General features: G+C 72.2%; 35 protein-coding genes and 2 pseudogenes (1 of these 37 only partly in view). 9 read left to right on the top strand and 28 right to left on the bottom strand.

Going from position 1 to position 43,975, the window contains the following annotated elements; all coding sequences use genetic code 11:
• Nucleotides 1-367: 367 nt before the first annotated feature.
• Together JHAT_RS16970 and JHAT_RS16965 are read right to left on the bottom strand one after the other, a co-directional pair.
• Nucleotides 368-2,845: a lipopolysaccharide biosynthesis protein gene (locus JHAT_RS16970; protein ID WP_107481945.1), complete on the bottom strand. Its 2,478-nt coding sequence runs from the start codon at nucleotides 2,843-2,845 to the stop codon at nucleotides 368-370.
• On the bottom strand, nucleotides 2,838-4,079 hold the full coding sequence (locus tag JHAT_RS16965) for a DegT/DnrJ/EryC1/StrS family aminotransferase (protein ID WP_077799016.1): 1,242 nt from the start codon (nucleotides 4,077-4,079) through the stop codon (nucleotides 2,838-2,840). Before JHAT_RS16965 ends, JHAT_RS16970 begins: the two co-directional genes overlap by 8 nt.
• Nucleotides 4,080-4,414: 335 nt before the next feature.
• On the opposite strand from JHAT_RS16965, the gene fahA reads away from it, so the two are divergent.
• Both fahA and JHAT_RS16955 read left to right on the top strand, forming a co-directional pair.
• On the top strand, nucleotides 4,415-5,626 hold the full coding sequence (fahA, locus tag JHAT_RS16960) for a fumarylacetoacetase (protein ID WP_077799015.1): 1,212 nt from the start codon (nucleotides 4,415-4,417) through the stop codon (nucleotides 5,624-5,626).
• A 342-nt stretch (nucleotides 5,627-5,968) separates the two neighbouring features.
• A complete protein-coding gene (locus tag JHAT_RS16955) occupies nucleotides 5,969-6,907 on the top strand; it encodes a M56 family metallopeptidase (RefSeq protein ID WP_077799014.1) in 939 nt (312 codons plus the stop codon).
• Nucleotides 6,908-6,984: 77 nt separating this feature from the next.
• Here the strand turns inward: JHAT_RS16955 and recQ are convergent, their stop codons facing one another.
• On the bottom strand, nucleotides 6,985-8,961 hold the full coding sequence (gene recQ / locus JHAT_RS16950; RefSeq protein WP_171990932.1) for a DNA helicase RecQ: 1,977 nt from the start codon (nucleotides 8,959-8,961) through the stop codon (nucleotides 6,985-6,987).
• A 200-nt stretch (nucleotides 8,962-9,161) separates the two neighbouring features.
• Here recQ and JHAT_RS34660 point away from each other — a divergent pair.
• Nucleotides 9,162-9,760: pseudogene (locus JHAT_RS34660) on the top strand (Uma2 family endonuclease).
• Between the two features lie 80 nt (nucleotides 9,761-9,840).
• On the opposite strand, the gene nuoN reads toward JHAT_RS34660, so the two are convergent.
• Genes nuoN through JHAT_RS16875 form a run of 14 tightly spaced genes read right to left on the bottom strand, consistent with a single transcriptional unit; the run spans nucleotide 9,841 to nucleotide 25,958 of the window.
• On the bottom strand, nucleotides 9,841-11,499 hold the full coding sequence (gene nuoN / locus JHAT_RS16940) for an NADH-quinone oxidoreductase subunit NuoN (RefSeq protein ID WP_077799011.1): 1,659 nt from the start codon (nucleotides 11,497-11,499) through the stop codon (nucleotides 9,841-9,843).
• Nucleotides 11,496-13,067 (bottom strand): NADH-quinone oxidoreductase subunit M, encoded by a 1,572-nt coding sequence (locus tag JHAT_RS16935; RefSeq protein ID WP_077799010.1) that lies wholly within the window; start codon nucleotides 13,065-13,067, stop codon nucleotides 11,496-11,498. Before JHAT_RS16935 ends, nuoN begins: the two co-directional genes overlap by 4 nt.
• Nucleotides 13,068-13,072: 5 nt before the next feature.
• Nucleotides 13,073-15,046 (bottom strand): NADH-quinone oxidoreductase subunit L, encoded by a 1,974-nt coding sequence (gene nuoL, locus JHAT_RS16930; RefSeq protein WP_077799009.1) that lies wholly within the window; start codon nucleotides 15,044-15,046, stop codon nucleotides 13,073-13,075.
• A gap of 10 nt (nucleotides 15,047-15,056) precedes the next feature.
• On the bottom strand, nucleotides 15,057-15,356 hold the full coding sequence (nuoK, locus tag JHAT_RS16925; RefSeq protein WP_004927567.1) for an NADH-quinone oxidoreductase subunit NuoK: 300 nt from the start codon (nucleotides 15,354-15,356) through the stop codon (nucleotides 15,057-15,059).
• Nucleotides 15,353-16,210, bottom strand: a complete 858-nt coding sequence (locus JHAT_RS16920) for an NADH-quinone oxidoreductase subunit J (RefSeq protein ID WP_077799008.1) — start codon at nucleotides 16,208-16,210, stop codon at nucleotides 15,353-15,355. The genes nuoK and JHAT_RS16920 overlap by 4 nt, the downstream gene beginning before the upstream one ends.
• The gene (gene nuoI / locus JHAT_RS16915; protein WP_077799007.1) at nucleotides 16,207-16,848 is read right to left on the bottom strand and encodes an NADH-quinone oxidoreductase subunit NuoI; all 642 of its coding nucleotides are present in this window, start codon (nucleotides 16,846-16,848) and stop codon (nucleotides 16,207-16,209) included. The genes JHAT_RS16920 and nuoI overlap by 4 nt, the downstream gene beginning before the upstream one ends.
• Nucleotides 16,841-18,217: an NADH-quinone oxidoreductase subunit NuoH gene (gene nuoH, locus JHAT_RS16910; protein WP_077799006.1), complete on the bottom strand. Its 1,377-nt coding sequence runs from the start codon at nucleotides 18,215-18,217 to the stop codon at nucleotides 16,841-16,843. Before nuoH ends, nuoI begins: the two co-directional genes overlap by 8 nt.
• Entirely contained in the window at nucleotides 18,214-20,745 is a 2,532-nt protein-coding gene (locus JHAT_RS16905) for an NADH-quinone oxidoreductase subunit G (RefSeq protein ID WP_077799005.1), read from the bottom strand. Before JHAT_RS16905 ends, nuoH begins: the two co-directional genes overlap by 4 nt.
• Complete coding sequence (gene nuoF / locus JHAT_RS16900) at nucleotides 20,742-22,094, bottom strand: NADH-quinone oxidoreductase subunit NuoF (protein WP_171990931.1); 1,353 nt, start codon at nucleotides 22,092-22,094, stop codon at nucleotides 20,742-20,744. Before nuoF ends, JHAT_RS16905 begins: the two co-directional genes overlap by 4 nt.
• Entirely contained in the window at nucleotides 22,091-22,963 is an 873-nt protein-coding gene (nuoE, locus tag JHAT_RS16895) for an NADH-quinone oxidoreductase subunit NuoE (RefSeq protein WP_077799003.1), read from the bottom strand. Before nuoE ends, nuoF begins: the two co-directional genes overlap by 4 nt.
• Entirely contained in the window at nucleotides 22,960-24,282 is a 1,323-nt protein-coding gene (locus tag JHAT_RS16890) for an NADH-quinone oxidoreductase subunit D (protein WP_077799002.1), read from the bottom strand. Before JHAT_RS16890 ends, nuoE begins: the two co-directional genes overlap by 4 nt.
• Complete coding sequence (locus JHAT_RS16885) at nucleotides 24,279-25,034, bottom strand: NADH-quinone oxidoreductase subunit C (RefSeq protein ID WP_077799001.1); 756 nt, start codon at nucleotides 25,032-25,034, stop codon at nucleotides 24,279-24,281. Before JHAT_RS16885 ends, JHAT_RS16890 begins: the two co-directional genes overlap by 4 nt.
• Nucleotides 25,031-25,585, bottom strand: coding sequence for an NADH-quinone oxidoreductase subunit B family protein (locus JHAT_RS16880; RefSeq protein WP_029381065.1), 555 nt, complete (start codon nucleotides 25,583-25,585; stop codon nucleotides 25,031-25,033). The genes JHAT_RS16885 and JHAT_RS16880 overlap by 4 nt, the downstream gene beginning before the upstream one ends.
• A gap of 13 nt (nucleotides 25,586-25,598) precedes the next feature.
• On the bottom strand, nucleotides 25,599-25,958 hold the full coding sequence (locus JHAT_RS16875) for an NADH-quinone oxidoreductase subunit A (protein ID WP_077799000.1): 360 nt from the start codon (nucleotides 25,956-25,958) through the stop codon (nucleotides 25,599-25,601).
• A 789-nt stretch (nucleotides 25,959-26,747) separates the two neighbouring features.
• On the opposite strand from JHAT_RS16875, the gene JHAT_RS16870 reads away from it, so the two are divergent.
• Together JHAT_RS16870 and JHAT_RS16865 are read left to right on the top strand one after the other, a co-directional pair.
• Nucleotides 26,748-27,596 carry a C40 family peptidase gene (locus JHAT_RS16870; protein ID WP_077798999.1) on the top strand — a complete coding sequence of 283 codons (849 nt, stop codon included), beginning with the start codon at nucleotides 26,748-26,750 and terminating at the stop codon, nucleotides 27,594-27,596.
• Between the two features lie 135 nt (nucleotides 27,597-27,731).
• A pseudogene (locus JHAT_RS16865) lies at nucleotides 27,732-27,878 on the top strand (peptide deformylase); the annotation flags it as partial.
• Here JHAT_RS16865 and JHAT_RS16860 read toward each other — a convergent pair.
• Nucleotides 27,879-29,162 carry a geranylgeranyl reductase family protein gene (locus tag JHAT_RS16860; RefSeq protein ID WP_077798998.1) on the bottom strand — a complete coding sequence of 428 codons (1,284 nt, stop codon included), beginning with the start codon at nucleotides 29,160-29,162 and terminating at the stop codon, nucleotides 27,879-27,881.
• 100 nt (nucleotides 29,163-29,262) lie between these two features.
• Between JHAT_RS16860 and JHAT_RS16855 the strand changes: the two genes are divergently transcribed.
• Entirely contained in the window at nucleotides 29,263-29,769 is a 507-nt protein-coding gene (locus tag JHAT_RS16855; protein ID WP_077798997.1) for a GNAT family N-acetyltransferase, read from the top strand.
• Between the two features lie 328 nt (nucleotides 29,770-30,097).
• Here the strand turns inward: JHAT_RS16855 and JHAT_RS16850 are convergent, their stop codons facing one another.
• The 4 genes from JHAT_RS16850 to JHAT_RS16835 are packed head-to-tail and all read right to left on the bottom strand — an operon-like array spanning nucleotide 30,098 to nucleotide 34,623.
• The gene (locus tag JHAT_RS16850) at nucleotides 30,098-30,793 is read right to left on the bottom strand and encodes a demethylmenaquinone methyltransferase (RefSeq protein WP_077798996.1); all 696 of its coding nucleotides are present in this window, start codon (nucleotides 30,791-30,793) and stop codon (nucleotides 30,098-30,100) included.
• 23 nt (nucleotides 30,794-30,816) lie between these two features.
• Nucleotides 30,817-31,965, bottom strand: a complete 1,149-nt coding sequence (locus JHAT_RS16845) for an acyltransferase (RefSeq protein WP_171990930.1) — start codon at nucleotides 31,963-31,965, stop codon at nucleotides 30,817-30,819.
• Nucleotides 31,965-34,208: a bifunctional polysaccharide deacetylase/glycosyltransferase family 2 protein gene (locus JHAT_RS16840; protein WP_077798995.1), complete on the bottom strand. Its 2,244-nt coding sequence runs from the start codon at nucleotides 34,206-34,208 to the stop codon at nucleotides 31,965-31,967. Before JHAT_RS16840 ends, JHAT_RS16845 begins: the two co-directional genes overlap by 1 nt.
• Before the next feature lie 19 nt (nucleotides 34,209-34,227).
• Nucleotides 34,228-34,623, bottom strand: a complete 396-nt coding sequence (locus tag JHAT_RS16835; RefSeq protein WP_077799026.1) for a hypothetical protein — start codon at nucleotides 34,621-34,623, stop codon at nucleotides 34,228-34,230.
• A 182-nt stretch (nucleotides 34,624-34,805) separates the two neighbouring features.
• Between JHAT_RS16835 and JHAT_RS16830 the strand changes: the two genes are divergently transcribed.
• The gene (locus JHAT_RS16830) at nucleotides 34,806-35,822 is read left to right on the top strand and encodes a chitinase (protein ID WP_077798994.1); all 1,017 of its coding nucleotides are present in this window, start codon (nucleotides 34,806-34,808) and stop codon (nucleotides 35,820-35,822) included.
• A gap of 7 nt (nucleotides 35,823-35,829) precedes the next feature.
• On the opposite strand, the gene JHAT_RS16825 is transcribed toward JHAT_RS16830, so the two are convergent.
• The 5 genes from JHAT_RS16825 to JHAT_RS16805 form a co-directional block, all read right to left on the bottom strand.
• Nucleotides 35,830-36,429, bottom strand: a complete 600-nt coding sequence (locus tag JHAT_RS16825) for a hypothetical protein (RefSeq protein ID WP_077798993.1) — start codon at nucleotides 36,427-36,429, stop codon at nucleotides 35,830-35,832.
• 7 nt (nucleotides 36,430-36,436) lie between these two features.
• Complete coding sequence (gene mqnC / locus JHAT_RS16820; protein ID WP_077798992.1) at nucleotides 36,437-37,636, bottom strand: cyclic dehypoxanthinyl futalosine synthase; 1,200 nt, start codon at nucleotides 37,634-37,636, stop codon at nucleotides 36,437-36,439.
• A gap of 69 nt (nucleotides 37,637-37,705) precedes the next feature.
• Complete coding sequence (locus JHAT_RS16815; RefSeq protein WP_077799025.1) at nucleotides 37,706-38,452, bottom strand: A24 family peptidase; 747 nt, start codon at nucleotides 38,450-38,452, stop codon at nucleotides 37,706-37,708.
• Between the two features lie 66 nt (nucleotides 38,453-38,518).
• Nucleotides 38,519-40,318: a serine/threonine-protein kinase gene (locus tag JHAT_RS16810; RefSeq protein ID WP_077798991.1), complete on the bottom strand. Its 1,800-nt coding sequence runs from the start codon at nucleotides 40,316-40,318 to the stop codon at nucleotides 38,519-38,521.
• Nucleotides 40,319-40,381: 63 nt separating this feature from the next.
• On the bottom strand, nucleotides 40,382-41,230 hold the full coding sequence (locus tag JHAT_RS16805; RefSeq protein ID WP_077798990.1) for a menaquinone biosynthetic enzyme MqnA/MqnD family protein: 849 nt from the start codon (nucleotides 41,228-41,230) through the stop codon (nucleotides 40,382-40,384).
• A gap of 288 nt (nucleotides 41,231-41,518) precedes the next feature.
• Here JHAT_RS16805 and JHAT_RS16800 point away from each other — a divergent pair, with 288 nt between their 5' ends.
• Together JHAT_RS16800 and JHAT_RS16795 are read left to right on the top strand one after the other, a co-directional pair.
• A complete protein-coding gene (locus JHAT_RS16800) occupies nucleotides 41,519-41,722 on the top strand; it encodes a cold-shock protein (RefSeq protein ID WP_003974443.1) in 204 nt (67 codons plus the stop codon).
• Nucleotides 41,723-41,855: 133 nt separating this feature from the next.
• Entirely contained in the window at nucleotides 41,856-42,500 is a 645-nt protein-coding gene (locus tag JHAT_RS16795) for a class I SAM-dependent methyltransferase (protein WP_077798989.1), read from the top strand.
• A gap of 14 nt (nucleotides 42,501-42,514) precedes the next feature.
• Here JHAT_RS16795 and JHAT_RS16790 read toward each other — a convergent pair whose 3' ends face one another.
• Nucleotides 42,515-43,975: the 3' portion of a long-chain fatty acid--CoA ligase gene (locus JHAT_RS16790; protein WP_077798988.1), read on the bottom strand. It continues 465 nt past the right edge of the window; only the last 1,461 of its 1,926 coding nucleotides appear in the window; its start codon lies off the right edge, out of view — the gene reads right to left on this strand; its stop codon occupies nucleotides 42,515-42,517.

The following is a 43,975-nucleotide window of genomic DNA, read 5'->3' as shown; positions in this document are numbered from 1 at the left end:
GCCGCATCGCGAAGGCCCACAGGGCGAGCGCGACGAGCGGAATGACGGCGGGCAGGGCGGCGGAGGCGGCGGCGCGCACCGGCCGGGCGGCGGGGGCCGGTGCGGCCGGGCCCGGGTCGGGCGGCCGGGGGGCGGTGCCGTGCTCCGGGCGCGCGGACACGTCGTCCGAGGACGTGCCGGCCGACTCCTGCGAGGCGCGGGAGTCGGTCCCGTACTCGGAGCCCGTCCCGGTCGTCGGCGTGTCCGTGTCCGGGTCCGGCCCGTCCGGGATCCCCTGCCCGGGTACAGGATCTGGTGCTGATCTCTCCCGTGGAGTTGCTGGCGGACGCACGACGGTTCCCCCCTGGCGGTTCGGCTCTGTGCTCGATCAGTCCCTGGACGTGTCGTTCGGTCTGCTGCGGTGTGCGTGTCCGGTCACGGCCGTCGGGCGGCGCGGTGGCAGGAGCAGGACGGCGAGGACGAGCAGCAGAAGCAGAGGCGGAGCGGCCGGCGCGAGCTCCTGCCGCCAGACCCAGCCCGCCACGGCGGCGAGATACAGCACCCCCCAGCGTCCCTGCCACGACAGCCGCCCGCCGGCCTTGGCGAGCAGCGGCCACAGTGCCACCGGACACAGCGACTGCAGGACGAGCGGTACCCAGCGCAGAAGGGGGGCAGGACCGTCCAATCCCACCGCATCCGCCAGAAAACCGGCCATCTTCTCGTACAACGCCCCGTCGACCGGCTGCGGTTCCCGGCCGAGGGCGACGGGTGCGGCGTACAGGGCGAGCACGGCGGAGCCCAGCGCGGCGCCGGGCAGCCGGGGGTCGGGGCGGGCGTACAGCGTCACGGACGCCGCGAACACCACGAGCAGGACCGCCCCCGCGACGAGCGCCGCCGACGGCAGCCCCCGCAGGAGTTCGCGCCCGGTGAGTCCGGCTGCCGCCTTCGACTCGTCGGTGAGCCAGGGGAGTTCGCGCAGGAAGGCCCAGAAGACCAGGGTGGCGGCGGCGAGCAGGGCCCACAGGCCGTTCGCCAGGTACCGCTGGGAGCGGGGGTCGTCGTGGCCTTCCCCGGGGACGCCGGACGCCGTCGCGGGGGCGGCCGCCCGGTCCGGGGCGGGGTCCGGGGCAGGTCTCGGCGCGGGGTCCGGGGCGGGGACGGATGCGGGGCCTCTTCCGGAAGCGGACGCGGGGGCCGCCGTGGCGTCCGGGCCGGAGGCGGAGGCGGAGACGGGTGCGGGTGCGGGTGCGGGACTCGGCGCCGCATCCGTGTCCGAGGCGGACGCGGAGGTCGCCGCCGGGTCCGGCTCCGAGGCACGCGGCGGCTCCGGCTGACGGGACGGGCGGACGACCAGGGCCAGGGTGTCCGCCTGCAGGGCCTCGCGTTCGTAGCCGGGGCGGCCGATGAACAGCGCGGCCGTGTCGTCGCCGGTGCCCTTGTCCCCGTACGCGGCCCGGCGCGCCCAGCTCGTGCCGTACCCGGCGGTGGCGTTCAGCCGCGCCCAGCTGGTGCCGTAGTCGGAATCCTCCGCGTTCCGGCCGCGGCCGCCCGTGCCGCCCCCGTCGCGCAGGACGGAGCGCAGGCCGGGCACGCAGCCCACGGCGACCAGCGTCATGCTCAGCAGCACCGCCCACCCGGCGCCCGAGATCCCGGCCGGGCCGAACAGCGCGGCCGCGCTGCCCAGGACGAGGGTGCACATGGCGCCCTGCACCGCGGCGAGCGCACCGGTGCGTCCCTGGACGCGCAGCACGCCGATGTACAGCTCGACGACGATCCTCGGCAGCGCCCCGACGGCGAGCAGCCGCAGCACCGTGGAGCCGTGCTCGGCGTAGTCCTCGTCGAAGGGGGCGAGGATCTGCGGGGCGAGGACGACCAGGACCAGCACCACCGGCACCAGCAGCAGCGTCATCCGGCGCAGCGCCCCGCGGACGCCGTCGGCGAGGTGGCGGGGATCGTGCGAGGCGTGGGCGGTGAGCGAGGAGGCCATGTTGATGGCCATGAACTCCATCGTGCCGCCGACGGTGTACGCCACGTAGAAGAAGCCGTTCTCCGCGGCGCTGAAGCGGACCGCGACCATCACCGGCAGCAGGTTGATCATCGCCAGGCTGAACAGCGCGCCCAGCGAGTCCCCGGCCAGGAAGCGGCCCATCTCCCGTGCTCCGGGCGGCTCCACGTCGCGGTCGGCGGCGGCCTGGCGCGGGATGAGCCTGCGGAAGATCAGCCAGCCGAGCGGCAGGGTGGAGAAGGCGATGGCCACGGCCCAGGACACGAAGATGCCGAGCACCGGCAGCGCGGAGGCGAAGACGGCCAGGAGGATCAGCTTCCCGACCGAGAACACCGCGTTCCCGGCCGGCACCCACTCGGCCTTGCGCAGCCCGGTCAGCACCCCGTCCTGGAGGGTGAGCAGCGCCCAGGCCACGCACGCGGCGACGAACAGGGCACCCGCCGCGGGGGTGCCGAGCGGCGCGTACGAGGCACCCCACAGGTCGAGGGTGAGCAGGAAGACCACGGCGGCCACGACCACGACCACCGAACTGGCCACGTACGCGCGCCACACCAGCGGACCGGTCGCCCGTCCGGCGCGCGGCACGAAGCGGACGACGGCGCCGATCATCGTGGTCGCCGTGATGCTGGCCAGCAGCCGCATCGCGGCGATGGCGGCGGAACCCTGGCCGACGGCCTCCTCCGAGTAGTAGCGGGCGGCCACGAACCAGAACCCCAGGCCGAGCACGGCCGAGACGCCGGTGCTGAGCATGAGGAAGTAGGCGTTCTTGAACAGCGAGTCGGAGCCCTGCCCCCTCCCGGGCGGCTCCGGGTCGCCGTCCGCGGACGCCGCGGCGGCCTCGTGCACCCGCGTCTCAGCCACGGGACGGCCCCGCCCCTTCCGGTGCCCGGGCGGGCAGCGCCCCCGACTCCTCCAGCACCCGCACGACCGCGCGGGCGCGCAGCGGGTCCACGGGCAGCGCGTGCCGCGCGAACCAGCGCGCCCCCTCGGGGCTGGGCGAGAGGTCGGTGAACTCCGCCCCCGCGTAGTCGTCCAGCGGCGGGTCGTAGAGGTACCCGACGACGATGCCCCGCCGGGCCAGTGCCGCGATCGCCGCGTCCCGGTCCGCCACGAACAGCGGCACCCGGAACAGCGGCTGCGTCCCGTCCGGCCGGCCGCCGCCGGCCGGGTGCGCCCAGCGGGTCGACAGCAGCAGTTCCGTGCCCGCACGGCAGCCCGCGAGCACGTCGTCCAGCCGGTCGAGCCTGCGCCCGACGCGTCCGAGCCGGAACCGGCCCGACCGCAGGCGGTAGTCGTGCATGTCCACGCGGACCCAGGGATCGTGCGCCTCCAGGTCCGGCGCCGAGGCGACCGCCCGGGCCAGCTCGCCGGGTCTGAGCGGCATCCGGATCCCCTCGCGCTCCGTCCTCCCCAGGAGCCGCAGCGTGGCCCAGGCCGCCCGGCGCAGCCGCAGGCCGCGCACGGCCGCCTCCGCGTACGGCCGTACGGCGTAGGCGACCTCGGCCGTGGTCCGGCGCGGCAGCAGCAGGTCGTCGCAGGACTTCGCCAGCGCCTCCCGCAGCCCCGGGTCGGCGACCGCGAGGATCCCCCCGGCCTTGGCGCCGACGTGCTTGGACAGGCTGAACACGGACGCGTCGCCCCAGGTGCCGACGGGCCGCCCGCCCACCTCGCTGCCGATGGCGTGCGCCGCGTCCTCGAACAGCGGGATGCCGAGCGCGTCGCAGCGCTCCCGCAGCCGGGGTGCCGGGTCCGGGTTGCCGTACAGATTGGTCGTCAGCACGGCGGACAGGGAACCCCACACCTCCTCGGGCACGGCGTCGACGTCGATGGACGCGTCCAGCGGGTTCAGCGGCGCCTGCACCGGCCGCAGTCCGGCGGCCAGGACGACGAAGAAGATGACGTCGTCGTTGACCGGCGACATCAGCACCCGGCCGCCCGGCGGGCACCAGTGACGCAGGGCCGCGTACAGCCCGAAACGGCACGACGGTACGTAGACGCATTCCCGGCCGAGTCGGCTGCGCATGGTCTCTTCGAGCCGCTCTCTCGGCTGCGAACCGGACCGCGCCGTACCCGGACGGGCCTCCCCTGTGGCCATCCGCCCCCCTGATGTGCCGTCGGAACGCCCCCTCCCCGAGGCCTTCCGGCACGCGTCCAGAGTCACCCCGTTCGCACCGCTCCGTCAAGATTGCGTTCCGGCCTGTGGACAACTTCCCGCACACGGGTGGTGGCGGAGCGCCACGGTCCCACGGGTCGTCCTCCGCACCGCCCGCGCCGGCGCCGGGCCGCTCCCCGCCCGCACGTCGGCCGCCCGTCCCCACCGGCCGCCGCCACCTCTTCGGACACTGCCCAAGACCCGTGTGCCACCCGTAACGTGTGGCACGACCACGGATCACGTGGCGCACGGCGAGCACGAGAGCGAGGCAGCACCCGATGCCCCCCTTCGATGTCCCCGAGGGCGATCCCTTCGGCCCGCACAACCTTCCGTACGGCGTGTTCTCGATCCGCGGCGCACAGGAGCGGACGGTGGGCGTCCGGCTCGGCGACCACGTCCTGGACGCGGGCGCGGCGGCCCACGCGCTCGGGTCGCCGTACGCGTCCCTGCTGGCGCGGCCCACCCTGAACCCGCTGCTGGCGGCCGGTCGCACCACCTGGTCGGACGTGCGGCGCGCGCTGACGGCCTGGGTGACGGTCCCGTCCCACCGGGAGGCCCTGGAGCCCCTGTTCCACCCCCTGTCGTCGGTGACCCTGCACCTGCCCTTCGAGGTGGCGGACTACGTCGACTTCTACGCCTCCGAGAACCACGCCCGGAACGTCGGCCGGATCTTCCGCCCGGACGCCGAGGACTCCCTCACCCCCAACTGGAAGCACCTCCCGATCGGTTACCACGGCCGCGCCGGCACGGTCGTCGTGTCGGGCACGGACGTCGTACGGCCCTCCGGGCAGCGCAAGGCCCCCACCGACGCCGCGCCCGTCTTCGGCCCGTCCGTCCGCCTCGACATCGAGGCCGAGGTCGGCTTCGTGGTGGGCACGCCGTCCGAGCCGGGCCGTCCGGTGGCGCTCGGCGACTTCCGCGAGCACGTCTTCGGGCTGTGCCTGCTCAACGACTGGTCCGCGCGGGACGTCCAGGCCTGGGAGTACGTCCCCCTCGGCCCGTTCCTCGGCAAGTCCTTCGCCACCTCGGTGTCGGCCTGGATCACCCCGCTGGACGCCCTGGACGAGGCCCGGGTGGCGCCGCCGGAACGCACGCACGCGCTGCTGCCCTACCTGGACGACGCCGAGGAGGAACCGGGCGGCTACGACCTGCGGATCTCGGTCGCGGTCAACGGGCACGTGGTCGCCGAGCCGCCCTTCTCCACCATGTACTGGACCGCCGCCCAGCAGCTGGCCCACATGACCGTCAACGGGGCCCGCCTGCGCACCGGCGACCTCTACGGCTCGGGCACGGTGAGCGGGCCCACCGAGCGGGAGCGCGGGTCGCTGCTGGAACTGACCTGGAACGGCCGCGATCCGCTGGAACTCCCGGACGGCAAGCGGACGTTCCTGGAGGACGGGGACGTGGTGACCCTGTCGGCGTGGGCGCCGGGTCCGGGTGGCGCCCGGGTGGGGCTGGGCGAGGTGACCGGGCGGATCGTCGGCCGGTGACCGCCCGCGCCGCCGGACCGGAACCGGCCGGACGACCGGCTTCCGGACGACCGGCTTCCGGGCGGGCGGTTGCCGGGCGGGCGGTGTTCGGCCCGGCGCGGCCGCTTCCGCACGCGCGTCCGGTGCCCGTCGGGGCCTGACTCGCACCGCCCGTCACCGTCATACTGGCGTCGGGCGGTGTGCGCGGCGCGCCCGTCCCCCTCCGGCACGGCTCGGAACCGCGGCGGCGCCGACGGCGCGGGGCCCGGGCTCGGCCCGGAGGTCGCACCACCGCCGCGCCCGCCCCTGCACCACAGCACCACAGCCAGAGCCGCCTTCCGACAAGGATCCGGAGCCCGTGGCATGACCGTCTGCCTGCTCCTGCTGTTCGCCGTCGCCGTGACCGCCGCCGTGCCGGTGCCACGCGCGCTGACCCGTTCCGCGTGGCCCGAACGGGATCCCGTGGTCGCGCTGTGGGTGTGGCAGTGCCTGGTCGCCACGGTGCTGCTGTGCTGCCTGACCTCCCTCGCGCTCGGCGCCGCCGCCGTCTTCGGCACCGTGCGCACCCAGCTCTTCGCGTCCGCGCCCCCGGCGGTGACCGCCGCCTACAACCTCTCCTCCGGCCCGCCCTGGGCGGCGACCCTCACCCTGCTGCTGGCCGGCGGTGCCGCCTGGACCACCGCGATGCTCGTCCGCGAGCTGGTCGAGGCCCGCAGGCGCCGCGCCCTGTCCCGCGCGCACCTGCGCGAACGCGCCCCCGACCTGCCCGCCGGCCTCCCCCGGGCCCGCGGTCCCCTCCTGGTCCTGGAGGACGAGTACCCGGACGCCTGGTGGATGCCCGGCAGCCCGGCCCAGCTGGTCGTCACCACCGGCGCCCTGCACCGCCTGACCGACCATCAGCTCGACGCCGTGCTCACCCACGAACGCGGTCACGCCCGGGCCCGCCACGACTGGCTGCTGCACCTGTCCACCGCCCTGGCCACCGGCTTCCCGCGGGTCCCGCTCTTCTCCCACTTCTGCGACCAGACCCACCGCCTGGTGGAACTCGCCGCCGACGACACCGCCTCCCGCCGCTGCGGCCACCTGACCACGGCACTGGCCCTGATCGAGCTCAACCAGCACCGGGGCGTCCTGTCCTGCGCCTCCAGCCACCGCCTCCTCGGCGAGCGGGTCGACCGCCTCCTGGAACCCCCGCCCCGCCTGACCCCCCGCGACCGCGCCCTGACCACGGCGACGGCCGCCCTGGTGCCCCTCCTCCCCCTCCTGATCACCTTCGCCCCGGGCCTGACGGCACTGACGTGACCCACCGCGCGCCGGCCGAGACGCCGGCCGTCAGGGCCTACGCGGCCCGGGCCCTGTGACGGGGAGGCGCCGCCGTCTCATGCCCAGTCGTCGGGCTCCGGCTCCGGCTCGTCCTCGGGCCAGTCGTCCGGGCCGGGCCCGGCGCCGTCGGCCGCGGGGGACGGGGCCGGTGACGCCTCACCGGCCAGCCCGGCGAGCACCGCCAGCACGCCCTCCCCGTACGTCGCCAGCTTCTTCTCACCGACACCGCTGATCCCGCCGAGCTGCCCGACCGAGGTGGGCCAGGCGGTGGCGATCTCCCGGAGCGTGGCGTCGTGGAAGATCACGTACGCCGGGACGCCCTGCTCGCGGGCCTGCTCCGCGCGCCAGGCGCGCAGCGCCTCGAACGCGGGCAGCAGCTCCTCGGGCAGCTCGGCCGCGGCGGCCTTGGTCTTGCGGTCGCCGCGTCCACCGCCCGCCGCCTTGGCCGTGGCCGGCTTCTTGGGCTCCTTGCGCAGCGGCACCTCCCGCTCCCGCCGCAGCACCGCCCCGCTGGCCTCGGTCAGCACCAGCGTGCCGTACTCGCCCTCGACCGCGAGCAGCCCCTGGGCCAGCAGCTGACGGGTGACGCCCCGCCACTCGCCCTCGGTCAGCTCCTCGCCGATGCCGAACACGGAGAGCTGGTCGTGGTCGAACTGGATCACCTTGGCCGTGCGCTTGCCCAGCAGGATGTCGATGATCTGCCCGGCGCCGAACTTCTGCCCGCGCTCCCGCTTCAGCCGCACCACGGTCGACAGCACCTTCTGCGCCGCCACCGTGCCGTCCCAGGTCTCGGGCGGGGTGAGGCAGGTGTCGCAGTTGCCGCAGCCCGCCGGGTCCGGGTCCTGCCCGAAGTAGGCGAGGAGCTGGCCCCGGCGGCACCGGACGGTCTCGCACAGGGCGAGCATCGCGTCCAGGTGGGACTGGGCCCGGCGGCGGAACGCCTCGTCGCCCTCGCCGGACTGGATCAGCTTGCGCTGCTGGATGACGTCGTTGAGCCCGTACGCCATCCACGCGGTCGACGGCAGTCCGTCCCGCCCGGCGCGACCCGTCTCCTGGTAGTACCCCTCGACCGACTTGGGCAGGTCCAGGTGGGCGACGAAGCGGACGTCCGGCTTGTCGATGCCCATGCCGAAGGCGATGGTCGCCACGACCACCAGGCCCTCCTCGCGCAGGAACCTCGACTGGTGCGCCGCGCGGGTGCCCGCGTCCAGGCCCGCGTGGTACGGCACGGCCTCGACGCCGTTGCGCGACAGGAACTCGGCGGTCTTCTCGACGGAAGCGCGCGAGAGGCAGTAGACGATGCCCGCGTCCCCGGCGTGCTCCTCGCGCAGGAAGCTCAGCAGCTGCTTCCTGGGGTCGGTCTTCGGCACGATCCGGTACTGGATGTTGGGCCGGTCGAAGCTGGCCACGAAGTGCCGCGCCGCCGGCATGTTCAGCCGCTCGGTGATCTCGCGGTGGGTGGCGTGCGTGGCCGTCGCCGTGAGCGCGAGGCGGGGCACGTCCGGCCAGCGCTCGCCGAGCAGGGACAGGGCGAGGTAGTCGGGCCGGAAGTCGTGGCCCCACTGGGAGACGCAGTGCGCCTCGTCGATCGCGAAGAGGGAGATCTTGCCGCGGGAGAGCAGGTCGAGGGTGCTCTCCAGCCGCAGCCGCTCGGGCGCCAGGTACAGCAGGTCCAGCTCGCCGGCGAGGAACTCGGCCTCCACCGTGCGCCGCTCGTCGAAGTCCTGCGTGGAGTTCACGAACCCGGCCCGCACGCCGAGGGCGCGCAGCGCGTCCACCTGGTCCTGCATCAGGGCGATGAGCGGCGAGACCACGATGCCCGTGCCGGACCTGACCAGGGCGGGGATCTGGTAGCACAGCGACTTTCCGCCGCCGGTGGGCATGAGCACGACGGCGTCGCCGCCGGCCACCACGTGGTCGACGACCGCCTCCTGCTCACCGCGGAAGGCCTCGTACCCGAAGACCCGGTGCAGCGTGGCCAGCGTCTCGCTGTCCAGCCGCCCGGCCTCTGCCGTCTCTGCCGTCTCTGTCATCTCGTCGATCACGCCCATCGTCCTGTCCCCCCGTACGTCCTGCCGCGCCCGTCCCGCCGTGCCCGTCCTGTCCCGACCACTGCCCCAACGATAGGGGCCCGCACCGACAGCCCCGGAGTTGTCCACAGACTCACTTCGTCACCTTGTGCAACGCGTCGGTGGCCTGGGGCGACACCCGTGACTCCGCCCACCGGGACCGCGTGCACACGGCAGCCGGAACCTCGCCCCCTGACTGGCCGATTCCGCCCGACACGGGCTGGACGGCTGACGATCTGGACCGTCTTCCCGACCTGCCGGCGCACACCCAGCTGATCGACGCCGCGCTCGTCCTCCCCTGCCCGCAGTCGGTCTTCCACGAGCGGGCGACGTCCTTCTTCGGCCGACGGCTCTCCGCAGCCGCGGTCCAGGGCTCGACGTCCTGTGCGGGTTCACCATCGACGTGGACCGGCAGAACAGGCCGGAGCCGGATGTGCTGGTGTTGGAGGAAGAGGCACTGACAAGTCCCGATCAGACCCGCGTCCCAGCGGCAGCCGTCGTGCTGGCCGTGGAGGTCGTCTCGCCGGACTCCGTGTCCCGCGACCGCGAGACCAAGCCCCTGAAGTACGCCCGGGCCGGTATCGCCCACTACTGGCGCGTGGAGGACGAGAAGGGCCTCACCGTCGTCCACGCCTTCGAGCCGGAGCCCACCACCGGCGCCTGCACCAGCGTCGGCATCTTCCGTGAGCGCATGAAGGTGAGCGCGCCGTTCCCGATGGATCTGGACCTGACCGCCGTCAGGGCACGCCGCGGCGGCGAGTAGCCCCCGAAGCCGCACGGCGGCGGCCCGGCACTCCCGAGGGTGCCGGGCCGCCGCCGTGTCCGAACGGGCGGGCGCACGCGTCAGCGCACGAACACCCCCGCCTGTCCCGCCAGGTCCAGGAAGTACTGCGGTGCCACACCGAGCACCACCGTGACCGCCACGCCGACGCCGATCGCCGTCATCGTCAGCGGGGACGGCACCGCGACGGTCGGGCCCTCCGGCCGCGGCTCGCTGAAGAACATCAGCACGATCACGCGGATGTAGAAGAACGCCGCGATCGCCGACGAGATCACGCCGACCACGACCAGCGGGGCCGCGCCGCCCTCCGCCGCCGCCTTGAACACGGCGAACTTGCCCGCGAACCCGGAGGTCAGCGGGATGCCCGCGAAGGCCAGCAGGAACACCGCGAACACGGCCGCCACCAACGGCGACCGGCGCCCGAGCCCGGCCCACTTCGACAGGTGGGTCGCCTCGCCGCCCGCGTCGCGCACCAGCGTGACCACCGCGAAGGCGCCGATCGTCACGAAGGAGTACGCGGCCAGGTAGAAGAGGACCGACGAGACGCCGTCCGGCGTGGTCGCGATGACACCCGCGAGGATGAAGCCCGCGTGCGCGATCGACGAGTACGCCAGCAGCCGCTTGATGTCCGTCTGCGTGATCGCGACGATCGCGCCGCCCAGCATGGTGACGATCGCCACCGCCCACATCACCGGCCGCCAGTCCCAGCGCAGGCCGGGCAGGACGACGTAGAGGATGCGCAGCAGGGCGCCGAAGGCCGCGACCTTGGTCGCCGCCGCCATGAAACCGGTCACCGGCGTCGGCGCGCCCTGGTACACGTCCGGCGTCCACATGTGGAACGGCACCGCGCCCACCTTGAACAGCAGGCCCACGACGATCAGGGCGGACCCGACGAGCAGCAGCGCGTCGTTGCCCATGGTGCTCGCGAGTGCCGGGGTGACGTTCTGGACGGTGCCGTCGACGACCTGCGCGATGGTGCCGTACGACATGGAGCCCGCGTAGCCGTAGAGCAGGGCGATGCCGAACAGGGTGAACGCGGAGGCGAACGCGCCGAGCAGGAAGTACTTGACCGCCGCCTCCTGCGACATCAGCCGCTTGCGCCGGGCCAGCGCGCACAGCAGGTACAGCGGGAGGGAGAAGACCTCCAGGGCGACGAAGAGGGTCAGCAGGTCGTTGGCCGCCGGGAAGACCAGCATGCCGGCGACGGCGAACATCAGCAGCGGGAACACCTCGGTGGTGGTGAACCCGGCCTTCACCGCCTTCTGCTCGCTCTCGCTGCCCGGCACCGCCGCGGCCTGCGCCGCGAAGGAGTCGACGCGGTTGCCGTGCGTCTCCGGGTCGAGCCGCCGCTCGGCGAAGGTGAACACGCCGACCAGTGCCGCCAGCAGGATCGTGCCCTGCAGGAAGAGGGCCGGTCCGTCGACGGCGACGGCGCCCATCGCCGCGATGCCCGCCTTGGTCGTGCCGTACCCGCCCGCCGCGAGCGCGACGACCGCGGCGAAGGCGGCGACGAGCGCGACGACGGACACGAACATCTGCACGTAGTAACGGGACCTGCGCGGCACGAACGCCTCGACCAGGATGCCGACGATCGCCGCGCCGATGACGATGAGCGTGGGCGCGAGCTGCCCGTACTCGATCTTCGGTGCGTCGATCTTCGCGATCGGGTCGGCCGCCGTTGCCGCCGTTGTCCACAGGTCGTGGACGGCTGATGCGCTCACTTGGCCGCCTCCACCTCGGGCCGGGGGTCCTTCTTGTGTACGTCGGACATGGTCTGCTGCACCGCCGGGTCGACGATGTCCGTGACGGGCTTCGGGTAGACGCCCAGGAAGATCAGCAGCGCCACCAGCGGCGCCACGACCACCAGCTCACGCACCCGCAGGTCGGGCAGGGCCGTCACCCCGGGCTTCACCGGCCCGGTCATCGTCCGCTGGTAGAGGACGAGGGTGTAGAGCGCGGCGAGGACGATGCCGAAGGTGGCGACGATGCCGATCACCGGATAGCGCGTGAACGTGCCCACCAGCACCAGGAACTCGCTGACGAAGGGCGCGAGACCCGGCAGGGACAGGGTGGCCAGGCCGCCGATCAGGAACGTGCCGGCGAGCACCGGGGCGACCTTCTGCACACCGCCGTAGTCGGCGATGAGCCGCGAGCCGCGCCGGGAGATCAGGAATCCGGCGATCAGCATCAGCACGGCGGTCGAGATGCCGTGGTTGACCATGTAGAGGGTCGCACCGGACTGGCCCTGACTGGTCATCGCGAAGATGCCCATGATGATGAAGCCGAAGTGCGAGATCGACGCGTAGGCGATCAGGCGCTTGATGTCGCGCTGGCCGACCGCGAGCAGCGCCCCGTAGATGATGCTGATCACCGCCAGGACCAGGATGACCGGCGTCGCCCACTTGCTGGCCTCCGGGAACAGCTGGAGGCAGAAGCGGAGCATCGCGAAGGTGCCGACCTTGTCGACCACCGCCGTGATGAGCACGGCGACCGGCGCGGTGGACTCCCCCATGGCGTTGGGCAGCCAGGTGTGCAGCGGGAACAGCGGCGCCTTCACCGCGAAGGCGAAGAAGAAGCCGAGGAACAGCCAGCGTTCGGTGCTGGTCGCCATGTCCAGCGAGCCGTCGGCCCGGGCCTCGGCGATCTCGGTGAGGGAGAAGTTCCCGGCGACCACGTACAGCCCGATCACCGCGGCCAGCATGATCAGGCCGCCGGCGAGGTTGTAGAGGAGGAACTTCACCGCCGCGTACGACCGCTGGGTCGCCGCCGTCTCCTCACCGTGCTCGTGCGCCCGGTCCCCGAAGCCGCCGATCAGGAAGTACAGCGGGATCAGCATGGCTTCGAAGAAGATGTAGAAGAGGAAGACGTCGGTGGCCTCGAAGGAGATGATCACCATCGCCTCGACGGCCAGGATCAGGGCGAAGAAGCCCTGCGTCGGCCGCCACCGGCTGCTTCCCGTCTCCAGCGGGTCGGCGTCGTGCCAGCCCGCGAGGACGATGAACGGGATCAGCAGGGCGGTCAGCGCGATCAGCGCCACCGCGATGCCGTCCACGCCCAGCTCGTAGCGGACGCCGAAGTCCGCGATCCAGGAGTGGGACTCGGTGAGCTGGTAGCGGTCGCCGTCCGGGTCGAAGCGGACCAGGACCACGATCGCCAGGACCAGTGTGGCCAGCGAGAACAGCAGCGCCAGCCACTTGGCCGCGGTGCGCTTCGCGGCCGGCACGGCGGCCGTGGCGATGGCCCCGACGGCCGGGAGCACCGCCGTCGCTGTCAGCAGGGGAAAGGACATCGGTATCAGACCGCCCTCATCAGCAGGGTCGCGGCGACGAGGACCGCCGCACCGCCGAACATCGAGACCGCGTAGCTGCGCGCGAACCCGTTCTGCAGCTTGCGCACCCGCCCGGACAGGCCGCCGAACGAGGCCGCCGTGCCGTTGACGACCCCGTCGACCAGGGTGTGGTCGACGTAGACCAGCGAGCGCGTGAGGTGTTCGCCGCCGCGGACCAGGACGACGTGGTTGAAGTCGTCCTGGAGCAGGTCGCGCCGGGCGGCCCGGGTGAGCAGCGACCCGCGCGGGGCGACGGCCGGGACCGGACGGCGCCCGTACTGCGCCCAGGCGATCGCGACGCCGATGACCATGCAGGCCACCGTCGCCCCGGTGACCGTCCCGGCGCTGATCGGCGCGTCGCCGTGGCTGTGCCCGGTGACGGGCTCCAGCCAGTGCAGGAAGCGGTCGCCGATGCTGAAGAAGGCGCCGCCCGCCACGGACCCGACGGCCAGCACGATCATCGGGATCGTCATGGTCCTCGGGGACTCGTGCGGGTGCGGGGGCGCGTACGCGCCGCGCGTCTCGGCGGCCGGCTCCACGTCGGGCTCGGCCGGCGACGGCGTCGGGGCCTTGCGCCAGCGCTCCTCGCCGAAGAACGTCATCAGCATCACGCGCGTCATGTAGTACGCGGTGATGGCCGCGCCCAGCAGGGCGCAGGCGCCGAGGATCCAGCCCTCGGTGCCGCCCTTGGCGAACGCCGCCTCGATGATCTTGTCCTTGGAGAAGAAGCCGGACAGGCCCGGGAAGCCGATGATGGCGAGGTAGCCGAGGCCGAAGGTGACGAAGGTGACCGGCATGTACTTCCTGAGGCCGCCGTAGCGGCGCATGTCGACCTCGTCGTTCATGCCGTGCATGACGGAGCCGGCGCCGAGGAACAGCCCGGCCTTGAAGAAGCCGTGCGTCACCAGGTGCATGATCGCGAAGACGTAGCCGATGGGACCGAGGCCCGCGGCGAGCACCATGTAGCCGATCTGCGACATGGTCGAGCCGGCCAGCGCCTTCTTGATGTCGTCCTTGGCGCAACCGACGATCGCACCGAACAGCAGCGTGACCGCGCCGACGACGGTGACGACCAGCTGCGCGTCGGGCGCGCCGTTGAAGACCGCCGCCGAGCGGACGATCAGGTACACGCCCGCGGTCACCATGGTCGCGGCGTGGATGAGGGCCGAGACCGGGGTCGGGCCCTCCATCGCGTCACCGAGCCAGGACTGCAGCGGCACCTGGGCGGACTTGCCGCACGCGGCGAGCAGCAGCATCAGGGCGATCGCGGTGAGCTTGCCCTCGTCGGCCTGCCCCGCGACGCCCGGGTCGTGCAGCGTGCCGAGCACCGGCCCGAAGGCGAAGGTGCCGAACCACAGGAACATCAGCATGATCGCGATCGACAGGCCCATGTCGCCGACGCGGTTGACCAGGAAGGCCTTCTTCGCGGCCGTGGCCGCGCTCGGCTTGTGCTGCCAGAAGCCGATCAGCAGGTACGAGGCGAGACCGACGCCCTCCCAGCCGACGTACAGCAGCAGGTAGTTGTCGGCGAGGACCAGGATCAGCATCGCCGCGAGGAACAGGTTCAGGTAGCCGAAGAAGCGGCGGCGGCGCTCGTCGTGCTCCATGTACGCGACCGAGTACAGGTGGATCAGCGAGCCGACGCCGGTGATCAGCAGGACGAACGTCATCGACAGCTGGTCGAGCCGGAAGGCGACGTCGGCCTGGAACCCCTCCACCGGGATCCAGCTGAACAGGTGCTGCGTCAGGGTGCGGTCCTCGGCGCCGCTGCCGAGCAGGTCGGTGAAGAGGACGAGGCCGATCACGAAGGACACGGCGGCCAGCAGTGTGCCGATCCAGTGGCCGACGGCGTCCAGCCGCCGGCCGCCGCACAACAGGACCGCCGCTCCCAGGAGGGGCGCCGCCACCAGCAGCGCGATCAGGTTCTCTGCGTTTGTCACGGTCAGCCCCTCACAGCTTCATCAGGCTGGCGTCGTCGACCGAGGCCGAGTGGCGGGAACGGAACAGGGACACGATGATCGCGAGCCCGACCACGACCTCCGCGGCGGCGACGACCATCGTGAAGAAGGCGATGATCTGCCCGTCCAGATTTCCGTGCATCCGGGAGAAGGCGACGAACGCGAGGTTGCAGGCGTTGAGCATCAGCTCGACGCACATGAAGACCACGATCGCGTTGCGCCGGATCAGCACACCGGTGGCGCCGATCGTGAACAACAGGGCTGCGAGGTAGAGATAGTTGACGGGGTTCACTTCGACGCCTCCTCGGACCGCTTGAAGGTGGCCGGGGCGACCGCCCTGCGCTCCAGACGCTCCTCGGCGCGCTGCTCCAGGGCCTTGAGGTCGTTCAGCGCCTCCGTCGAGACGTCGCGGACCTGGCCCCGCTCGCGCAGCGTCTTGCTGACGGTGAGCTCGGACGGGGTGCCGTCGGGCAGCAGGCCCGCGATGTCGACCGCGTTGTGCCGGGCGTAGACGCCGGGCGCGGGCAGCGGCGGCAGGTACTTGCCGTCGCGGACGCGCTGCTCGGACAGTTCGCGCTGCGTCCTGGCCCGCTCGGTGCGCTCGCGGTGGGTGAGCACCATGGCGCCGACCGCGGCCGTGATGAGCAGCGCGCCGGTGATCTCGAAGGCGAAGACGTACTTGGTGAAGACGAGGGACGCGATGCCCTCCACGTTGCCGTTCGCGTTGGCCTGACCGAGGCCGTCGAACTCCTCGAGGGACGCGTTGCCGATGCCGGCGATCAGCAGGATGCCGAAGCCGAGCCCGCTGGCCAGGGCCAGCCAGCGCTGGCCCTTGATGGTCTCCTTCAGGGAGTCCGCCGCGGTGACGCCGACGAGCATCACCACGAACAGGAACAGCATCATGACCGCGCCGGTGTAGACGACGATCTGCACGATGCCGAGGAAGTAGGCGCCGTTGGCGAGGTAGAACACCGCCAGCACGATCATGGTCCCGGCGAGGCAGAGCGCGCTGTGCACGGCCTTCTTCATGAAGACGGTGCACAGGGCGCCGATCACCGCGACCGTGCCGAGGATCCAGAACTGGACGGCCTCTCCGGTGGAGGTGCCGGCGGAGAGGGTCGCCGCGGCGGCGAGCTGCGCGCTCATCGGCGGATCACCTCCTCCGAGGCCGGCTCGGTCCCGCCGAAGGTCGAGTCGCCCTCCTGGACGACCTCCCCCTTGGAGTGGGCGACCTGCCGGACCGTGCCGGGTGCGGCCTCGGTGACCAGGCCCCGGTAGTAGTCCTGTTCGTCCGTGCCCGGGTAGATGGCGTGGGGCGTGTCGACCATGCCCTCCTCCAGGCCGGCGAGCAGCTGCTCCTTGGTGAAGATGAGGTTGGCGCGGCTGGAGTCGGCCAGCTCGAACTCGTTGGTCATCGTCAGCGCGCGCGTGGGGCAGGCCTCGATGCACAGGCCGCACAGGATGCAGCGGGCGTAGTTGATCTGGTAGACGCGGCCGTACCGCTCGCCCGGCGAGTAGCGCTCCTCGTCCGTGTTGTCCGCGCCCTCCACGTAGATCGCGTCGGCGGGGCACGCCCAGGCGCACAGCTCGCAGCCGACGCACTTCTCCAGGCCGTCCGGATGGCGGTTGAGCTGGTGCCGTCCGTGGAAGCGCGGAGCGGTGGTCTTCTTCTGCTCCGGGTACTGCTCGGTGAGCCGCTTCTTGAACATGGCCTTGAAGGTCACGCCGAAGCCGGCCACGGGGTTCAGGAAACCGGGGTCGGTCTCCTTGGGTTCCTCAGCCATCGGACGCCTCCTTTCCATCCGTAGATCCACCCAGGGGTCCATCACTGTGAGTATCCGGTCCGCCACTGACAATCAGCTCCCGGTCCCGGCGCGGGCGGCGCCTGGGCACCGGCGGAAGCTCCTGTCCGGGCATCGGCGGCACGGGGAACCCGCCGGCCATCGGGTCGAAGGCGGCCGGTTCCTCGACGGGCGCCTCGGCACCCCTGCTCTTGTCCCGGTAGATGTCGGCGACGAAGGACACCAGCAGCAGGGCCAGGACGCCGCCGCCGACGTAGAGCGCGATGTCGGTGAAGCCGTAGTTCTCGTTCCGCATGGCCCGCACGCTCGCGACGAGCATCAGCCAGACCAGGGAGACCGGGATGAGGACCTTCCAGCCGAGCTTCATCAGCTGGTCGTACCGCACGCGCGGGAGCGTGCCGCGCAGCCAGATGAAGAAGAACAGCAGCAGCTGGACCTTGATGACGAACCAGAGCAGCGGCCACCAGCCGTGGTTGGCGCCCTCCCAGAAGGTGCTGATCGGCCAGGGGGCCCGCCAGCCGCCGAGGAAGAGCGTGGTGGCGACCGCCGAGACCGTCACCATGTTCACGTACTCGGCGAGCATGAACATCGCGAACTTGATCGACGAGTACTCGGTGTTGAAGCCGCCCACCAGGTCGCCCTCGGACTCCGGCATGTCGAAGGGGGCGCGGTTGGTCTCGCCGACCATCGTGACGATGTAGAGGATGAAGGAGACCGGCAGCAGCACGATGTACCAGCGGTCGGTCTGCTGGGCGACGATCTCCGAGGTCGACATGGAGCCGGAGTAGAGGAACACCGAGGCGAACGCGGCGCCCATCGCGATCTCGTAGGAGATCATCTGCGCGCAGGACCGCAGGCCGCCGAGGAGCGGGTACGTCGATCCGGAGCTCCATCCGGCGAGCACGATGCCGTAGATGCCGACCGAGGCGACCGCGAGGATGAACAGCATCGCGATCGGCAGGTCGGTGAGCTGCATGGCGGTGCGGTGGCCGAAGACCGACACCTCGTTGCCGGCGGGTCCGAAGGGGATCACCGCGATCGCCATGAAGGCCGGGACGGCCGCGACGATCGGCGCCAGGACGTACACCGCCTTGTCGGCGCGCTTGACGACGACGTCTTCCTTGAGCATCAGCTTGATGCCGTCGGCGAGCGACTGGAGCATGCCCCAGGGGCCGTGCCGGTTGGGGCCGATGCGCAGCTGCATCCAGGCGACGACCTTGCGCTCCCACACGATGGAGAACAGCACGGTCACCATCAGGAAGGCGAAGCAGAAGACCGCCTTGATCACCACCAGCCACCAGGGGTCGGTGCCGAACATCGAGAGGTCTTCAGCGGCGAGGTACGGGCTCATGCCTCCACCTCCTTGGGGGCCTCGCCCGCGAGCGTGGCCGGGCCGATGCGGACGAGGGTTCCGGGCAGCACCCCGGCGTCGGAGGCGACGCCGCGGCCGGCCGAGTTCAGCGGGAGCCAGACCACCCGGTCGGGCATCTCGGTGATCTCCAGCGGGAGTTCGACGGCTCCGGCGGGGCCGGTCACGGCCAGGACGTCGCCGTCCTTGACGCCGGCCTCGGCGGCCGTGGCGGCCGACACGCGCGCGCGTGCGGCGTGCCGGGTGCCGGCCAGCGCCTCGTCGCCCTGCTGGAGGAGGCCCTGGTCGAGCAGCAGCCGGTGTCCGGCGAGCACGGCCTCCCCGGCGGCCGGCCGGGGCAGGGCGCCCGCGGTGTGCAGCGGTTCACCGGCCCGCGGCCCGTCCCAGGTGCCGAGCCGGTCGATCTCCGCACGCGTGGTGCGCAGGTCCGGCAGGCCCAGGTGGACGTCCATGGCGTCGGCGAGCATCTGGAGCACGCGCGCGTCGGTGGGCGCGAGGCGGCGGGTCATCTGGTCGGGCTTGAGCGCGGCCTCGAAGAAGCGCACCCTGCCCTCCCAGTTGAGGAAGGTCCCGGCCTTCTCGGCGACCGCCGCGACGGGCAGGACCACGTCGGCGTGGTCGGTGACCTCGCTGGGCCGCAGCTCCAGCGACACCACGAAGCCGGCCTCGGCGAGTGCCGCACGCGCGCGCGTGGGGTCGGGCAGGTCGGCGACCTCCACGCCCGCCACCAGCAGCGCCTGGAGCTCACCGCGCGCGGCGGCCTCGACGATCGCGCCGGTGTCGCGGCCGTAGCGGTGCGGGAGGTCGGCCAGGCCCCAGACCGCGGCGACCTCCTCACGCGCGCGCGGGTCGGTCGCGGGGCGCCCGCCCGGCAGCAGCGACGGCAGCGCCCCCGCCTCGATCGCGCCGCGCTCCCCGGCCCGGCGCGGGATCCACGCCAGCCGGGCGCCGGTCGCGGCGGCGGTCCGCACGGCGGAGGTGAGCCCGCCGGCCACGGACGCCAGCCGCTCGCCGACGACGATCACGGCGCCCTCGGCGCGCAGGGCCTCGGCGGCCCGGGCACCGTCGTCCTCCAGGCCGACGCCGCTCGCGAGCGCGTCCAGCCACTCGGTCTCGGTGCCGGGAGCGGCGGGCAGCAGCGTGCCGCCGGCCTTCTCCAGGCCCCGTGTGGCGTGGGTGGCCAGCGAGAACACCTTCAGCCCGTGCTTGCGCCAGGCCTTGCGCAGCCGCAGGAAGACGCCGGGCGCCTCCTCCTCGGCCTCGAACCCGACCAGCAGCACGGCCGGCGCCTTCTCCAGCGCGGCGTACGTGACGCCCGTGCCTCCCTCAGACTCCGTCTGGGAGGTGCCCCCAAGGTCACGGCCGCGGCCGGCCACCCAGGCGGCGAGGAAGTCGGCCTCCTCGGCGCTGTGCACGCGCGCGCGGAAGTCGATGTCGTTGGTGTCGAGCGCCACGCGCGCGAACTTGCTGTACGCGTAGGCGTCCTCGACGGTGAGCCGTCCGCCGGTCAGGACGCCGGTCCGTCCGCGCGAGGCGAGCAGTCCCTGCGCGGCGATCTGCAGGGCCTCCGGCCAGGAGGCCGGTTCCAGCTCGCCCTCGGCGTTGCGCACCAGGGGGGTCGTCAGCCGGTCCCGCTGCTGCGCGTACCGGAAGGCGAAGCGCCCCTTGTCGCAGATCCACTCCTCGTTGACCTCGGGGTCGTTGGCCGCGAGGCGCCGCATGACCTTGCCGCGCCGATGGTCGGTGCGGGTCGCGCAGCCGCCGGAGCAGTGCTCGCACACGGACGGCGAGGAGATCAGGTCGAACGGCCGGGAGCGGAACCGGTACGCCGCCGAGGTGAGCGCGCCGACCGGGCAGATCTGGATGGTGTTGCCGGAGAAGTACGACTCGAAGGGGTCGCCCTCGCCGGTGCCGACCTGCTGGAGCGCGCCCCGCTCGATCAGCTCGATCATCGGGTCGCCGGCGACCTGGTTGGAGAACCGGGTGCAGCGGGCGCACAGCACGCACCGCTCGCGGTCGAGCAGCACCTGCGTGGAGATCGGCACGGGCTTCTCGTAGGTCCGCTTCTTCCCCTCGAAGCGGGACTCGGCCCGGCCGTGCGACATGGCCTGGTTCTGCAGCGGGCACTCGCCGCCCTTGTCGCAGACGGGGCAGTCCAGCGGGTGGTTGATGAGCAGCAGCTCCATCACCCCGTACTGGGCCTTCTCGGCGACCGGGGAGGTGAGCTGGGTCTTGACCACCATGCCGTCGGTGCAGGTGATGGTGCAGGACGCCATGGGCTTGCGCTGGCCCTCGACCTCGACGATGCACTGGCGGCAGGCGCCGGCCGGGTCGAGGAGGGGGTGGTCGCAGAACCGGGGGATCTCGATGCCGAGCTGCTCGGCGGCCCGGATGACCAGGGTGCCCTTGGGCACGCTGATCTCGATGCCGTCGATCGTGAGCGTGACGAGGTCCTCCGGGGGGAGGGCCGGCTCTCCCCCGCCGGAGGGAGCGCTCGTGGTCACGGTCATGCGTTCACCTCCGTACGGTGGTCGGCCCAGGCCGTCGACCTGGCCGGGTCGAAGGGGCAGCCCCGGCCCGTGATGTGCTGCTCGTACTCCTCGCGGAAGTACTTCAGCGAGGAGAAGATCGGCGAGGCCGCGCCGTCGCCCAGGGCGCAGAAGGACTTGCCGTTGATGTTGTCGGCGATGTCGTTCAGCTTGTCGAGGTCGCTCATCGAGCCCTTGCCGGCCTCGATGTCGCGCAGCAGCTGCACGAGCCAGTACGTGCCCTCGCGGCAGGGCGTGCACTTGCCGCAGGACTCGTGGGCGTAGAACTCGGTCCAGCGGGTGACGGCGCGCACCACGCAGGTCGTCTCGTCGAAGCACTGGAGCGCCTTGGTGCCGAGCATGGAACCGGCGGCGCCCACTCCTTCGTAGTCGAGGGGGACGTCGAGGTGCTCGTCGGTGAACATCGGCGTCGAGGAGCCGCCCGGCGTCCAGAACTTCAGCCGGTGCCCGGGGCGCATGCCGCCGCTCATGTCGAGGAGCTGGCGCAGGGTGATGCCGAGCGGGGCCTCGTACTGGCCGGGGGTGGCGACGTGGCCGCTGAGCGAGTAGAGCGTGAAGCCCGGGGACTTCTCGCTGCCCATCGACCTGAACCACTCCTTGCCCTTGTTCAGGATCGCGGGAACCGACGCGATGGACTCGACGTTGTTCACCACGGTGGGGCACGCGTAGAGGCCCGCGACGGCGGGGAAGGGGGGACGGAGCCGCGGCTGGCCCCGGCGGCCTTCGAGGGAGTCGAGCAGTGCGGTCTCCTCACCGCAGATGTACGCGCCCGCGCCCGCGTGCACGGTGAGTTCGAGGTCGAGTCCGCTGCCCAGGATGTTCTCGCCGAGGAAGCCGGCCGCGTAGGCCTCGCGGACGGCCGCGTGCAGCCTGCGCAGCACGGGGACGACCTCCCCGCGCAGGTAGATGAAGGCGTGCGACGACCTGATGGCGTAGCACGCGATCACGATGCCCTCGATGAGGCTGTGCGGGTTCGCGAAGAGGAGCGGGATGTCCTTGCAGGTCCCCGGCTCCGACTCGTCGGCGTTGACGACGAGGTAGTGGGGCTTGCCGTCCCCCTGGGGGATGAACTGCCACTTCATCCCGGTCGGGAAGCCGGCGCCGCCGCGGCCGCGCAGACCGGAGTCCTTGACGTACGCGATCAGGTCGTCCGGCGACATCGCCAGCGCCTTGCGGAGCCCCTCGTACCCCTCGTGCCTGCGGTAGACGTCCAGCGTCCAGGACTCGTCCTCGTCCCAGAAGGCCGACAGCACGGGTGCGAGCAGCTTCTCCGGGCTGTGGTCCTTGATCTCGGCTGCCAAGGTCATCACTCCCCCTCCTCGGCGGTGGGCCCTGCCGGGTGGGAAGGGTCGGAGGCCGATGTCTCCTGCGGCGCGTCGTGCGAGCTGAGGTGCTGCGTCGGCGACGGGTCGTGCACGGCCCGGTCCTGCGGCGCGTCGTGCGGTCCGCCGTCCCGCGGGTGCACCACGCGCGCGGCGGACGCCTCGCCCTTCGCCAGCTTCAGCCCGGCCAGGGAGGCGGGGCCCGCGCTGCCGCCGGCCGCGACGGCGCCGTCCCGCTCGTCGGGGAAGCCCGCCAGGATCCGGGCGGTCTCCTTGAAGGTGCACAGCGGCGCGCCGCGCGTGGGCGTCACCGGCCGTCCCGCGCGCAGGTCGTCGACGAGGCCGCGGGCGCTCTCGGGGGTCTGGTTGTCGAAGAACTCCCAGTTGACCATGACGACCGGGGCGAAGTCGCAGGCCGCGTTGCACTCGATGTGCTCCAGCGTGACCTTGCCGTCGTCGGTCGTCCCGCCGTTGCCGACGCCCAGGTGCTCCTGGAGAGACTCGAAGATCGCGTCGCCGCCCATGACCGCGCACAGCGTGTTGGTGCAGACGCCGACCTGGTAGTCGCCGCTCGGCCTGCGCCGGTACATGGTGTAGAAGGTCGCGACCGCGGTGACCTCGGCCGTGGTCAGGCCCAGTACGTCCGCGCAGAACTGCATGCCGGTGCGGGTGACGTGCCCTTCCTCCGACTGCACGAGGTGCAGCAGCGGCAGGAGGGCGGACCGGGAGTCCGGGTAGCGGGCGACGACCTCGCGCGCGTCGGCCTCCAGCCGGGCCCGGACGTCGTCCGGGTACGCGGGCGCGGGCAGTTCCGGCATGCCCAGGCCGACGCCCCGATCCGAAGAAGAGGTGGTCACCGGTCGACGCCTCCCATCACGGGGTCGATGGAGGCCACCGCGACGATGACGTCGGCGACCTGGCCGCCCTCGCACATCGCCGCCATGGCCTGAAGGTTGGTGAAGGACGGGTCCCGGAAGTGGACCCGGTAGGGACGGGTGCCGCCGTCGGACACGACGTGCACCCCGAGCTCGCCCTTGGGCGACTCGACCGCCGCGTACGCCTGTCCCGGGGGGACGCGGAAGCCCTCGGTGACCAGCTTGAAGTGGTGGATCAGGGCCTCCATGGAGGTGCCCATGATCTTCTTGATGTGGTCGAGGGAGTTGCCGAGTCCGTCCGGTCCGAGCGCGAGCTGGGCGGGCCAGGCGATCTTCTTGTCGGCGACCATGATCGGTCCGGGCTCCAGCCGGTCCAGGCACTGCTCGACGATCCGCAGCGACTGGCGCATCTCCTCCAGCCGGATCAGGAAGCGGCCGTAGGAGTCGCAGGTGTCGGCGGTCGGGATGTCGAAGTCGTACGTCTCGTAGCCGCAGTACGGCTGCGCCTTGCGCAGGTCGTGGGGCAGGCCGGTGGAGCGCAGGACCGGGCCGGTGGCGCCGAGGGCCATGCAGCCGGCCAGGTCGAGGTAGCCGACGTCCTGCATGCGGGCCTTGAAGATGGGGTTCCCGGTGGCGAGCTTGTCGTACTCCGGGAGGTTCTTCTTCATCTTCTTCACGAACTCGCGGATCTGGTCCACCGCGCCCGGCGGCAGGTCCTGGGCGAGTCCGCCGGGGCGGATGTACGCGTGGTTCATCCGCAGGCCGGTGATCAGCTCGTAGATGTCGAGAATCAGTTCACGATCGCGGAAGCCGTAGATCATGATCGTGGTGGCGCCGAGCTCCATGCCTCCGGTGGCGATGCACACCAGGTGCGAGGAGAGCCGGTTCAGCTCCATCAGCAGCACCCGGATGACCGAGGCGCGGTCGGGGATCTGGTCCTCGATGCCGAGGAGCTTCTCGACGCCCAGGCAGTACGCCGTCTCGTTGAAGAACGGCGTCAGGTAGTCCATGCGCGTCACGAACGTGGTGCCCTGCGTCCAGGTCCGGTACTCGAGGTTCTTCTCGATGCCGGTGTGCAGGTAGCCGATGCCGCAGCGGGCCTCGGTGACCGTCTCGCCGTCGATCTCCAGGATCAGGCGGAGCACGCCGTGGGTCGACGGGTGCTGCGGGCCCATGTTGACGACGATGCGCTCGTCGTCGGCGCGGGCCGCGGTCTGGACGACCTCGTCCCAGTCGCCGCCGGTGACCGTGTAGACGGTGCCTTCGGTCGTCTCCCTGGGGGAGGCGTGGGAAGTGCTCACGAGTACGACCTCCGCTGGTCCGGAGCCGGGATCTGGGCGCCCTTGTACTCGACGGGGATGCCGCCGAGGGGGTAGTCCTTGCGCTGCGGGTGGCCCTGCCAGTCGTCCGGCATCATGATCCGCGTCAGGGCCGGGTGACCGTCGAAGACGATGCCGAAGAAGTCGTACGCCTCGCGCTCGTGCCAGTCGTTCGTCGGGTAGACGGCGAACAGCGACGGGATGTGCGGGTCGTCGTCGGGGGCGCTGACCTCGAGCCGGATCAGCCGGTTGTGGGTGATCGAGCGCAGGTGGTAGACGGCGTGCAGCTCGCGGCCCCTGTCGTTCGGGTAGTGGACGCCGCTGACGCCGGTGCACAGCTCGAAGCGCAGGGCCGGGTCGTCGCGCAGGGTCCGCGCGACGCGGACCAGGTGCTCGCGTTCGACGTGGAAGGTCAGTTCGCCGCGGTCGACGACCGTCTTCCCGATGGCGTTCTCGGGCAGCAGCCCCTGTTCCTCCAGCGCGCCCTCGAGCTCGTCGGCGACCTCGTCGAACCAGCCGCCGTAGGGCCTGCTCGCCGGTCCCGGGAGGCGGACCGAACGGACCAGCCCGCCGTAGCCGGAGGTGTCGCCGCCGTTGTTCGCGCCGAACATGCCGCGCTGGACGCGGATCTCCTCGCCGCCCTGGCCGCGCTGGCCGGGGAGGTTCTGCGCGGAGAGGTCCTTCTCGGGGTTGGGCCCGTTCCCGTCACCCGGGGTGTTGTTCGCGTCGCTCACCGCAGCAGCCCCTTCATCTCGATGGTGGGCAGGGCCTTGAGCGCCGCCTCCTCCGCCTCGCGGGCCGCCTCCTCGGCGTTCACCCCGAGCTTGGAGTTCTGGATCTTGTGGTGGAGCTTGAGGATGGCGTCCATCAGCATCTCGGGCCGCGGCGGGCAGCCGGGGAGGTAGATGTCGACCGGGACGATGTGGTCGACGCCCTGGACGATCGCGTAGTTGTTGAACATGCCGCCCGAGGAGGCGCAGACCCCCATGGAGATCACCCACTTGGGGTTCGGCATCTGGTCGTAGACCTGCCGCAGCACCGGCGCCATCTTCTGGCTCACCCGGCCCGCGACGATCATCAGGTCCGCCTGCCGCGGCGAGCCGCGGAAGACCTCCATGCCGAAGCGCGCCAGGTCGTAGCGGCCGGCGCCGGTGGTCATCATCTCGATGGCACAGCAGGCGAGGCCGAACGTGGCGGGGAAGACGGACGACTTGCGCACCCAGCCCGCGGCCTGCTCGACGGTGGTCAGCAGGAAGCCGCTCGGCAGCTTTTCTTCGAGTCCCATGACTAAAGGCCCCTCAGTCCCATTCCAGGCCGCCGCGCCGCCATACGTACGCGTACGCGACGAAGACGGTGAGCACGAAGAGCAGCATCTCCACGAGCCCGAAGATCCCCAGGGCGTCGAAGGTGACGGCCCAGGGGTAGAGGAAGACGATCTCGATGTCGAAGACGATGAAGAGCATCGCCGTCAGGTAGTACTTGATGGGGAAACGCCCGCCGCCGGCCGGCGTGGGGGTCGGCTCGATGCCGCACTCGTAGGCCTCGAGCTTGGCCCGGTTGTACCGCTTCGGACCGATCAGCGTGGCCATGACCACGGAGAAGACCGCAAAGCCTGCCCCGAGGGCTCCCAGTACGAGGATGGGCGCATACGCGTTCACCGCTCCTCGCTCCTCTCAGTCGGCACTGACTGCATGGGGTCCCCCCTGGTCGAGCGGAGCCGAGACCGGGGAGGTCGCACTGGGCTCACAGCCGCCCCAGCAGTCCCACGAACCCCGCTCGTCCCGGCGAAGATCGCGAACATGTGAAGCAGGTCACAAGCCCAACTGCCTCGCATCTTATGCCTGCCGCTCTGTGATCTGCGACACGGGGTATTGCACAAGCTTTGTGATCTCCACCACCTGACGAAGGATCATGAAGTCGGATGAGCGGTGATCTTCATACAGGAAGCGTTCAGCTGATCACCAGAGGTGACATTTTCGCTCGTCGCCGCTGGCCAGAGGGCGTGGGAAGTGAGCGTCTCCATATCAAGATGCTTCGCGTGCATGCAAATTGGCGCTGGACTCGATCTCCTGATAGTGGCTCCCGTTCACACATCGGGGGGACGGCGGGGCGCGATGTGGACGCGTGCACGCGTTCACGAGCGCCACGGGCATCGCTCCGCGCGGGGGACGCGGCCGCGGGGGCGACCGTTCCGTGACCTCCGCCACATTCATGAGAGGTGTCTGAGAACCGGGCTTGGCCAATCACCTCAACCAGTGGTAAGCGAGGGGCAATTCGGGCGAAACGATCAAAGACCGTGATCACAGGTGGGTCACGGAGGCTGCGCAATGTTCGCCAGGGTGTCAAAAAAGGGCGACACGCCCGGGATTCAAGGGGTCCGTTGAACAACTGTGGCGCAGCCCACGTTTCTTGAAGGTATGGAGGAGCTCCTGATACCGGTTGTCCCTATGTCCCACACCGCTCACATACGCAGCCACCGGAAGCCCCGCCGCAGCGCGTCGACCCTCGCGATGCGGGCCGGAGTTGCCGGTGGCGTCCTCAGCACCCTGGCAGTGGCCGGGGCGTCGGGTTCGGCGAACGCGGCCGAGCCGGTGACGCAGACCCTCGAACTGCCCACCCTGACGGCCGACCTGGCCGCCCAGGTCGCCCAGTCCGCGGACGCCACGCAGCAGGCCGCGGCCAACTACGAGCTGCGCGCCGAGCGCGACGCGGCCGCCGCCGCCGCGGCCAAGGAGGCCAAGGCGGACCTCGCGGAGGCCAAGAAGAAGGCCGCCGCGGCCAAGAGGAAGGCCGCGGAGGAGGCCCGCCAGGAGGCCGCCGAGCGCGCTTCCCGTGCCGCCGAGCGCGCCACCCTGAGCGCCTCCGTGGACACCGGCTCCTCGTCCTCGTCGTCGTCCTCCTCGGTCGAGGTCTCGGCCGGCGTCAGCACGTCCACGGCCACCGGTTCGGCCGCCGCCGTCGTCTCCTTCGTCCAGTCCCAGGTCGGCGACGCCTACGTCTCCGGCGGCACCGGCCCCAACTCCTGGGACTGCTCCGGCCTCGTGCAGGCCGCCTTCAAGCAGGTCGGCGTCGACCTGCCGCGCGTCTCCCAGGACCAGTCGGTCGCCGGCACCCAGGTGTCGCTGAGCAACCTCCAGCCGGGCGACATCCTGTACTGGGGCGGCGCGGGCAGCGCGTACCACGTGGGCGTCTACGTCGGCGACGGCATGTTCGTCGGCGCGCAGAACCCGTCGACGGGCGTCGTGCTGAAGCCCCTGTCGTACGACCCGCCGAGCGGTGCCGTCCGCGTGCTCTGACGCTCGCGTCCGGACACCTCGGACACATCCGTACGAAAGGCCGCAGCCGCTCGGGGGCTGCGGCCTTTCGGGCTCTCCTGACGGACGCGGGCCTCTCCTGGCAGGCTCTGGACGGACCGGTTCCCACCGGCCGTCCACGAGACCGACCACGTGAACGGGCACGTCTACCCGGACCGGCTCTCCGCGCGCGACCGGAAGCGGGCGCTGCGGCAGTCGGCGGCCCGGCGCGACGAGGTGTTCGCGCGCCGGGCCGTCAACGCGGCCGCCTTCGACGAGGCGTGATCACGCCTTCGGGGCCACCTTGCTCAGTCCGTTGATGATGCGGTCCATCGCGTCGCCGCCCGTCGGGTCCGTCAGGTTGGCGAGCATCTTCAGGGTGAACTTCATCAGGATGGGGTGGGTGAGGCCGCGCTGGGTCGCGATCTGCATGACCTTCGGGTTGCCGATGAGCTTCACGAAGGCGCGGCCCAGCGAGTAGTAGCCGCCGTAGGTGTCCTTCAGGACGCGCGGGTAGCGCTGGAGGGCGATCTCGCGCTGGGCCGGCGTGGCCCGCGCGTGGGCCTGGACGATGACGTCGGCGGCGATCTGGCCGGACTCCATGGCGTAGGCGATGCCCTCGCCGTTGAAGGGGTTCACCAGGCCGCCGGCGTCGCCGACCAGGAGCAGGCCCCGGGTGTAGTGGGGCTGGCGGTTGAAGGCCATGGGCAGGGCGGCGCCGCGGATCGGCCCGGTCATGTTCTCCGGGGTGTAGCCCCAGTCCTCCGGCATGGACGCGCACCAGGCCTTCAGCACCTCGCGCCAGTCCAGCTCCTTGAAGGAGGCGGAGGTGTTCAGCACGCCGAGGCCCACGTTCGACGTGCCGTCGCCCATGCCGAAGATCCAGCCGTAGCCCGGCAGGAGGCGGTCCTGGGGGCCGCGGCGGTCCCACAGCTCCAGCCAGGACTCCAGGTAGTCGTCGTCGTGGCGCGGGGAGGTGAAGTAGGTGCGGACCGCGACGCCCATCGGGCGGTCCTCGCGGCGGTGCAGGCCCATCGCCAGGGACAGTCGGGTGGAGTTGCCGTCGGCGGCCACGACCAGCGGCGCGTGGAAGGTGACTTCGCGCTTCTCCTCCCCCAGCTTCGCGCGCACGCCGGTGATGCGGCCCGTGCGGTCGTCGACGACCGGGGCGCCGACGTTGCAGCGCTCGTAGAGGCGGGCGCCCGCCTTCTGCGCCTGGCGGGCGAGCTGCTCGTCGAAGTCGTCGCGCTTGCGGACGAGTCCGTAGTCGGGGAAGGAGGCCAGATCCGGCCAGTCCAGCTGGAGGCGCGAGCCGCCGCCGATGATGCGCAGGCCCTTGTTGCGCAGCCAGCCGGCCTCCTCGGAGATGTCGATGCCCATCGCCACGAGCTGCTTGGTCGCACGCGGGGTGAGTCCGTCGCCGCAGACCTTCTCCCGCGGGAACGCGGTCTTCTCCAGCAGGAGGACGTCGAGTCCGGCCTTGGCCAGGTAGTACGCGGTCGTGGAGCCGGCTGGCCCCGCGCCCACGACGATCACATCGGCGGTGTTGTCGGAGAGGGGCTCGGTCACGGCGGGATCTCCCCAGAGTTTCGAGAATCTGCGTGCCGATGGGCACTGGACATGGGCAGTCTATTCAGCGGCACCGATCACCCGACTGAAGGGCTGCCCCGTGAACCGAGCTCTGCCCGTCGTACGGTTGCGCGTCCCCACCGACGAGGACGCCGTCGCCTGGCACCGGGTCTTCGACGACCCGGACGTCATGGAGTTCCACGGCGGGAGGCCCGCGGAGCTGTCCGTCTACGAGGAGCTCACCGCCCGCCAGCGCCGGCACGACGCCGAGCGCGGCTTCTGCCTGTGGACCGTGGTGGACGAGTCCGGGCGGGTCGTCGGCTTCACCGGCGCCCAGCCGTGGCCGGACGACTGGGGCCCCAAGGGCGAGATCGAGATCGGCTGGCGCCTCGGGCGGGAGCACTGGGGCAAGGGGTACGTCACGGCGGCGGCCCGGCAGGCCCTGGAGCGGGTGCGCTCGGCGGGCGTGGCGGAGGTGGTGGCGATGGTCGACGCCCGCAACGCGCGCTCCATCGCGGTCACGGAGCGGCTCGGCATGCGGCTCGCCGAGGTCTTCACGACCCCGGCGACACAGCGACGGGGACACTGCTACCGGCTCCGACTCTGACGCCGGGGGACGGGCCGCCTCGGCCGGCGACGCGACGCCTCCGGGCGGTGCGCGGCGGAGCCACCGCGCCCGTGCCACCGGCGCCCGTGCGCCCGGCGTCGGGGCCACCCGCCGTGTGCGTACGGCACCGGACCGGCCCGAGGGCCGTGGACGCGGACGAGGTGGCGCGGGGACGGGGCCCGTCCCTCACCGCGCCGGACCGGCCTCCGCCTCGCCGTCGCCGTCGCCGTCGTCGGCCACGCCGTACGCCGGTGTCCGCGGCCCGGTGCCCGGGTGCCGCGGGAGTCGGGGCCCGCTCCGTGCTCGGCCGCCCCGGGGCGCGTGCCGCTCAGCTCTCCTTGAAGCCCCGGTGCAGCGCCACGACGCCGCCCGTCAGGTTCCGGTGGGCCACCTTCGACCAGCCGGCCTTCCGCAGCCGCTCGGCCAGGGCCGCCTGGTCGGGCCAGGCGCGGATGGACTCGGCGAGGTAGACGTAGGCGTCGGGGTTGGACGACACGGCGCGGGCCACCGGCGGCAGGGCGCGCATCAGGTACTCGGTGTACACGGTGCGGAACGGTGCCCAGGTCGGGTGCGAGAACTCGCAGATGACGACCCGGCCGCCGGGACGCGTCACCCGGTACATCTCGCGCAGCGCCGCGTCCGTGTCCTGCACGTTGCGCAGCCCGAAGGAGATGGTGACCGCGTCGAACACGTCGTCCCGGAACGGCAGCCGCGTCGCGTCGCCCGCGGTGAACGGCATCCAGGAGTGCCGCTCCTTGCCCACCCGGAGCATGCCGAGGGAGAAGTCGCAGGGGACGACGTAGGCGCCGGCGCGGGCGAAGGGCTGGGACGAGGTCGCCGTGCCGGCGGCCAGGTCGAGGACCTTCTGCGCGGGCCGGGCGTCGACGGCTCTGGCGACCTCCTTGCGCCACGCCCGGTCCTGGCCGAGGGAGAGAACGGTGTTCGTCAGGTCGTACCGTTCCGCGACGTGGTCGAACATCGAGGCGACTTCGTGCGGCTGCTTGTTCAGGGAAGCGCGGGTCACACGCCCATTGTCGCAGGGCCGCCTCACGGCACGAGCCGCGGCCTCTTCCGCGCGGCGACGTCCTCCACCCAGCCGAAGAGGACGACGGCCACCGCGATCAGGACCCAGCCGACGCCCAGCAGGAACCACTGGCTGTCCAGCGGCAGACGCGCCTCGAACGCCGGTACGTCCCAGAAGCGGTCGATCAGCGGCACCGCGAGGACGAGGGCGAGTTCGTGCCAGAGGTAGATCGTCACCGCGCGGGCGTTGAAGACGGTCACCAGCCGGTCCAGGCCCCGGAACCGGGCCGGTCCGGCGAAGTCGGCCCCGAGCCGCGCCTTCGTGTACATCAGCAGCGTCACGAACCCCGCCGACCAGAAGGCCTGCGCGAGCGGGATGTCGTCGAGGTCGTAGGTGCCGTACTCGCCCTGGTGCGCGAACGCGTACCACCCGCCGTACGCCAGCGCGGCGAGCGCGGGCAGGGCGACGGCGGCCGGTTTCAGCCGCCCCAGCACCCCCTCGTGGTGCGCGAAGCCGAGCAGCCAGCAGAAGAGGAACGTGGCGAGGTCGGTGAGGGCGCTGCCGAAGCGGTCGTCCGGCGGCTGCCAGACGTACTGGAGCACGACGGCGGGGGCCAGCGACAGCACCAGGACGGGCACGGGCGCCGCCCGGAACACCCGCAGCAGCAGCGGCGAGAGGAGGACGAACCACAGGTAGGTCCGCAGGTACCAGAGGATCTCCCAGGCCTGCTCGCCCCAGGCGTTGCCCGGCGGGTCGCCGAGCGGCACGATCCAGTAGACGGCCTGCCACCCCGGCATCCAGCCGTGCATCAGCATCGCGCCGGTCACGAACAGGCCCCAGCACCAGAACGGCGGCAGCAGGCGCCGCAGCCTGCCGCGGAGCACCGCCGGGGCCGGGCGCCGCAGCGACCGGGCCATCAGGGTGCCGGCCAGGCCGAACATGATGCCCATGGAGGGGAAGACCAGCCCCGCCCAGGGCCAGCCGAAGGCGTGGTACGCGACGACCCGGACCAGGGCGACGGCGCGCAGGGTGTCGAAGTAGCGGTCCCGGCCCCCCGTCGCGCCCCCGCCGGGGGCACGGCGCACGGCGTCCCCGGTCACCCTCTCGCCGTGCGCCATCTCGCCGTGCGTCGCGGGAGCGCGCCGCGCCGCCCCCTTGCTGTGCGCCCCCATCACCCGTTCCCCGCCGGCGTGCCCACCTCGCCCGTCCGCTTGAGCTTCTGCCAGCGCAGCCGGCCGCCGGTGAGGGCGGTGACGCAGGAGTGGATGAGGACCAGGTACATCATCTGCCGGTACGCCAGCTGCTGGAGCGGCATCATCAGCAGGTACCGGTACTTCTCCCGGTCGAGCCGGAAGGCGTAGGCCGCGCACAGGAGCTGGACGCCCAGCACCCCCAGCCAGGCGAGCAGGGCCGCGCGGAAGTCGACGAAGACCATCGAGTAGACGGTGAAGACGTCGATGAGCGGGGCGAAGACCGGCGTGACGATCTGGAAGAGCACGACCAGCGGCATGCCGACCCGCCCGAAGCGTCCCGAGGGTCCCCTGTCCGTCAGCGACCCGCGGTGCTTCCACAGGGCCTGCATGGTGCCGTAGGACCAGCGGTAGCGCTGCGACCAGAGCTGCTTCAGGGAGCCCGGCGCCTCGGTCCAGGCCCGCGCGTGCTCCTGGTAGACGACCCGCCACCCGGCGCGGTGCAGGGCGATGGTGATGTCGGTGTCCTCGGCGAGCGTGTCCTCGCTCATGCCGCCGACCTCCAGCACCGCCTCCCGGCGGAAGGCACCGATCGCGCCGGGGATGGTCGGCATGCAGCGCAGCAGGTCGTACATGCGCCGGTCGAGGTTGAAGCCCATCACGTACTCGATGTGCTGCCAGGCCCCGATGAGGGTGCGCCGGTTGCCGACCTTGGCGTTGCCGGCGACCGCGCCGACGCCGGGGTCGGCGAAGGGCTGCACGAGGTGGCGTACGGTGTCCGGCTCGAAGACGGTGTCGCCGTCCATCATCACGACGATGTCGTAGCGGGCGTTGCGGACGCCGTTGTTGAGTGCGGCGGGCTTGCCGGCGTTGGCCTGCCTCACGACCCGGACGTTGGGCAGGCCGAGGGACTCGGCGATCTCGGCCGTGCCGTCCGTCGACCCGTCGTCCACGACGACGATCTCGATCGGGTGGGTGCTGCGCGCCAGCGACTGGAGCGTGTTGGCTATGCACTCCTTCTCGTTGTACGCCGGGACGATCACGCTCACCGGTCCGGTGACGGGTGGTCCCCAGCTGAAGCGGCGTCTGTTGCGTTTGCGGTGGTGGCGGCGGGCGAGGATCAGCATCATCCCGAAGCGGCCCATCACGGCGACGCCGACGACCATGAGCCCGACCGACAGCGCCGGCACGGTCCACTCGGCGACGGCGACGGCCGCGATGAGCGCCCTGCCCTCGTACAGCGTGGTGCCGGTGGCCCGGTGGTGGGCGGCCTGGAGTCCGCCGCCCTGGATGCCGGACGCCTGGGCGCCGGGCCCGCCGGAGGGCTGCTGGCCGGCCTGCTGGTCGGCCATGACGCCGCTGATGGTGGTGAAGGTGTAGCCCTTCGCCTTCATCTTCTCGATGTACTTCGGCAGCGCCTCGATCGTCTGCGACCGCTCGCCGCCGGCGTCGTGGAAGAGCACGGAGGCGCCCTCGTCGTCCTCCGGCGTGGCCCAGTCGACGATCTTCGAGACGCCGGGCCGCTTCCAGTCGTCGCTGTCGGTGTCGATGAAGACGCTGGTGTAACCATCCTCGCCGAGCTTCTCGTAGACGGGCCAGCTGTAGTTGTCGATGGCGTCGGTCTCCGAGGAGTACGGCGCGCGGAACAGCGTGGTGGTGATGCCGGCCGCGCCCGCCAGCGCGAGCTGGGTCTGCTCGATCTCGCGCGTGACGCGGGCTTCGCTCTGGTAGGACAGGTCGATGTGGGTGAAGGTGTGGACACCCACCTCGTTGCCCTGCTCGACCATGTCCTCCACGATGTCCGGATAGCGCGAGACCATGGAGCCGACCAGGAAGAACGTGCCCGGCACGTCGTACTTCTCGAGGATCTCCAGCACCTGCGGCGTCCAGGTCGGGTCCGGTCCGTCGTCGAAGGTCAGCGCGATCGTCTTGTCCGGGACGGAGACCGTGGTGGCCTGTCCGCCGCGGAAGGTGAGGATCGGGCCGCCGTCGAGGACGTCGTCCGGTACGTCGCTCGCGCTCGCCCCGGTGCGCACGCGCTGGTCGCCGCCGACCTCCGCCCGCAGGTAGCCGTCGAGGAGCATCACGCAGGTCAGCGCGAGCAGGAGCAGCAGGGCGAGGAGCACCCGGGGCCGTTGGAGGGCGGCGGCCCGGCCGGCGGCCCGCTCGATCCGGGTGGGGGCCCGTCGGCGGCCTCCGGAGGAGGGTGGTGTGGTCGTGGTCATGGCTGTGGTGGCGTCCCGGTCAGTCGGTGGCGGCGGAGGCGCCGGAAGAGGGGGTGGCGGTCGGCGCCCGCCCGCCGGGGGCGTCGGCGGACGGGGCGCCCGTGGGGGCGAGGCCGTCCTGCGGGCGCGTGCCGCCGGCCGGGCCCCGGCCGTCCTGGCCGCCCCCGAAGGGCAGCAGCGAGGACGGGGCGACCGAGGTGCCGACGCCCATGAAGGCCAGGCCCAGCACGGCCGCGTAGCCGACGCAGACGGCACCGACGAGGAGTCCCAGCCGGCGCAGCAGCCTGGCCCGGCGCCCGGAGTTGTCGACGAACACGGGCCCCTCGGCGGACCCGTTGCCGCGTTGACGGCGGCGACCGCGCGCGGGCCTCTCGCCCAGGGCGGCGCGGCTTTCGAAGGCAGGCTCGGAATGCATTCCCCGGACCATAGGGAGCTTGCCTGTCGCCGGCTGGGGCTCCGTTGTGAGTTCACGATGAAAAGCCGCGCAGGCTGTCCGTCCCCTGTGGGACGGGGGGAAAACGGCCCGTTTCCTCAGGAAGGCCCCAGCCGCGTGTGGAACGCTCACTCGTCCGACGACGAGAACGGGAGCGTACGCACATGAGGGCTTACCGGAAGGCGGCGGCCGGGTGTGCCCTGTTGCTGGCCCTGGCCACCGCCGGCTGTTCCGGGCAGGACGGCACGACGGACGCGGCCGGTGCGGCACCGTCCGGCTCCGCCGCACCGTCCGCCGCCGCGCGGGGCACCGCCTACGCCCCCTACGTCAGCGCCACCACGGCCTCCGCCGAGGACGCGGCGGGCTCCCCCACGACGTACAACCTGGCCTTCGTGATCGCCTCCGGCGACGACTGCGATCCCCGCTGGAACGGCACCCACGAGATCGGCGACGCCTCGGTCGCCTCCCGCGTCGCGAAGCTGAAGGAGTCCGGCGCCGCCGTCCGCGTCTCCTTCGGCGGCGCCTCCGGCACGGAGCTGGCGGCCGCCTGCGACAGCGCCGCCGCGCTGGCGGCGGCGTACGGCGAGGCCCTGGACGCGGCGGGTGCCACGCGGGCGGACTTCGACGTCGAGGGCGACGAACTGACCGACGCCGACTCGGTCGCCCTGCGCTCGGAGGCGATCGCGCTGCTCCAGGAGGAGCGGAGCGGTCTGGAGGTCTCCTTCACCCTCCCGGTGATGCCCTCCGGCCTGGACGCCGACTCCCTCGCGCTGCTGACGTCCGCCAACGACCACGGCGTGAAGGTCTCCACGGTCAACCTCATGACCATGAACTACGGCGAGTCCTACGACGGCGACATGGGCGAGTACGCCCTCACCTCGGCGAAGGCCGCCCACGCGCAGCTGAGGAAGGTCTTCGGGACGTCGGACGCGGACGCCTGGCGGGGCATGGCGCTCACCTCGATGCTGGGCGTCAACGACGTGGCCGGGGAGACGTTCACGCTCGTGGACGCGGCGGAGGTCCGCGCCTTCGCCGAGGAGAACGGCATCGCCTGGGTGTCGATGTGGGCGACGTTCCGGGACCGGCAGTGCGCCGACGACGCCTCCGCGGACGACGCGCTGACCGAATGCAGCGGGGTGGAGCAGGAGAGCGGCGCGTTCGCGGAGGCGTTCGCGGGGTAACGGGCGCTCAGCGCCGCCGGTGCACGAGGCGGCCCGCGACGACGGTCGCCACGCACGTGGACGCGCCGTCCCGCACGAGCGCGGCCCGGTCGGGTACGTCGAACACCGCGAACCGCGCCGGGCTCCCGGGAGCGAGCCCGGGAAGCAGCACGAGCGGCACCGGTGAGAACGACGCGGGCCCGGGCAGGCCGGCCGGGCGTCCCGCCAGGGCGAGCCCCGCTCCGCGCACCGCGTCCAGGGCCGCGCGGCTGCGCAGTTCACCGGCGACGGCGACCGTGCCGTGCGCCAGCATGCGCTGCACCCCGCGGCGTGCGCTGGCGCCCCGCGCGGACGGACCGCTGTCGAGGAGCGCCCGCCCGCGCTCCCCGAAGACCGGCTCGGTGCCGAGCCGGTCCGCTTCGCGCGGGTCGGGGTGGTAGGCCTGCTCCAGCAGCTCCGGACCGTACGGGTTGAGCAGTCCGGGCGTCAGGATGCCGGGCCACCGGCGCACCCGCGCCCGCGGATGGCCGGCGGCCAGTTCCTCGTACGGGCCGACGGCGGCGATGTGTGCGCCGTCGACCAGGACGGCCGCCTCGGGAGAGGCTTCGCAGGCGTGGATCGTCAGCACGGCGGCGTCAGTTGGACGCGAGCAGCTTCAGCTCGGGGTGGGCCGTGCCGCCCTCGATCGCCGTGGAGGAGATGTGGGAGACGACGCGCTCGTCGACGGGGTCGTTCGCCGGGTCGTCGTGCACCACGAGGTGCTCGTACGTCGTGGAACGCTGTGCCGGGACGCGCCCCGCCTTGCGGATCAGGTCGATGATCTCCAGCCGGTTGGAGCGGTGCTTGGCGCCGGCGGAGGAGACGACGTTCTCCTCCAGCATGATCGAGCCGAGGTCGTCGGCCCCGTAGTGGAGGGAGAGCTGGCCGACCTCCTTGCCGGTGGTCAGCCACGAGCCCTGGATGTGGGCGACGTTGTCGAGGAAGACCCGGGCGATGGCGATCATCCGCAGGTACTCGAAGAGCGTGGCCTGCGTGCGGCCCTTCAGGTGGTTGTTCTCGGGCTGGTAGGTGTACGGGATGAAGGCGCGGAAGCCACCGGTGCGGTCCTGCACGTCCCGGATCATGCGCAGGTGCTCGATGCGCTCGGCGTTGGTCTCGCCGGTGCCCATCAGCATGGTGGACGTCGACTCGACGCCCAGCCCGTGCGCGATCTCCATGATCTCCAGCCAGCGCTCGCCGGACTCCTTCAGCGGCGCGATGGCCTTGCGCGGCCGCTCGGGCAGGAGTTCGGCGCCGGCCCCGGCGAAGGAGTCGAGCCCGGCCGCGTGGATCCGGGTGATGGCCTCCTCGACCGACACCCCGGAGATCCGGGCCATGTGCTCGACCTCGCTCGCCCCCAGGCTGTGGATGACGAGCTGGGGGAACTCCTTCTTGATGGCGGCGAAGTGCTCCTCGTAGTACTCGACGCCGTAGTCCGGGTGGTGGCCGCCCTGGAACATGATCTGCGTGCCGCCCAGCTCGACGGTCTCCGCGCAGCGGCGCAGGATGTCGTCGAGGTCGCGGGTCCAGCCCTTCTTCGTGTCCTTGGGGGCCGCGTAGAACGCGCAGAACTTGCACGCCGTGACGCACACGTTCGTGTAGTTGATGTTGCGCTCGATGATGTACGTCGCGATGTGCTCGGTGCCCGCGTACCGGCGCCTGCGGACGGCGTCGGCGGCGGCGCCCAGCGCGTGCAGGGGGGCGTCGCGGTAGAGGACGAGGGCCTCTTCGGGGGTGATCCGCCCACCGGCGGCGGCACGGTCGAGGATGGGCTGAAGGTCGGCCTTCTCGGTCACCGGCGTCCCTTTCGTAAGGGTTGTGGACGGACTTGACCAGCGTACGCCAGCCGTTTTCCCCGGCCGCGCTCAGGCCGCGTAGGCGCCCGCGAGGAGGCCGAGGAGGGCGCCCGCGAGCAGGAACGGCCCGAAGGCGATGGCCGTCCCGCGTCCGGCCCGCCCCGTGACGACGAGGACGCCCCCGTACAGCGCCCCGAGCAGGAACCCGGCGAAGGTGCCCAGCATCAGCGTCGGCCAGCCGTACCAGCCGAGGACGGCACCGGCGCCCAGCGCGAGCTTGACGTCCCCGAAGGCCATGCCGGCGGGGTTGAGGAGGAACAGCGCGAAGTAGCCGGCGCCGAGCGCGAGGGTGCCCAGCAGGGCGGTGGTCCACTCCCCGGCGTGCTCGGGCACGAGCGCGGTGACGCCGAGCAGGGCGAGCGCGGCGCCCGCGAGCGGGAGGGTCAGCGGATCGGGCAGCCGTCGCACCCGCAGGTCGACGACGGCCAGCAGCACGCCGACCGGTGCGAGCAGCAGCCAGACGGCCAGCTCGGGCCGGGTCCCGGTGGCGGCGGCCAGGGCGGCGCACACCAGGGCGGTGACGACGGCGGGCCCCGCGGCACCGGGACCGTACGGCACCGGGGCGGGCCGCCCGTCCGCGCACCGCGCGCACCGCGCCGGACCGAGCCATCCCCGCAGGGGGTGCGCGGCCGGACACGCGTCGCGCCACGCCTCGCCCGAGGGGGCGGAGAAACGGTAGGCCGCCCGCGGCAGCAGCGCCCCCGCCGCGGCGCCCCAGAGCACGGCGACGAGGAGGACCAGCACATCGACGCTCAGCACGCGCACACCCTATGGGGCGGCCGCACGGCCGTGACCCTTTCCGCCCGTCCGCCTGCCCGCCGCCTACCCGACCTTCGACAGCCGGGCCTGCGGCTTCCCCGACTCGGCGCTCTCGGAGGCGTACGCGAGGTCGTCGCCGACCGGGGTGAAGCGGACGGTCGTGGGTGACTGGTTGCAGCCGTCGTGGTTGCCCTCGGCACCGACGGACGCGGCGACGATCTGCCGGTCCGTCACCTGCTTGAGCGTCAGGACGTCGACGCAGGAGCCGCCCAGCTGGTCGGTCTGGCGCAGCCGCCCCAGCTCCTGGCCGACACCGACCCGTGCGATGGTGACGCGGAAGGTGCCCGCCGGCAGCGTGCCGCCGAGGGCGGTGCCCTGGCCCTCCCAGGTGCCGAGGTAGGCGTCCGGGACGGTGTTCCGGGCGCCATCCGAGGCGGACGGCCAGTGGGTCTCGCGGCCGGTGCCGCCGTCGGCGGCGTCCCGGCGGTCGTCCGGCAGCAGGTCGAACAGGAACGCCGAGCCGACCGTCACCGCGGCCAGCGCCCCCGCCACGGCGAGGGCCACCGTGCAGCTGAGCCTGCGCCCCCGTCCGTCGCCGCCCCGCGTGGAGGCCGCCGCCACGTGCACGGAGAACTTGCCGGGCCCTCGCCCACCGTCCCGCTGCCCGGACACGGCGTCGGAGGGCGTGGGTGCCCCGAGGGGTGCGGATGCTCCGAGGGGTGTGGGAGCCCCCAGGGACGCGAGTGCTCCGAGGTGCGCAGGTGCTTCAGGGTGCGCGGGAGGCCCCGGCATCACCGGTGGCGGTCCGAAGGCGCCGGCGGTGGGAGCGTCCGGCCCTTCCCCTCCCGCCGTCTCCGTCCCTTCCGTCTCCGTCCCCGCCGTCTCCGTCCCCGCCGCCTCCGCCCCCGCCGTCACCGACGACCGGCTGAAGCCCACCGGCCCCGATTCCGGCCCGCCCTCCCCCGCCGCCGCCTCCAGGTTGAGCAGCCGCACGGCGCTCCGGCTGACCTGTTCCACCAGCGCCCCCGGCAGCCAGCCGCCCGCGACCAGCCGGGCGGCGCCGTCCGGGGCGAGCCGCCGGGCCACCTCGCCGGGGGCGGGACGGGCTCCGGGCTCCTTGGCCAGGCACTGCCGCACCAGTACGCCCAACTCTCCGTCCAGGGCGTCGAGTTCCGGCTCCTCGTGGACGACCTTGTAGAGCAGCGCGGCCGAGGAGTCCCCGGGGAAGGGCGGCCGGCCGGTCGCCGCGAAGGCGAGGACCGCGCCGAGGGAGAAGACGTCGGCGGCGCCGGTGACGCCCTTGCCGAGGATCTGCTCGGGCGACATGTAGCCGGGCGAGCCGATCGAGACGCCCGTCGAGGTCAGGGAGGCGGTGCCCCCGGTGGCGCGGGCGATGCCGAAGTCGATCAGGAGGGGGCCGTCGAGGGTGAGCAGGACGTTGGACGGCTTCACGTCCCGGTGCACCAGGCCCAGCTCGTGCACCGCGGCCAGCGCCTCGCCGAGGCCCGCGCCCAGCGCCCGGACGGTGTGGGCGGGCAGCGGGCCGCCGTCCGCGACCGCCGCCGTCAGGGACGGCCCGGCCGCGTACGCGGTGGCGACCCAGGGCACGCGCGCGTCGGGGTCGGCGTCGAGCACCGGCGCGGTCCAGGCGCCGCCGACCCGGCGTGCGGCCTCCACCTCGCGGCGGAACCGGACCCGGAACTCCTCGTCGAGCGCGAAGTGCGGGTGCACGATCTTCACGGCGACCGTCCGGCCGCCGGCGCTGCGGCCCAGGTAGACCCGGCCCATGCCGCCGGACCCCAGCCGGCCGAGCAGCCGGTAGGGCCCCACGACGGTGGGCTCGTCGACATCGAGCGGCCGCATCGGTCCACCCCTCCCCCGTACGCCGGAACCTTTCAGCAGGGTAATGGGCCGACGGCGCGACGCTCAGGGTTCGAGCAGCTCCACCTTCACGTCCGCCGGGAAGCCCGTCGTCGGACCGACCCGGCGGGCGAACTCCGTGACCGCCTCCAGCTGCGGGGCGCCGAAGCGGAAGTCCAGGGTCGTGAAGTACCGCGCGAGGGTCTCCTCGTCGAAGACCTCCCAGCGGGCCGCCTGCTCGGCGACCTTGTCGACCTCCTCCAGGGAGAGGTTGCGGGAGGCGAGGAAGGCCTCGTGCACCTTGCGGGCGATGACCGGCTCGCGCTCCACGTAGTCGCGCCGGGCCGCCCAGACCGCGAAGACGAACGGCAGACCCGTCCACTCCTTCCACAGCGCGCCCAGGTCGTGCACGTCGAGGCCGTAGCGCGGCCCGTCGATCATGTTGGCGCGCAGCGCGGCGTCGCCGATGAGGACGGCCGCGTCGGCCTCCTGCATCATCACGCTCAGGTCCGGCGGGCAGGTGTAGTAGTCGGGCCGGACCCCGAAGCGCTCGGCCAGCAGCAGCTGGGCGAGCCGGACCGAGGTGCGCGAGGTCGACCCGAGGGCGACGCGGGCGCCGTCCAGCCTGTCCAGCGGGACCTGCGAGACGATCACGCACGACATCACCGGGCCGTCGCAGCCGACGGCGATGTCGGGGAAGGCGACCAGTTGGTCCGCGTGCTTGAGGAACTCGACCAGGGTGACCGGACCGATGTCGAGATCGCCCTGCACCAGCTGCTCGCTGAGCTTCTCCGGGGTGTCCTTCGTCAGCTCGAAATCGAGGAGCGTTCCCGTTCTCGCGAGCCCCCAGTACAGGGGCATGCAGTTCAGGAACTGGATGTGGCCGACACGCGGCCGGGTGCGAGAATTGTCCACATCGCGAGGCTAGCCCTCCCCCGTCGGCCGCCCGGCGGCACCCCCCGGTGTCAGCCGAATGGCACGTGCGTTCAAACATTCGGGTGAAGTGATCTTGACCTCTGTTGCGTCGGGGGCCCTGCGTGCTAGGCTCACAGCAAGTTGCAGTTTGGTTTCCCTTGCAGTACAGAGCCTGCGGAGCATGTGACCGCGGGCTCTCGTCATTCTCAGACATATGCAGTTGTGCGGATCGGTCTTCACACTTGCTGGTTCTGGAGCAGGGCAACCCTTTGGGCCCAAGGAGGGCTTATGGCTACCGGAACCGTGAAGTGGTTCAACGCCGAAAAGGGCTTTGGTTTCATCGCCCAGGAAGGCGGCGGCCCGGACGTCTTCGTCCACTACTCCGCGATCAACGCTCAGGGATTCCGTTCCCTCGAGGAGAACCAGCAGGTGTCCTTCGACGTCACGCAGGGTCCGAAGGGCCCGCAGGCGGAGAACGTCACTCCTGTCTGATCGACAGCAGTACCCAAGGAGCCCCGCGCCGTTTTCGGCGACGGGGCTCCTGCCCTTTCCGGCGCCCTCGTGAATTCCCGGTGAATTCCGGCGACCGGCGCCGGCTGTCGGTGGCGGGCCCTAGGGTCGCGCCATGACCCACGACACCGGCTTCCTGGACACGACCCGGACCTTCTACGACACCATCGCCGAGGACTACGCCGACCACTTCCGCGTCATCGGCGCCGGCACCGCGCTGGACCGCGCGCTGATGGCCGCCTTCGCCGAGCTGGTGGGACCGGAGGGCCGGGTGGCCGACCTGGGCTGCGGACCCGGCCGGGTCACCGCCCACCTCGCCTCGCTCGGCCTGCGGGTCTTCGGCCTCGACCTGTCCGCCTCGATGCTCGCCGTCGCCCGCCGCGAGAACCCGGGCCTGCGCTTCGAGCAGGGCTCCATGCTGGAGCTGGACCTGCCCGACGGCGCTCTCGCGGGGGCCGTCTCCTGGTACTCGTCGATCCACACGCCGTGGGACCGGCTGCCGGACCTCTTCACGGAGGTGCGGCGCGTGCTGGCCCCGGGCGGGCACTTCCTCCTCGCCTTCCAGGTCGGCGACGAGCCGAGCCGCCTCGACCGCCCCTTCGGCCACCCGGTCTCCCTGGACTTCGAACGGCGACGCCCGGAGCGGATGGCGGAGCTGCTGGAGCGGGCCGGCTTCACCGTGCTGTCGCGGACGGTGCGCGTACAGGAGGAGGACACCTCCGCGAAGGTCCCGCAGGCCTGCCTGATCGCCCGCCGCTGAGCCGGCCCTTCCGCCTACCCCCCGTACAGCGTCTCCACCGTCTCCGCGAAGTCCCGCATGATCACGTCGCGCCGGAGCTTCATCGAGGGGGTCAGGTGGCCCTCCCACTCCGTGAAGTCCCTCGGCAGGACGGCGAAGCGGCGGATGGACTCCGGGCGGGAGACCATCTTGTTGGCCTCGTCGACCGCGCGCTGGAGCACCGCGTGGACCTCCTCGTCGTCGGTCAGCAGCTCCGGCGGCACGGGGTGCTTGCCGTTCATGCGGCGCCAGTGGGTGATGCCGTCGGGGTCGAGGGTGATCAGGGCGGAGACGTAGGGGCGGCGTTCGCCGATGATCATGCACTGGGAGATCAGGGGGTGCTGGCGCAGCCAGTTCTCCAGCGGGGCCGGGGCCACGCTCTTGCCGCCCGCCGTGATCAGCAGCTCCTTCTTGCGGCCGGTGATCGTCAGGTACCCCTCGTCGTCCAGGCTGCCGAGGTCGCCGGTGGGGAACCAGCCGTCGGGGGCGGCCGGGACGACGCCGCCCGCCCGGGGGTCCCAGTAGCCGTGCAGGACCTGGTCGCCGGCGACGAGGATCTCGCCGTCGGCGGCGATCCGGATCCGGGTGCCCGGCAGCGGCCAGCCCACCGTGCCCAGGCGCGGCTTCAGCGGCGGCGTCACGGTCACCGCGGCCGTCGTCTCGGTGAGGCCGTAGCCCTCGTAGATCTCGATGCCGGCGCCCGCGTAGAAGGCGGCCAGACGGCGGCCGAGCGGGGAGCCGCCGCAGATGATGTGCCGGACCCGGCCGCCCATGGCGCTCCGGATCTTGCGGTAGACGAGGGGGTCGTAGAAGGAGCGGGCGGTCTTCAGGGCGCGGTTCGGGCCGCCGCCCGAACCGGTCCGGCGGTCCTCCATGGCCTCGCCGTGGCGCACCGCCACCGAGACCGCGCGGTCGAAGACCGCGGCCCGCCCGCCCGACTCGGCCTTGGCGCGCGCCCCGTTGAAGACCTTCTCCAGCATGTACGGGATGGTCAGCAGACAGGTCGGCCGGAAGGCCGCCAGGTCCGGCAGCAGGTCCTCCGCCTTCAAGCTCGGCGCGTGTCCGAGGCGGACCCGGGCGCGGACACAGGCCACGGCGACCATCCGGCCGAAGACGTGGGACATGGGGAGGAAGAGCAGGATCGACGGCTCCTCCGTCTGCGTCTTGAAGACCGGGTAGAGCAGCTCGATCGCGTTGTCCACCTCGGCGAAGAAGTTGCCGTGGGTCAGCACGCACCCCTTGGGGCGGCCCGTGGTGCCCGAGGTGTAGATCAGGGTGGCGAGCGTGCTCGGGCTCAGCACGCCCCGGCGTACGTCCACCTCCGCGTCCGACACCTGCGCGCCCAGCTCGGCGAGCTGCTCCACGTGCCCCTTCTCCATGATCCACAGGTGTCGCAGGTCGGGGAGGCGGCCCAGCTCGGGGCCGAGGGCCGCCGCCTGCGCGGCCGTCTCGGTGAC

Origin of the sequence: Streptomyces sp. JHA26 (assembly GCF_002005565.1) — a bacterium.
Taxonomy (GTDB): domain Bacteria; phylum Actinomycetota; class Actinomycetes; order Streptomycetales; family Streptomycetaceae; genus Streptomyces.
The sequence above is the reverse complement of the archived record's forward strand: the minus strand, read 5'-3'. Positions and strand labels throughout refer to the sequence as shown.

Bases quoted from the DNA above. Each gene is read 5' to 3' on its own strand.
- JHAT_RS16965 (WP_077799016.1), bottom strand. From the start codon at position 4,079: ATGGCCACAGGGGAGGCCCGTCCGGGTACGGCGCGGTCCGGTTCGCAG.
- fahA (WP_077799015.1), top strand. From the start codon at position 4,415: ATGCCCCCCTTCGATGTCCCCGAGGGCGATCCCTTCGGCCCGCACAAC.
- JHAT_RS16955 (WP_077799014.1), top strand. From the start codon at position 5,969: ATGACCGTCTGCCTGCTCCTGCTGTTCGCCGTCGCCGTGACCGCCGCC.
- recQ (WP_171990932.1), bottom strand. From the start codon at position 8,961: ATGACAGAGACGGCAGAGACGGCAGAGGCCGGGCGGCTGGACAGCGAG.
- JHAT_RS16935 (WP_077799010.1), bottom strand. From the start codon at position 13,067: ATGTCCTTTCCCCTGCTGACAGCGACGGCGGTGCTCCCGGCCGTCGGG.
- JHAT_RS16920 (WP_077799008.1), bottom strand. From the start codon at position 16,210: ATGAGCGCGCAGCTCGCCGCCGCGGCGACCCTCTCCGCCGGCACCTCC.
- nuoI (WP_077799007.1), bottom strand. From the start codon at position 16,848: ATGGCTGAGGAACCCAAGGAGACCGACCCCGGTTTCCTGAACCCCGTG.
- nuoH (WP_077799006.1), bottom strand. From the start codon at position 18,217: ATGAGCCCGTACCTCGCCGCTGAAGACCTCTCGATGTTCGGCACCGAC.
- JHAT_RS16905 (WP_077799005.1), bottom strand. From the start codon at position 20,745: ATGACCGTGACCACGAGCGCTCCCTCCGGCGGGGGAGAGCCGGCCCTC.
- JHAT_RS16880 (WP_029381065.1), bottom strand. From the start codon at position 25,585: ATGGGACTCGAAGAAAAGCTGCCGAGCGGCTTCCTGCTGACCACCGTC.
- JHAT_RS16870 (WP_077798999.1), top strand. From the start codon at position 26,748: ATGTCCCACACCGCTCACATACGCAGCCACCGGAAGCCCCGCCGCAGC.
- JHAT_RS16845 (WP_171990930.1), bottom strand. From the start codon at position 31,965: ATGGGGGCGCACAGCAAGGGGGCGGCGCGGCGCGCTCCCGCGACGCAC.
- JHAT_RS16840 (WP_077798995.1), bottom strand. From the start codon at position 34,208: ATGACCACGACCACACCACCCTCCTCCGGAGGCCGCCGACGGGCCCCC.
- JHAT_RS16835 (WP_077799026.1), bottom strand. From the start codon at position 34,623: ATGCATTCCGAGCCTGCCTTCGAAAGCCGCGCCGCCCTGGGCGAGAGG.
- JHAT_RS16830 (WP_077798994.1), top strand. From the start codon at position 34,806: ATGAGGGCTTACCGGAAGGCGGCGGCCGGGTGTGCCCTGTTGCTGGCC.
- JHAT_RS16810 (WP_077798991.1), bottom strand. From the start codon at position 40,318: ATGCGGCCGCTCGATGTCGACGAGCCCACCGTCGTGGGGCCCTACCGG.
- JHAT_RS16800 (WP_003974443.1), top strand. From the start codon at position 41,519: ATGGCTACCGGAACCGTGAAGTGGTTCAACGCCGAAAAGGGCTTTGGT.
- JHAT_RS16795 (WP_077798989.1), top strand. From the start codon at position 41,856: ATGACCCACGACACCGGCTTCCTGGACACGACCCGGACCTTCTACGAC.